The sequence below is a fragment of the Streptomyces sp. NWU339 genome (genome assembly GCF_003143855.1).
Classification (GTDB): domain Bacteria; phylum Actinomycetota; class Actinomycetes; order Streptomycetales; family Streptomycetaceae; genus Streptomyces.
On the sequence record NZ_QFRK01000014.1, the window covers coordinates 1 to 57,671 of the forward strand.

Consider the following 57,671-nt stretch of genomic DNA (forward strand, 5'->3'; position numbering starts at 1 on the left):
GCAGCCCCTCAGTGCGGGCGGTCTCCCGAGCGCGAAGCGCGTCGTTGTAGACCACCCGTGCGCACCCGAACGCCCTCGCCAGTGCCGTGCGCTGACCGGCGCTCGGATACAGGCGGAAGCTGTACCGAAACTGCACGCGGGTCATGCTACGCAATTGGTTTATGGGTATCGATGAGAACATTCGTACTGGTCGTCACTGCGTCTTCCGCATGCACGTCCACTTGGTTTTCGTGACGAAGTCCCGGCACTCCGTCTTCACCGGCCGGCACCTGATGCTGTGGGGAGATCGTGCGGGCCGTGTGCGAGGACTTCGAGGCCGAGCTGGTGGAGTTCAACGGCGAGGCCGACCATGTCCACCTGCTCGTGGACTTCCCGCCGAAGGTCGCCGTGTCCAGGCTGGTGAACTCCCTCAAGAGCGTGTCCTCGCACCGTCTGCGGCTGGGGGCACCTCCCGGCCGAAGGCCGGGGGAGAGTTCCCCGACCTCGTCCGGCACTACTGGCGGGCGCAACGCCTGTGGTCCGGCTCGTACTTCGCCGGGTCGGTCGGCGGCGCGCCGCTCAGCATCGTGAAGCAGTACATCGAGCAGCAGAACCGGCCGCTCTGACGCCGGTTGAGGCGAACAGTGCGGATCCATGCACACGGCTGAGGTCAGAGCGGGCCAAAGATTCGCTTCACCACCGGGCTGAAGCCCGGTGCACTGCGAATAGACCCGGTAGCCCCACGGGGTGGCGCGCTCCACGCCGCGCATCCGGACGTAGCGGCCGGTCGCCTCCTGGGGGTACGTGTGGGCCGTGACCGAGCCTCCCGTGCTGGCGGTCTCCGTGTAGAACGGGGTCCAGTCCGTGCCGTTCTTCGACACCTCCAGGACGTAGCGCTTGCCGTAGGCAGCTTCCCAGTCGAGGGTGACGCGGTCGATGCGGAGGGTCGTGCCGAGGTCGACGCGGATCCAGGCGTTGTCCGCGAAGTCGCTGGACCAGCGGGTCGAGCCGTTGCCGTCGGCGGCGCGGCCGGGGCCGACGTCCGCGTTCTCGCTGCCGGAGGCGGTGACGGTGGACGGGTCGGCCGCGTACGCGGTGGCCGCACGGTCGGTGTCCCACGCGGCGGCCGCCGCTACCGGTCGCTCGGCCTGCGCGGCGGCCGTCGGGGCGGCGAGCGCCGGGCCGGCGGAGAGGACGGCTGCTGTGGTGAGGGCGGTCAGGAGGGTGCGGGAAATGCGGGATGGCATACGGCTCTCCTTGGGGTGGGTGGGGGTGCCGGCTCCCTTGCTGACGTGCACTGGCATGGACGGTGGTACGTGAACGGCGTACACATGAATTGCATGTACATGTCATACAAGCGGGAGCGCGGGTGGCTCCGGTGGGCGCGCGGTTCCGCGTCCGCGCCCACCGGGGCCGCGGCGAGTGCCACTAGGGCCTGTTGCGAAAGTGGATCTTGGTCGTGGATGATCACGCTTTGTGGGACGTGGGGATCTGACGAACGGCCAGTGGGCCCGGCCGGAGCCGTTGCTGCCGAAGGGCATCAAGCCGGGCCGTCCGCCGGTGTGGACGCGGCGGCAGCCGATCGACGGCATACGGTGGCGGACCCGGACCGGTGCCCCCTGGCGCGATGTGCCGGAACGCTACGGTCCCTGGGACCGGGCCTATGACCTGTTCCGGCGCTGGCAGCGCGATGGCACCTGGGCCCGGATCGTCACCCGGCTGCAGGCCGAGGCCGACGCGAAGGGCCTGATCACCTGGGAGGTGAACGTCGATTCCACCGTCTGCCGGGCCCACCAGCACGCCGCCGGGGCGTCGAAAAAGGGGATCTGCAAAAGGAGCCGCCCGGGGGCATCACCGTCGAGCCGGCCGACCACGGTCTCGGACGCTCCCGGGGCGGGCTGAGCACCAAGACCCACCTCGCCGTCGAGCAGGGGCAGAAGCCGCTGTCCATCGTGGTCACAGCCGGTCAGCGGGGCGACTCGCCCCAGTTCGAACCGGTCCTGGAAGCGATCCGGGTACCCCGGCTCGGGCGAGGGCGGCCGCGCAGGCGCCCGGACCGGGTGCGGGCCGACAAGGCGTACGACTCCCGCGGCAACCGCTCCTACCTGCGCAGACGCGGCATCGAGGCGACCATCCCGACCCCCGCGGACCGAGTCCGCAACCGGCAGAAGCCGGGCTCCCGAGGCGGACGGCCGCCGACGTTCGACAAGACCGACTACCGCGAGCGGCATGCCGTCGAGTGCGGGATCAACCGGCTCAAGCGCCACCGGGCCGTGGCCACGAGATACGACAAGCTCGCCGTCCGCTACGAGGCGACCATGCTGGTCGCAGTCCTCAACGAGTGGCTGTGACCAGCACTTTCGCAACAGGCCCTAGGCCGCGTGCCGCGCCCGGCCCCCGTGGCCGCGGATGATGTCCGCGTACCGGTGGCCGGAGCCCTTGATGGTGCGGGTCTGGGTGGCGTAGTCGACGTGGACGAGGCCGAAGCGCTTGTCGTAGCCGTACGCCCACTCGAAGTTGTCCAGCAGCGACCAGGCGAAGTAGCCGGCGAGCGGGGCGCCCTTGCGGGCGGCGGACGCGCAGGCGGTCAGGTGCTGTTCCAGGTAGTCCTGGCGTTCCGGGTCGTCGATGGTGCCGTCGGGGCGGACCACGTCCGGGAAGGCGGAGCCGTTCTCGGTGACGTAGAGCCTGCGTGCGCCGTAGTCGTTCGTCAGGCGGAGCAGCAGTGTCTCGATGCCGCTCGCGTCGATCTCCCAGTCCATGCCGGTGCGCGGGACGTCGGCGCGGCGCACGAAGGCGGCGTGCGGTGCCGGGCCGTCGGGCTCGGCCGCCACCACCTGGGGGAAGTAGTAGTTGAGGCCGAGCCAGTCGAGCGGGGCCGCGATGGTCTCCGAGTCTCCTGGCTTCTCCGGGAGTGCCACTCCGTAGACCTCGCGCATGTCCTGGGGGAAGCCGCGGCCGTGGATCGGGTCCAGCCACCAGCGGTTGGTGTGGCCGTCCATGCGGACGGCGGCCGCCCGGTCCTCGGGACTGTCGGTGGCGGCGTGGATCGTGGAGAGGTTGTTGACGATGCCCACCTGGGCGTCCGGGGCGGCGGCGCGGATCGCCCGCGCGGCGAGGCCGTGGCCCAGCAGCAGGTGGTAGGAGGCGCGGACCGCCGCCGTCAGATCGGTCAGGCCCGGCGCCATCCTGCCTTCCAGGTGGCCGATCCAGGCCGAGCACAGGGGCTCGTTGAGGGTGGCCCAGTGGTGCACGCGGTCGCCGAGGCGTTCGGCGACCGCCGCCGCGTACGCGGCGAAGTGCTCGGCGGTGTCGCGCTCCGGCCAGCCGCCGCGGTCCTGGAGGATCTGCGGCAGGTCCCAGTGGTAGAGGGTGACGGACGGGGTGATGCCCGCCTCGAGCAGGCCGTCGGTCAACTGGTCGTAGAAGTCGAGGCCCTTGGCGTTGACCGGGCCGTCGCCGCCGGGGACGACCCGGGGCCAGGCGATGGACAGGCGGTAGGCGTTGGTGCCGAGGCGGCGCATCAGGTCGATGTCCTCGCGCCAGCGGTGGTAGTGGTCGCAGGCGGTGTCGCCGTGGTCTCCGTTGTCGATGGCGCCGGGGGTGTGCGCGAAGGTGTCCCAGATCGACGGCGAGCGGCCGTCCTCGGCCACGGCTCCTTCGACCTGGTATGCCGAGGTCGCCGTGCCCCACAGGAAGTCGTGCGGGAGGGCGGCGTAGTCGATGGTCACAGAAGTCCCTTCGATGTCAGGTGCGTTGATCCGTCAGATGCACTGATCAGCCAGATGTTCCGAGCCATCAGATATGTCTGGTCGCCAGGTCTGTCGGCCGGTACGTTACTTGACGGCTCCTGCCGTCAGGCCCGCGACGAGGTAGCGCTGCAGCAGGAGGAAACCCGCGACCACGGGGACGCTCACCACGAGCGAGGCCGCCATGATCTGGTTCCAGTACACGTCGTTGAGGGTGGAGTAGCCCTGGAGTCCCACGGCGAGGGTACGGGTGGTGTCGTTGGTCATCACCGACGCGAACAGCACTTCGCCCCAGGCCGTCATGAAGGCGTAGACGGCGACCGCGACGATGCCGGGGATCGCGGCCGGCACGACGACCCGGAAGAGCGCGCCGAGCGGACCGCAGCCGTCGACCATCGCAGCCTCGTCCAGGTCTCGCGGGACCGAGTCGAAGTAGCCGATCAGCATCCAGATGGAGAACGGGAGGGAGAACGTCAGGTACGTCAGGATCAGGCCGCCGCGCGAGCCGAACAGGGCGATGCCCGTGGCGTTGCCGATGTTGACGTAGATGAGGAACAGCGGGAGGAGGAAGAGGATGCCGGGGAACATCTGCGTCGACAGCACGGTCACCGTGAAGACGCGCTTGCCGCGGAAGCTGTGGCGGCTCACCGCGTAGGCGGAGAAGACCGCGATCACCACCGAGCAGACGGTCGCCGCGCCCGCCACGATCAGCGAGTTCACGAAGTACCGGGCGAGCGGGACGGTGGACCAGATGTCGATGTACGGGCGGATCGTCAACTCGCTCGGCAGCCAGCGGAACTTGCCCGTGACGTCCGCGAGCGGCTTCAGCGAGCTGGAGATCATGACGTACACCGGGATCAGCACGAAGCCGGTGAGCAGGGTGAGGAAGATCCGCCGGGACCAGAGAAAGGAGCGGGGCGGCGCCATCGGGGAGGCGACCGTCGTCCTTGGTGAACTAGGCATGTGACGGCCTCCGTCGGCGCGAGGTGAGGACGAGGTACACGCCCGTCACGACGAGCAGGAACAGCAGGAGCAGGACGGACATGGCGGAGCCGGTGCCGAAGTTCCAGGTGACGAAGGACGCCTGGTAGATGTGGACCGAGATGAGGTCCGCGGCCTCGGGGGCGGTCTTGCCGAACAGGACGAACGGGGTGTTGAAGTCGTTGAACGTCCACAGGAACAGGACCAGCACCAGGACCTGGTTGACCGGGCGCAGCGACGGCAGGGTGATGCGGCGGACCTGTTGGATCATCCCGGCGCCGTCCAGCGCGGCGGCCTCGTACAGCTCGTGGGGGATGTTCTGCAGGCCGGCCATGACGATCAGGAAGGCGAACGGCCAGCCCTTCCACACGGACACCGTCAGCAGCGCGAAGAAGCTGTTGTCGCCGATCAGCCAGAAGGACGGCTTGTCGGTGAGGCCGAGCTGGTCGTGCAGGACGTGGTTCACCAGGCCGTTGTCGTGCTGGAACATGAACACCCAGGTGATGACGGCGGCGTAGACCGGCAGGGCGTACGGCACCAGGAACAGGGCGCGCAGTAGGCCTCGGCCGCGGAAGGTGTCCTGCAGGTAGATCGCGGCGGCGGTGCCGATGAGCCAGCACAGGCCGACCGACAGCACGGTGAAGGCGACGGTGACGAAGAAGGAGTGGAGCAGGGCCGCGCCGACGGGGGCGTCGAAGTCCACCGACACCTTGTAGTTGTCGAGGGCGGCCCACGGGGCGGTGCCCCAGTCGCGGATGTGGAACTGGGTGAGCTCCTTGAAGCTCATGACGATGCCGATCACCATCGGCACCAGGTGGACCAGGAGTTCGAGGAGCAGCGCGGGCAGCAGGAGCAGGTACGGCAGTCCGATGCGGCGGATCCGCCCGGGGCGGCGGGGGCCGCGCGCCGCACCGGGGGACGTCTTCCGCACGGCGGCCTCCGCGGGGGCAGTGGCGGTCATGGCGGTGTCGGGGCTCACTTCTCGGGCATCTGCTGCTGGGCCTTGGTGAGTGCGGCCTTGACCGAGCCGGTGGTCACCTCACGGCCTCCGGCGGCGTCGGCGAACAGGTCCTTGATCGCCGTTCCGACGGCGGTCTCGAACTGGGACTCGTCGGGGACCTGCGGCAGCGCCACGGCACTGTTGGCGAGGGTGTCCTTCAGGACGGCGTTGGCCGGGGAGTTGAAGGCGGCGTCCTCCTGGGCGGCCTTGACCGGGGGGATGGAGCTGTACGCCGTGTTGAGGATCTTCTGCTCGGCGTCGCTCGTCATGAACTTCACGAACTCGGTGGCGCCGTCGAGGTTGTCGCTGTCCTTGAAGACGGCCAGGTTGATGCCGGCGACCATCGAGTTGACCTGCTTGCCCGCGCCCGGGGTGCCGGACTGCACGGGCACCGGCGCGATGCCGTAGTCGTCCTCGCTCATGCCCTGGGACGTGAGGTTGGCGGACGCGGACTGCCACAGCAACATCGCCGTCCTGCCCTTGGCGAAGTCGCTCACGGACTGGTTCTGGGCGTACTCGGCGTTGCCCGGGGCGATGATCTTGTCCTCGGCCATCAGGTCGACGTACTGCTTGACCGCGGTGACCGCACCGTCGTTGGTGAAGTCGGGCTTGCCGTCGGCGGTGAAGAAGTCGGCGCCGTGCTGCTTGGCGAAGACGAAGGCGTGGTGGATGTTCTCGGAGGGGTTCGAACCCTCCATGCCGATCCCCCACTTGCCGCCCTTGGACACCTTCTTACCGGCGGCGACCAGCTCGTCCCAGGTGGTGGGCGGGGCGTCGACGCCCGCGTCGGCGAGCATCTGCTTGTTGTAGTAGAGGGCGTACGCCATCGAGTACAGCGGGACGGCGGCCGGGTCCTGGCCCTCGGTGCCGGTGGAGCCGAGCGCGGAGTCGACGAAGCGGTCCTTGCCGCCGATCCTGTCGAAGTTCTTCGCGTCCCACGGCAGCAGCGCGCCCGTCGCCTGGAGCGAGGCGGACCAGGTGTTGCCGATGTTGAGCACGTCCGGGCCCTGGCCGGAGGTGGTCGCGGTGAGGATCCGGTTGAGCAGGTCGGACCAGGGCACGACCTCGAGCTTGACCTTGATGCCGGTCTGCTTCTCGAACTTGTCCAGCTCGGGCTGGAGCACCTTCTTGTCGATCTCGATGCTGGCGCCCTGGTTGGAGGCCCAGTAAGTGAGCTCCTTGGGCGAGTCGCCGGACCCGCCGCCCGTGCTCGAACCGCCTCCGCAGGCCGAGGCGGCGAGTGCGAGGGACAGGATGACGGCGCCGGTGGCCGCGGCTCGGATACTGCGCATGGCTCCTGATGTGCCTTTCCGGGTGTGCGGGCAGGGAGTGGAGAAGGATGGCGGGGTCGGCGACTCATGGCTTAATTTAGGACGTGAGTTAAACCCTCTGAAGGCGGCACGTCAAGGGTTTGGACGGAGTCACCCAACTCTCGCCGAGCCTCTTGACGCATCTGTTCCACGGATGAACCATCAGCGGCGAGAGAGCGCTCCCACCTCCCCCACACCGTTCACTTCCTGAACCAGGAGAGCCCCCATGATCTCCGACTCCCCCTTCACCCAGCCGTCCCCCGACGCCCCCCGTGCCGCCGTCCGACGCCGGTCCGTTCTCGGAGCCGCGGCCGCCGCGCCCGTGCTGGCGGCGCTGACCACCACTGCCTCCGCCGCACCGGCCGCCCCTTCCCCCGCGGTGCACCCCGGGAAGCCGCGCCGGCTGCGGGCCGGCGGCGACCTCGGTCCGAACGTGATCGTCTTCGACCCGTCCACGCCGGGCATCCAGGCGAAGCTGGACGAGGTGTTCGCCCGGCAGGAATCGGCCCAGTTCGGCCCGGGCCGCTACCAGTTCCTGTTCAAGCCGGGCACCTACCACGGGCTCAATGCCCAACTCGGTTTCTACACCTCGATCTCGGGCCTCGGCCTCTCCCCCGACGACACCACCATCAACGGCGACGTGACGGTCGACGCCGGCTGGTTCGACGGCAACGCCACGCAGAACTTCTGGCGTTCGGCGGAGAACCTGGCCCTCGTCCCGGTCAACGGCACCAACCGCTGGGCGGTCGCCCAGGCCGCCCCCTTCCGCCGGATGCACATACGCGGCGGTCTCAACCTCGCGCCCGCCGGCTACGGCTGGGCCAGCGGCGGCTACATCGCCGACAGCCGGATCGACGGCGTGGTCGGCCCGTACTCGCAGCAGCAGTGGTACACCCGGGACAGTTCGGTCGGCGGCTGGACCAACGCCGTGTGGAACATGGTGTTCTCGGGGGTCCAGGGTGCCCCCGCGCAGAGCTTCCCGGAGCCGCCCTACACCACGCTCGACCGGACGCCGATCTCCCGCGAGAAGCCGTTTCTGTACCTGGCCGGCACCGACTACCGCGTGTTCCTGCCCGCGCTGCGTCGTGACGCACGCGGAGTCACCTGGGGCAACGGCACCCCGCGCGGCACCTCCCTGGCCCTGGACCGTTTCTACGTGGCGAAGCCCGGCGACTCCGCCGCCACCCTCAACCAGGCACTCGACCAGGGCCTCAACCTGCTCCTGACGCCGGGCATTTACCACGTCGACCAGCCGATCCGGGTCAACCGCGCGGGCACGGTCGTCCTCGGCCTCGGCTACGCCACCCTGATCCCCGACAACGGCGTCACCGCCCTGAAGGTCGCCGACGTCGACGGGGTACGGCTGGCCGGCTTCCTCGTCGACGCCGGACCGGTCAACTCCCCCACCCTGGTGGAGATCGGCCCGAACGGCGCCTCCCGTGACCACTCGGCCGACCCGATCACCGTCCAGGACGTGTTCATCCGGATCGGCGGCGCGGGCCCCGGCAAGGCGACCACCAGCATGGTGGTCAACGCCCGGCACACCATCGTCGACCACACCTGGATCTGGCGCGCCGACCACGGCGAGGGCGTCGGCTGGGAGACCAACCGCTGCGACTACGGCGTCGTCGTCAACGGCCACGACGTCCTGGCGACCGGCCTGTTCGTCGAACACTTCAACAAGTACGACGTGCAGTGGAACGGCGAACGCGGGCGCACGATCTTCTTCCAGAACGAGAAGGCCTACGACCCGCCGAACCAGGCCGCCGTCCAGAACGGCTCGATCAAGGGCTACGCCGCGTACAAGGTCGGCGACCACGTCACCACCCACGAGGGCTGGGGCATGGGGAGTTACTGCTACTACAACGTGAACCCGTCGATCGTGCAGCACCACGGCTTCGCCGCCCCGAACCGCCCGGGGGTCCGCTTCCACCACCTCCTGGTCGTGTCGCTCAGCGGCCACGGGCAGTACGAGTGCGTCATCAACGACACGGGTGCGCCGACGTCGGGGACCAACACCGTGCCGTCGAAGGTGGTGTCCTACCCCTGACCCCGGTGCGCGGTGCGCGCTCCGAACGGAACCGCCGGTCGGAGCGCGCACCGCGACAGCACCGGTTGTGGACACAGCGACCAGCTCGCCACGGACACGAACGGGCGTACCGATGATTCCGGCGCGGGCCGTACGTCGTTATGGGTGGAAAGAAAGGAGATCCGCCATGCCCATGACGGACCCCGCACAGCACCCCACGACCGAGCTCGACACCCGCTACAGCTCCGCGCTCAACCCCCGCCCGGGTGCCGCGGACGTCACCGCCACCGAGTGGGCCGAGGCCCGGCGGCGACTGGAGGCAGCCGAGATCTTCTGGGTGTCCACGGTGCGGCCCGACGGCAAGCCGCACGTCACGCCCGTGATCGCGGCCTGGCACGACGGTGTGCTGTACTTCTCCACCGGCCGGAGTGAGCAGAAGGCGAGGAACCTCGCACACAATGCGCACTGCGCGCTGACCACCGGCGCGAACTCGCTCACCGAAGGGCTCGACCTGGTGGTCGCGGGCGAGGCGAAGCCGGTTGCCGATCCGGCACTGCTGGAGGAGGTGATCGCGGCGTACGAGGCCAAGTACGGACCGCACATCACCTCACCCGAGGGCACCTTCCACGGACTCGGGGAAGCGTTCCGGAAGGGGGACGCGGTGGTGTTCGCGGTGGCCCCGGCCACCGCGTACGGCTTCGGCCGGGACGACGGGGTGTACAGCCACACTCGGTGGGTGTTCTGAGCAAGCGGGCGGGCGGTGCGCCGGCCGAACGGCTCGGCGCGTCAGGGGAGTTCCAGCCGGCGACGTCCGCGGAGCAAGCTCGGCAGATGACCGAGCGCGCCGACGGGGCGGCGTACTCCGACGCGGTGTCGGAGTACGCCCCCCTCGGGCGGGGCGAGCTGCGGGAGGCGGCCCGCGCCGGCATGGCGGTTACCTCGGGTCGCGGTTGAACTTCGAGGCCGACCAGAAGTAGCCGAGCACGGTCAGGCCGAGGCACCAGGCGATGGCGAGCTACCCGTGGTGGCCGATCTCGCTGCCGAGGAGGAGTCCGCGCAGGGTCTCGATGGCGGGCGTGAAGGGCTGGTACTCGGCGATGGGCTGGAACCAGCCGGGCATGGCGTCGACCGGGACGAAGGTGCTGGAGATGAGCGGCAGCAGGATCAGCGGCATCGCGTTGTTACTGGCGGCCTCGGCGTTCGGGCTGACCAGGCCCATGCCGACCGCGATCCAGGTGAGCGCCACGGCGAAGAGCACCAGCAGCCCGAACGCCGCCAGCCATTCCAGGGCGGTGGCGTCGCTGGAGCGGAAGCCGATGGCCACGGCGACGGCCCCTACGAGGACCACACTCGCGATCGACTGCAGCACGCTGCCGACGACGTGTCCGACGAGCACCGACCCGCGGTGGATCGCCATCGTGCGGAAGCGGGCGATGATGCCCTCTGTCATGTCGTTGGCGACGGAGACCGCGGTCCCGACCACAGTGGAGCCGATGGTCATCAGCAGCAGGCCCGGGACGATGTACGCGATGTACTCGGAGCGGTCCGGACCGCCGCCGCCGATGCCGGCGCTCATCGCGTCGCCGAAGACGTAGACGAAGAGCAACAGCAGCATGACCGGTGTGAGCAGCAGGTTCAGGGTGAGGGACGGATAGCGCCGGGCGTGCAGGAGGTTGCGGCGCAGCATCGTGGACGAGTCGCGTACGGCGAGGGAGAGGGAGCTCATCGGACATCCTCCTTGGGCTGGTCGGGCTGGTTGGGCCGACTCGGCCCGGTGGAGCCGGTCAGGGCGAAGAACACGTCGTCGAGGTCGGGGGTGTGCACGGTCAGCTCGTCCGCCTCGATGCCGGCGGTGTCCAGCCGGTCGAGGACGGAACGCAGCGCGCGCTGGCTGCCGTCGCTGGGGATCCGCAGCGCGAGCGCCTCGTCGTCCCGGGTCACCTCGCTCAGCGCGAGGGCGGCGGACCGGTAGGCGGCCGGGTCGGTGAAGCGGAGCCGGACGTGTCCGCCGGGGACGAGCCGCTTGAGATCTTCGGCGGTGCCCTCGGCGGCGATCCTGCCGTCGTTCAGCACCGCGATGCGGTCGGCGAGTTCGTCGGCCTCCTCCAGGTACTGGGTGGTCAGGAAGACCGTCGTGCCGCCGGAGACGAGCTCGCGGATGATCTGCCACATGGTGTGGCGGCTGCGCGGGTCGAGGCCGGTGGTCGGCTCGTCGAGGAAGATGATCCGCGGGTCGCCGACCAGCGTCATGGCGATGTCCAGGCGGCGTTTCATGCCGCCGGAGTAGCTCTGGGCGGGCTTCTTCGCGGCGCCGACGAGGTCGAACCTCTCCAGTAACTCGGCGGTGACCCGCCGACCCTCGCGTCTGGGCAGGTGGTGCAGGTCCGCCATGAGGAGCATGTTCTCCTCGCCGGTGATCAGCCCGTCGACGGCGGAGAACTGCCCGGTGACGCCGATCGCGGCACGCACGGCCTGCGGGTTCGCGGCGAGGTCGTGGCCCGCGACCTGGGCCTGACCGCCGTCGGCGGCGATGAGCGTGGACAGGATCTTCACGGCGGTGGTCTTGCCGGCGCCGTTCGGCCCGAGCAGCGCGAACACGGACCCGGCAGGGATCCGCAGATCGATGCCGTCGAGGACGGTCTTGTCGCCGTACGACTTGCGCAGACCGACGGCGGAGACGGCGGCCGGCGACGGGTGACCTTCACCCTTTCTGGATGCGGGCATGACAAAAGAAGGCATGAGCCCTCCCATTCGAAAGCTGAAGTGGCTTGGCGGGGGTGCGAGTTGAGACCGGCTCTTCCGGATTCAAGCCTTGGCACGGCGGATGTCGATGTTGCCGTACCGGGTGCGGGCGCGGACCTTGACGGTGTCCTCGGTCTCCTGCGGGGTCTCGGAGGCGGTGAGCGTGTTGCGCACCTGGCCGGAGTCCGAGCTGACGTCGAGCCAGGCGGCCGTGCCCTCGCGGACGCCGACCTCGATGGCGCCGTAGGAGGTCTCCAACTGGACCGTGCCGCAGGCCACTTCGCCCACGCGCAGGGTTCCGTGGGCGGTGGTGGCGGTGACCGAGGCCTCGGCGCGCCGGATCTCGATGTCGCCGTTGGCGCCGCTCACCCGCAGTTCACCGGTCGCGGCGCCTACGGTCGTGGTGCCGTGCGAGTTCTTCAGGACGGCGGGGCCGTCGAGGAGACCGACGCGCAGGCTGCCGGAGCTGGTGGCGATCTCGGCCATGCCCTCGACCCGGTCCACGGTGATCGAGCCGTGCGACGCGGTCAGCTTCAGCGGGCCGGTCGCGTCGAGGCGGACGTCGCCGGACGAGGTCTTCACGCGAACCTCGCCGAGCCGGTCCTCACCGAGCACCTGAACCCAGGAACCGGTCACGTCGACGTGCGAGCCCGTGGGCAGTTCGACCGCCACGTCGACGGTGCCGGTGCGGCCGAACAGATTGGACTTGGGCGTCCTGAGGGCCAGGACACCGTTCGCGTACGTGACCTCGGTCTGGGCGGCTGTCCGCACGTCCAGCTCCTTCTTCGGGTCGCGGGGCCGCACCTCGACGTCGGTGTCGGGGCGGTCGCCCGCGGTGAACCGGATGGAACCGGCATCCACGTGTGCGGTGACCGAGATCGGTTCGGGAGTGTCGAAAGAAGGCATGGCTGTCCCGTCCTCTTGAGTCTTCAGAACGTCCCCGCTGGTGGGACGCGGTGTGGGTGAAGTGGTGCGGGCGAGGGTGCGGCTAGCGCACCCAGCCCGTGAAGCTCTGTCCGATGGTCCGGGTCTTCTCCGTCGGCCGCGGTCGCGTACCGCCGTCGACCGCGGCCGACACGGCCCGGACCAGCCACGCGTTGACCGACAGGCCCTCGCGACCCGCGGCCTCCTCGGCGCGCGCCTTGAGGTGGGCCGGCAGACGCAGATTGACGCGGGCGGTCCCGCCCTCGTCGCCCTCGGCGGGCGCCTGCGCCCTGAGCGGTTCGACGGGCACGGCCGGCTCCACGGGGCCGCCGACGGGCGGCGGCGTCACCACGAAGTCGGGGTCCAGCCCGCGCAGCCGTACGTCGACCGAGCCGGGGGCGAGCTCGCGGGTGATCTCGTCCATCGCGGCGGAGAGCACGTTGAGCAGGGTCAGACGGGTCGCCGACTCCAGCGGAGCGGTGAGCCGTTCGGCCAGCTCGCGGGCGTCTTCCCCGCCGGCTTCGGCGGCCACCGCGAGTTCACGGCGGAGAGTGTCGACATACGGGGTGAGATCCATGGCGCCATAATGGCACCACTTAGGCGCCATGTGCAAGCCGCCAGGCGACATCTCCGGCTCAACGCTCGGGCTGCCCATCTGACCTGCGAAAACACACTGACGCCTCTTGAGTGAGTGCGGCGCCATGCGCGCTCACGCGCCCCGGCGCAACGGAATGGCGCCATCTGGCACCCAGTGGCGCCAGGTAGCGCCAGGCTGCGCCCCGGCGTCATGCGGACCAGGGTTGTCGTCATGGGACGGCCTGCCCCCACCGCGCAGCCTGCCGCTGGGCCGGGTCCACCCGGAACGGCACGTGCCCGGAGCGCCGCCCCGCCCCGGGCCCCGTCGGTGGTCCGCCGTTCAGCCGCGCCGCGCGAGGATACTGAGGGTGTTGGCGGCCACGATGGCGCCGATGCTCGCCCATTCCGTCCAACTCAGGCTCTGCTCCAGGCCGATCCAGCCGACGAGGGCGGCGAGGAGCGGGTTGACGCTCATGAAGAGCCCGAACGCCTGGGCGGGTACGCGGCGCAGGGTGAACAGGTCGGCGAGGTAGGGCACCGCCGAGGAGAGCACACCGGCCGCAACGGCACAGCCGACGGCCGATGCGGTCGGCGGCCGGTGCAGGACGAGGAGGGCGCCGACCGGCAGGAACACCAGCGCGGAGATCCCGGCCGCCGCGGCGGAGCCCTGCACACCCGGGATGCGGCGGCCGACGGTGCGGTTGAGGAGGATGTACGAAGCCCAGCAGCAAGCGGCCAGCAGGCCCAGGCCCATCCCCACGTAGTCGGTCGAGGGCCGGGGGCGCATCAGGGTGACGACGCCGGCCGCGGCGATCACCGCGCAGCAGGCGTCGACGCGCCGACGTGCGGCGGCGAGGGCGATCGTGAGCGGGCCGAGGAACTCCAGCGTGACCGCCAGACCGAGGCCGACACGGTCGATGGCGGTGTAGAGGGACAGGTTCATGGTCCCGAACACCACGGCGAGCCCCAGCACCGGCCACCACTGCGCCCGGGTGAAGTCCCGCAGGCGAGGGCGGCCGAGGGCGAGCAGGACGATCGCGGCGACGTACTGGCGGACCGCGACGACGCCCGCCGGCCCGAGGACGGGGAAGGCGAGGGAACCGATGGCGGCGCCGACCTGGTTCGACAGGCCACTGCCGACCATCGTGACCACGCCGGCCGACCGGCTCCCGGACGGCGCCGGGACCGAGGGACCCGTGCACGGAGCAGAGGAAGGGGATGGAGCGGAAGATACGGAAACCGCGTCGGATGCGCTTCGCATGATGCGATGGTGTGACCCGGCGACGCTTGCGCAAAATGCGTCCGCGGCGGGATCCATACCCTTGGGTCATGGATGTGGAGCTGCGGCAGTTGCGCTGCCTTGTCGCCATCGTCGACGAGGGCACCTTCACCGACGCCGCCATCGCTCTGGGCGTCTCCCAGGCGGCGGTGTCCCGGACCCTGGCCTCGCTCGAACGCGCCCTCGGGGTGCGGCTGCTCAGACGCACCTCACGGGAGGTGACACCGACCGCGACCGGACTGCGGGTGGTCGCCCAGGCCAGGCGGGTGCTCGGTGAGGTGAACGACCTGGTCCGGGAAGCCACTTCGGGCCACCGCGTCCTGCGGATCGGCTATGCCTGGTCGGCGGTCGGCCGCCACACGCCCGCGTTCCAGCGCCGCTGGGCTCAGACGCACCCCGGCACGGATCTGCGCCTGGTCCGCGTCAACTCCGCGACCGCCGGCCTGGCGGAGGGTGCCTGCGACCTCTCCGTCGTCCGCAATCCCCTGGACGACCGCCGCTTCGACGGGGCCATCATCGGTCTGGAGCGGCGCCTGTGCGCCCTGTCCGCCGAGGACCCCCTGGCCGCACGCCGGTCGCTGCGCCTCGCCGACCTCGGCGAGCGCGTCCTGCTGATCGACCCGCGGACCGGCACCACCACACCCGAGCTGTGGCCCCCCGGCTCCCGCCCGGCGACGGAGGAGACCCATGACGTCGACGACTGGCTGACCGTGATCTCCAGTGGGCGCTGTGTCGGCATGACGGCGGAGTCCACCGCGCACCAGTACCCCCGGCCCGGCATCGCCTACCGGCCGGTCCGCGACGCCGAGCCCATCGCCGTACGCCTCACGTGGTGGCGCGACGACCCGCATCCCGCGACCCAGGCGGCGATCGAACTGCTCACCGCCCTCTACCGGGGCGACTGACGCACTCGTCCGGCACGGCCACGAGGCCATACCGGGGGCTCAGCCTTCGGACTTGATGACCTCCATGGTCTGATGCGAGATCACCCGGCTGACTCCGGGGATGGTGACGAGCCGGGTCTTCTGGAAGACGGAGTAGGCGTCCGCGTCGGCGACGGAGACCCGAAGGAAGCAGTCGGGCACGCCGAACACCCGACGCGCCTCGACGACTTCCTCGAACGAGGCGACCGTCGCCTCGAACCGCCCCAGGGTGGCGACGTCGGTGACGGCGACCTCGACGGAGACGATCACCTCCATCCCGCGCCCCACGGCCGCCGGATCGACGACCGCCCGGTATCCGGTGATCACTCCCCGCTCTTCCAGTCTCTTGACCCGCCGCAGACAGGGCGGGGGCGTCAGCCCCACTCGGGACGCGAGGTCGACGCCGAGGTCACCATCGAGGTCACCCGGTTCCGGCCGCCCGCCGGAACCCCGGCCGACCACCCGGCAGGAGCCGCGCTGGCGCGCTGCGTCGAAGAGGTCCGCGACGAGCCGGCCACCTTCGAGATGTGCGGCGGGATCCTGGAGAACCGCTGGTACGACCAGCTCGGCATCCCCGCGTTCGGGTACGGCGCCGGCCGCCTGGACGTCTCCCACGGCCCCCACGAACACGTCGACGAGCAGGAGCTGTTCCGGGCCGCCGCCGTCTACGCCCTCTACGCGGGCGAGGTCCTCGGATGACCCCTCCCGCCCTCGCCGGGGGGGTGGCGCAGGGAGGATCCCTACCAGCGCGACCCCCGGCGCCGGTCCGAAGCAGTCGGGATCTCGACCGAGCGGGAACGCGCGCCAACCGTCCGTGGAACCGGTGGGCGCTCTCGTCGCGGAGCCGTGCCGCTTCCGCCGCGTGCTCCTCCGGATGGTGACCGATCGTGCCGTTCACGCCTTGCGGGGACCGTCGGCCTCGAGCACCCGCCGCCGACGGCCGGGGCGGGCCGTCGTGTGCCGTCGACGGTGGCCCCTCCCACGTGTGGGTGCGGGAGGGGCCACCGTCCTGTCCGCGGGCGCGGGCCGGCGTTGCGGCTACCGTGCCGGGACGGGTGCCGGTGCGTAGCCGGTGGGCCGGGTGGTGAAGGTGCCGCGGCCCTGGGTACAGCTGCGCAACCGGGTCGCGTAGCCGAACAGTTCGGCCAGCGGCACCGTCGCGGTGACGACGGTGCCGCCCGGCCGGGTGGCCGAGCCGGTCACCCGGCCGCGGCGCGCGGCCAGATCGCCGAGCACCCCGCCCACCGTCTCCTCGGGCACGGTGACGGTGGCCTCCACCACCGGTTCCAGCAGCACCATCGCGCAGGCCCGCAGGGCCTCCCGCAGACCGAGCCGGCCGGCGGTGCGGAAGGCGGTGTCCGAGGAGTCCTTCACATGGGTCGCCCCGTCGGTGAGCGTGACGCGCAGACCGGTCACCGGATGACCGCCCGACGGCCCCTCGGCCAGGGCGTCCCGGCAGCCGGCCTCGACCGCACGGACGTACTCCTGCGGCACGCGCCCACCGACCACGACCGAGCGGAACTCGAACCCGGTGCCCAGGGTGCCCAACGGCTCGACGTCGAGCACGACGTGGGCGAACTGGCCCGCCCCGCCGTCCTGTTTGACGTGCCGGAAGACGAACCCGGACACCCCGCGGCCGACGGTTTCCCGGTAACTGACCCGGGGGCGGCCCACGTTGACGGCCGTCCCGTGATCGCGCCGGATCTTCTCCACCGCGACCTCCAGATGCAGCTCACCCATGCCGGACAGCACCGTCTGACCGGTCTCCGGGTCGGTCCGTGCCACCAGCGAGGGGTCCTCCTCGACGAGCCGCGCGAGTGCCGACGCCAGACGTCCGGTGTCGGTGGCCCGGAGCGCCTCGAGCGCCACGGACACCACGGGCTCGGCGACACCCGGGGGTTCCAGGACCAGCGGAGCGGAGGGCGCGCACAGGGTCGATCCGGCACGGGCGGACTTCAGCCCGACCACGGCGACGATGTCCCCGGCGACCGCCCGGTCCAGCGGGGCGTGCCGGTCGGCCCGGACCCGCAGGATGCGGCCGATGCGCTCGGTGCGGCGGGCGGTCGCGTCCCACACGGTGTCTCCCCTCTCGATCGTTCCCGAGTACAGGCGCAGGTAGGTCAGTCGTCCGGTGGACGTGGCGTTCACCTTGAACGCGAGGGCGGCGAACGGCGCCTCCGGGTCGGCGGGACGGTCCTGCACACCGGTGCCGTCCTCGCGCGTTCCGCGCACGGGCGGCACGTCGAGCGGGGACGGAAGGTAGGCGAGGACGGCGTCCAGCAGCGGTTCGACGCCCCGGTTGCGGTACGCCGAGCCGCACAGCACGACGACACCCTCGCCACTTCGGGTGAGGTCGCGCAGGGCGGAGGTGAGCGTACGGGCGCTGAGCGCGCCTGTGTCGCAGAACTCCTCCAGCGCGCCCGGATGCAGTTCGGCGACGGCCTCCTCCAGCGTCCGGCGCCGACGGCGGGCCTCCTCCCGCAGGTCGTCCGGCACGGGGCCGTCATGGGCCGTCGTACCGTCGTCGGTCCAGGTCAGCGCCCGCATGCGGATCAGGTCGACGGCACCGGTGAAGGCGCCCTCGGCACCGATCGGCAGCTGGACCACCAGGGGCGAGGGGTGCAGCCGCTCACGGATCGAGGCGACGGCGGCGTCCAGTTCAGCACCGGCCCGGTCCATCTTGTTGACGAACGCGATGCGCGGTACGCCGTGCCGGTCGGCCTGCCGCCACACCGACTCGCTCTGCGGTTCCACGCCGGCGACCGCGTCGAACACCGCGATCGCACCGTCGAGTACGCGCAGCGAGCGCTCGACCTCGTCGGCGAAGTCGACGTGCCCGGGGGTGTCGATCAGGTTGATGCGGTGACCGTCCCAGGTGCAGCTGACGGCGGCGGCGAAGATCGTGATGCCCCGGTCGCGTTCCTGCGGGTCGAAGTCGGTGACGGTGGTGCCGTCGTGCACCTCGCCCTGCTTGTGCGTGGTGCCGGTGGCGTACAGGATCCGCTCGGTGACGGTGGTCTTGCCGGCGTCGACATGGGCGAGGACGCCGAGGTTGCGGACGGTGGCGAGGGGGTCGGTGTGCAGGGGGTTGCGCATGGCCCGTGGCCTTTCGGTGCTCTGTGACAGGGCAGCGCGATTCCCGGACGAGACCCACAGCCGGGCGACGGGGGCACATGAGTACCCGAAAGCCGTCAAGGAAAGCGGAATTGACTGTCCGTCAATGGTCAGGTCTCGTCACGGCATCCGGTACCGGCCGCGCAGCGGGCACCGGACGGCCGAGGACACGAGGAGCACCTCGGAGCGGACGGACCGGGTCCGGAGAACGGCTGCAGCGGTGTGGTCACGCATGGCCGGACTCCCCTCACGGTCGCGAACGCGCGACCCCACATCGAGGCAGCGCCTGCTCGGTGCCGAGTGTAGGGAGGGGCGGGCGGACGGAGCCACGGCTTTTCCCCGAGGGAGGAGGCCGACGTCCGGACCGGCGAAGCCACCGCTGCGCGACGGGGAAACGTCAGTCGGGGGAACCGCTCGCTTTTCCCCATGTGGCGGGGATCACGTCGGAGGGAAAACCTGCGGCGCGGCTCGGGCGTCTAGCGGGTGTGAGATCAGTCAGGGCAGCGCTGCACGAGGTGGACGAGGAGCGTCTCGTCCGGCTGGTGGCAAAGGACGACCGTGCCGCGTTCGAGGAGTTGTACCGGCGTACGGCGCCGTGGCTGGCGGTGCGGCTGCGCCGCCGGTGTGCGGACGAGCAGATCGTCGCGGAGGTCATGCAGGAGACCTACTTGGCGGTGTGGCGCGCGGCGGGCGCGTTCGCCGGGGCCGCGGTCGGGGGGACGGCCACCGGTTGGCTGTGGACGATCGCGGCGCGCCGTCTGGTCGACGCGTTCCGGCGCAGGGCTCACCACGCGGAGCCGCCGCCGGCCGCCGCCGTGCCCGACGCGGCGCCCGCCGCCGAGGAGGAGGCGCTCGCGGCGACCGTCGGCGGTGAAGTCGGGGACGCGCTGCGGTGCCTCGCGCCGGAGCTGAGACAGGTACTGCAGGCCATGGTGCTCGACGGGCTGTCCGTCCGGGAGACCGCGGTCCTGCTCGGGCTGCCCGAGGGCACGGTCAAGACCCGTGCCCGCCGGGCCCGGATCGCGATGCGGAGGGCGCTGGCGTGAGTGTGGAACATCCGTCGACGCGGATCATCGGAGGTTACGCGCGCGGCGGCACGGACCTCGCCGCCGACGAGGTGTGGGCCGTGGAGGCTCATCTGGAGATGTGCCGGGTGTGCCGTGACCGGCTGTCCGCCGCTGTCGGGGCCGAGGTGCCCGCCGTGGCGTCGCTGGTCGACACCGTGTGGTCCGGCCTCGAACCCCGGCTGGCGGTCACCGCCACGATGCCGCGCGGACGGCGCCGGCCGGCGCGACTGTCGAGGTGGCTGACGCCCACGATGGTGCCGTGGCTGGCCATGGTCGTGGGCGTGACGCTGCTGGCCCTGCTGCTCGACCTGGCCGGCACCGGTTCCGGCGAGGTGTCGCTGGTGCTGCTGTTCGCGCCGATCCTGCCCGTGCTCGGCGTCGCGGCGTCCTGGTCGCGCGGTCTGGACCCGGCGTACGAACTGACGGCCTCGGTGCCCCGGGCCGGACTCCCCCTGGTGCTGCGGCGCACCGCGTCCGTGCTCGGCGCGGTCGTCCCCGCGCTGCTGGTGGGCGGATGGGTGACGGGGGTGATGGTGGCCCAGTGGCTGCTGCCCTGTCTGGCCTGGACGGTGGCGACGCTGGCGCTCGGCGGTGTCCTCGGTGTGACCCGCGCTGCCGTCGTGCTGGCCGTCGTGTGGGCCGCCGTGGTCGTGGCGCCGACCCTGGCCACCAGCCGTACGACCTTCGCCCTGCAGACGGGCGGTCTGCCCGTGTGGGGGCTGCTCCTCGCATTCGGCACCGGTGTCGTGATCGCCCGCAGAGGCGCGTACTCCGTGCCGGGAGCCCCTCGGTGACTATCGGACCATCGGAAAGGAACACCACATGACGTCCGCCGTGAGCGCGGCCGACATCGCACCGACGGCCTACGCCTGGGAGATCCGGGCCACCGGGCTGAAGGTCAGGGTCGGCAGGAACCGAATGGCCGTCGACGGCCTCGACCTGTCGCTGGGCACCGGCGTCCACGGGCTCCTCGGCCCCAACGGGGCGGGCAAGACCACCCTCATCCGGACCCTGGCCACCGTACTGCGCCCCACCGAGGGCACCCTGGAGCTGCTCGGCGAGCCCGCGGGCGGCCGGGGCGAGCACCGTGCGCTGCGCCGCCGAATCGGCTATCTGCCGCAGGAGTTCGGCTACTACAAGCGTTTCACGGTGCGCGAGTTCGTCGAGTACATGGCGTGGCTGAAGGAGGTGCCGAAGGCGGAGATCCCCGCGGCGGTGCAGCGCGCCGTGGAGCGGGTGGGTCTGGCGGACCGCGCCGACGAGAGGATGAAGGCCCTCTCGGGCGGCATGGTGCGCAGGGTCGGCATCGCCCAGGCCATCGTCAACGACCCGACGATCCTGCTGCTGGACGAGCCGACGGTCGGTCTGGACCCGGCGCAGCGGCTGCGCTTCCGCGAGCTGCTCCAGGAGTTGGGTACGGACACCTGTGTGCTCGTCTCGACCCATCTGGTGGAGGACGTCGCCGCCGCCTGCACCGACGTGGTGCTCTTCGCCGAGGGCCGGCTGGTCTTCCAGGGCCCTCCGGACGAGCTGGCCTCGGTGGGCGGCCCCGAGCACGCGGGGGACAGCCCGCTGGAGCGCGGCTACTCGGCGCTGCTGCTCAACCCCGAGCAGGGAAGGGGCACATGGTGAACGTCCGCGTCCTGCGCATCGAACTGAAGCGCTCCGTCGCCCCGTGGGCCGGCGCCGTGGTCCTGACGGCGGCGGCGGCGTTCCTGTACCTGGTGAACGGCGGGTGGTGACGGGGCACCACGGCGTGGACGGCCCAGTGGACGTCCATGGCCCTGTGGACCCGCTCCCTGCTGTTCTACCTGTGGCCGCTCGCCGTGGGGCTCGGGGCGCTGCAGGGCCTGCGCGACCACCGCTCGAAGATGACCGAGCTACTGACGAGCACCCCGCGGCCCGCCCGGCACCGCGCGGCCGCGCTGGCGGGCACGACGGCGATCACCCTGGCCTCGGCCTTCGCGCTCCTCGTCCTCGTGGGCGCGGTCCAGGTGGTCGCCCACACCGAGTACACACACCTCGGATGGCTGCCGATCTCACTGGTGGGGGCACTCTTCCTCGTCGCGGGCGCGGTACTGGGCATGGGAGCCGGGCGGGCCCTGCCGTCCGCGCTCACCCCGCCCGCGCTGGCCATGGGCGCCTTCGTGTTCACGGCCCTCATGCACATGTCGTTGGGCCGGACGGAGACGGTCACGCAGGAGGGGTACCCGAGCACGGAGCCGAACCGCATCTCGCTGCTGTCGCCGACAGTGGAGGAGGTGCGCGATGTGCTCGTCACGCTCTCCGCCTCCGTGCACGTCGGGCAGACGATCTGGCTGCTCGGCATGGCCGCGACCGGCTTCGCGCTGCTGGTCGCCACGACCCGGCGCGCCCGGCTGATCGCCCTGACGCCCGTCCTGGCGGGCGCGGTGCTCGCCCTGCTCGTCCTCCCCTCCGACCCGCGCCGGATGTACGTCGTCGACGAGGCCGCCGCGGAATTGGTGTGCGACGGCCCGGTGTGCGTGACGAAGACGCAGCAGGCACGACTCACCGACATCGCGGGTCCCGGTAAGGAGGCACTGCGCCTGCTGCACGATGCCCTGGGCGACCGGGCGCCGGTCTCGGTCCGGGAGAACACCGCCGTACTGCCGGACGGCGCCATGCCGCAGTGGTCCGGCAAGACCGTGCTCTTCGACTTCGACGACGGCGTCATCGCCGCCGCGAAGGGCGAGGAACTGACCCGGGCCCTGATCGCCGAGGCCATGGTGCCGGGGTGCACCCCTGTCGGCTGGAGCGGCTGGGGGAACGAGGACTTCGCGCAGGCCGTCGCGGTGGGTTGGGTCCTCGGGGACCTCAGGCCGCTTCCCGGCACGGAGTCGGCAGGTCTGCGCAGCGAGGTCGAGGCCGAGACCCGCCCGGTGTGGAAGGAACTCAAGGCGCTGCCGCGGGCCGAGCAGCTCTCGCGGATCAACGCGATGCGCGCCGCCGCGCTCTCCTGCGAGGGCGACGCCTTCGAGGCTCTGTCCGGCGGTGCGTCCCGGTGAGATGGCTGACGCTGTACGCGCGCTCGCGTCAGGTCCCCGCGTCGCTCGCCGCGGTGGTGATCGGCGCGGTGGCAGCGTGGGTACTCTCCCGGAACGGGGGCGGGGAGCCCGGTGATCTGCGACTCCCCGCGCTCGTCCTCGCCACGGGGGCGATGGCGGCCTCGATCGGGCTCAGCGGGCAAGACCTCGCGCTGGACCGGACGGCCGCGATCCGCTGGGTGCCCCGCAGAGCGACGCACGTGTTGCTCGCCGGCGCGGTCGTCGGCACGGCGCTGCTCACCGTGCAGGCCATGGGCGAGGACATGGCCACCACCGCGTTCGTCGTCCGGGACAGCGCGGGCCTGATGGGCCTGGCCGCCCTGGGCGCGGCGCTGTCGGGCGGGCAGTACGCGTGGACGCTGCCGTTCGCCTGGCTCTCGTTCTCGTTCTTCGCCCCGCCCCCGGCGGGTGTGCCGACGCAGGTGGCGTCCTGGATGCTGCTGCCACCCGGCACGGCGGCGGGCACCTGGACGGCCCTGGCCCTCACGGTCGCCGGCACCGCGGCGTACGCCCTCGCGGGCCCGCGACGGTGACCGGACCGGGCCACCGGATCGGGCCACCGGATCGGGCCACGGCCGTGATCGTGCGCCATGACCGTTCCCGGCACTTCCGACGCACAGCGGCCGTCCCGCCCCGTTGCGGATCGGGGCAGTGTCTCCTGGCCGCACCCATCGCCGCTCCGCTCGCAGGCTTCCGGGCCGACCGGTTCCACCCGGCCCCGGCCGACATGGAGACCCGTCTACCCTCGTTGCAGATCTCCGCAGTTCACCTGTGCGAGGAGCGGCGGTTCGGACTCCCCTTCGTAACCGAGGTGGAGTTCCCTCCGTGCCCGGGTGGCCATGACGTAGTAGGACATCCGCAGTGCGGCGGAGGTCGGGTCGGTCGCGGCGTCCTCGTGGGTGTCGGGGATGACGACCGTGTCGAACCCCAGCCCCTTGGCGCTCCGGCGGTGCACGATCACGATGCCGGGCCGGCCGAGGTCGAGGTTGCGGTACATACCGCCCTTCGACTCCGAGGTGTACAGCTGGGGCTTGAGCCGCGGCGCCCGGTTCTGGATGCTGCCGAGCAGGGAGAACTGGGTGTGCTTGGAAGCGGCGATCACCCCGATGCTCTTCTTGGGCTGCGTCTCGGCCAGCAGGGCGAGCAGGTCCGCGACGCCCCGCTCGTGGAAGCGGTGCAGGCGCGGCGGTGGACCTTGGCGGGTCGGCAGGGCAGGGGTGCCGGTTCCGGTGCCGGTGTGGAAGTGCGCGGCGAAGGACGCGATCTGCTCGGTGTTGCGGTGGTTGCCGGCCACATCGTGGCGGGTGCACTTGCCCAGGTTCCGGGCGATCTCGTCGAGGGTGGAGTTGGTGTCGGTGAGCCGCTGGCACTCGTCCGCGTAGACGGTCGTGCGCGCCTTGAGCATGCGGACGAGCACGTAGAACTCCGGGGGAAGGTCCTGGCCTTCGTCGACGACCAGGGCGGCGCCGACGGCTCCCGCCGGTTCGGCGGCCCGGTTGAGGAGGGCGTCCCAGTCGTACCAGCCGTCGCCGCCGGCCGGCGGGGTGGTTCCGTACCACTCGGCGAGCCAGCTGTGGACGGTCATGACGCGGACCGAGCGGTCCGCGGGCCCCAGTGCGTGCACCGTACCGGCGAGCGACTGCCGCAGCAGGTTGGAGTAGGTCAGCAGGACCACCGGTGTGCCGGTGAGGGCCAGCATGACGGCCCGCTGGGCCGCCAGGACGCTCTTGCCGCTGCCCGGCGGGCCGCTGATCAGATGGTTGCCGTCGAAGGGCAGCTCGTCGAGGCCGGCCCGCTGGTCGGGGTCGAGGTCGAGGTAGGTGACGGTCACGGCTGCTCCAAAGCGGTGGCCGCGGCGGTGCGGGCCGCGGCGACGATGGACTGCAGGTATCCGGGGACGCGTTCGCCTCCGACGACGAGGGCACGGTCCAGGAGGGAGTTGCCGGTCTCGCAGCTGGTCTCCGGGAGCAGGGCGCAGGCGTGGCAGGCGGCCCTGTTGAGGTTGCCGAAGCCCTGGCCGCTGTGTTCGGCGCACAGGGGGTCGGCCGAGCACCAGGCTGCCGACTCGGTCATCCGCAGCAGTGTTTCGGCCAGCCGCGGGGGTTCGCCCTGGCGGACGAGTCCGCCCAGGGTGCCCTCGGCGTCTCCGGCGGCGGTGTAGACGAGGATGCCGTACTGGTCCTGCTCGGGGCGGGCGTAGATCCGCTCGCGCAGGCTCGCGGTCGTGTACCCGGACTCGAAGGACAGCTGGCGGATGAGGAGGTGGGCGAGGGTGTGCAGAAGGACGAAGCGGGGGGCGAGTTCGGGCCCGGTCACACTCTCCAGACGGTCCTTCTGGAACGAGCGGTCGAGGTCGGCCCGCATACCTGCGACCCGTCGGCGAACCTCCGCGTCCTGCTCCCATTCCCGGAGCGCGTCGTGGTCCAGGGTGAGGAAGACGCCCTCGCCGAAGACCTCGACGGCGGGCAGCCACTTCAGACGGCGGGACGTGTCGGCGGGGACGACGGTGGCGTCCGGGGAGACCCGGGTGAAGCCGGACAGGGCCCGGACCTCGCGGAGGCGGTCGGCGAGCACGATGCGGCCGAAGCGGCGGGCGAGCCCGGCCCACGGTTCGTCCGTCTCCCCCGCCAGCCCGAGCGTGGTCTCGCGCAGGGCGAAGTCACGGGTGGCGGGCGGGGCGGGCGCCGTGAACGCGGCCCATTCCTCCCGGCTCAGGTCGGGGCGGGCGGGGCCGGTGGGCGTCTGTTCCGGGGAGGTGGCTATGGCTGGGGCCGCTTGTCCCGTCTCTTCCGCCAGGAGGGTGTCCAGCAGGCTGTCGTCGGCTCCGGTGTCCTCCTGGATCATCTCCCGGAAGGCGGCGGCGCGCGGCGAGGCGGGATCCCTGCACAGCAGGACCCACAGATGATGTCCACGAACCTGGGTCGCGAGCTCGTCGTCGGTGTGCACGGGGACGTCGGTCTCGGGGATGTCCAACGCCGAGTGCACGACGGGGTAGTAGAGGTTGCCCGCCGTGCGCTGCACGATCTGCACCGGACGCGGGCATGCGACGGCCTCGCTCGCACGCTGCCACGGGTTGCGTCCTGAGCAGCGCATACCGTGGGTGCCCAGGATGTCGAGCAGGTCCCGGGCGGCACCGCAGCCCTTGGCCGTGCAGGCGACGGAGAGCGCTTCGAGGCCGGAGGCCCGTTCCGAGACGAGGAACCGCAGCCTCTCGCGTTCCTCACAGCGCCGCCGCTCGCCGCCGTCGCGCCGCGAGTGCGCCCAGAACCACCAGTCGACGTCGCCGAGGTGCCCGGCCTGGCAGATCTGCACGAACCGCATCGGTGCCAGGGTCCGCGCGGGGGTGCAGGACGGGCAGCGCGGCGCCTGGCCGTGCTTCTCGTCGGCGATCCGCCAGCGCTTCATGCGCCGGCAGGCACCGCAGAACAGCCAGGAGGGGAAGCGGATGTACGGTGCTCCGGGCGCGTCGGCGACGTCGAAGCGGTCGTTGGCGGTGGCGGGCGCGGCGTGGAAACCGGTGACGCCGAGCCGGTCGGCGAGCCGGGGCGAGTCGATCCGCTGCTTGGCTCGGGCCGGCCAGTCGCCGATACCGGCGGCCACGAACGACTCGCCCTGGATGTCGAAGACGGCCCCGACCCCGAAAGGCACCACGGTCTGCGACTGGCGTACCCGGAGTGTGCGGCTCACAGGTCGGCTCCCTTCACTGTCACCTGGCATTCCCGGTCGACGTTGCGCATGGAGTTGGGTGTCTCCCACAGGCCGTAGAGCTGTTCGAAGCTCTTGATGAGGTTGGACTGGCCCTTGCCCTGGCTGCGGTAGTACAGCTCGCGGCCGTCCTTGCGGGCCTGGCGGGCGAGGTCCTCCCAGTCCGCGACCAGCCCGGCGAGTTCCTTGCGGACCGCGTCCCCGGCAGTCGGCTCGGCGGTCTCCGCCCGCTGCGCCAACTCTTCGATCAGCTTTTCCACTTCGGGCAGCCGGTCGAGGATCCGCCCGGCCTGGTTCTCGGCCGCAAGACCGAGCCGGTGCCGTACGAGGACGACGAGCACGGCGTGCAGGGCACGGCGGCGGGAGGGAACCGACCAGGGCGTGACACTGGTCGGCTCGACGTGCCGGTACAGGGCACGGTGGTACACGTCGAAGGTCTCGTAGTGCGAACGGTCCCTGGGGCGGGTGGCGTTGAAGAAGGTCACCACGAGTCCGGGAACGGCGTGCCGGCCCACGCGGCTGGTGGCCTGGATGTACTCGGCGGTCGTCTTGGGCTGGCCCTGCATCAGCATCAGGGCGAGCCGTTTGACGTCGACGCCCACGGACAGCATGTTCGTGCAGGGCAGGAAGGACACCGACTTCGGATCGTCCCAGCTCTTTTCCAGCCGGTCCAGCAGCACGGGCTGCTCGGCCCGGGGCAGGTTGCTGGTCAGCTCCTCCACCTGGGCGTCCGGCAACGGACGTACCCCCGCACCGGAGTCGAGTCCGGCGAGCTGGGCGGGGATGTCGTCGGCGGCGGCGGTGACGGTGCGGCCGAGTTCGCGCAGGCTGTGGTGGTAGGCGACCAGGGTCCAGTAGGCGTCCCGGTGTTCCTCCGGGAGCTGCCACGCCCCCTGGAGCAGGGCGGCCGCGGTGGCCACGGAGGCGCGGCCGGCGGTGTGTCCCTGTGCCATGACACCGAGGTAGCGGCGGCCCGGGCGGGAGGTGTCGGGCTCGGCGAAGTAGGAATGACGGGCGTCGAGTCCGGCGGGCGGGAAGAGTTGGACGTCTCCCCCGTACAGGGCGCGGACCTGTTCACCGGAGCGGCGGATGGTCGCCGTGGACGCCACGACCTTGGGGCCGGTTCCGTCCGGTGCGGTGCACAGTCCGAGGACGGCGGCCTCGTACAGGCCCACGGTGGTGCCGAGCGGCCCGGTGAGCAGGTGCAGCTCGTCCTGGATGACGAGGGACGGCGGCAGCTGGCCGGTGCCGGCACCGAAGAGCCGTCCCGCCCGCTGTTCCCAGGCGAGCCGGGCGAACTTGTCGACGGTGCCGAGGACGAAGGTGGGCGGCCTGTCGTACAGGTGCTCGTCCACGACGGCGACGGGCAGTTCGTCGTGGAAAAGGCACGCGTCCCTCGGGCAGAAGAAGGCGAAGGAGTCGGCGCCCGCGCGCACTCCGTAGTCGTCGATGTCGGGCGACTTGTGGGCGGGCAGGATGCGCGTGCCGCACCAGGGGCAGCGGTCCAGGATGAACACGTCGTCGGGGGTGGCGGCCTGGCGTGCGTCGTCGAAGGCGCGGCGCGCCTTCTCGTAGCTGTTCGCGGTGGTGGTCTCGCCGACCCACAGACCGATGGAGAAGGGCTCCTCGCCGTACGTGGCCGGGTCGGCCCGGCGCATGGACTCCAGTGCGCACACGGTCGTGGCGGCGCGCTGGAACTGCTGCGTGGTGAGCAGGCTGAGGGTGTACCGGCTGAGCACGGCCGTCCCGCCGCCGTCGCGCTCGCCCCGGCGCAGCACCATGACGAACGCGGCGAGCAGCAGGTACGCCTCGGTCTTGCCGCCACCGGTCGGGAACCAGATCAGGTCCGTCACGGCGCGGTCCGGGTGCCGGGGGTCAGCGGTCCCGTCCACGGCCAGCAGGAAGAACGCCAGCTGGAAGGGGCGCCAGGTGACGTCCGCGTACGGCTGCGGGTCCGGCGGTACGCCGTCGTCCCGGCGGGGGCGCCGGGTGCCGGCGAGGTCGGCGGCGGAGTGGCGCATCTGCAGCGCCATGGCGCGGTTGGCGGCCCGGAAGGCGTGCAGCAGTTCGGGGCGCCGCGGGTCGCAGAGGGTCCGTACACCGGACTCGATGCGGGTGACGGCGGCGCTGATGCGGTCGAGGACGCGCCGTGCGGCTTCCCTGCCCCACTCGGGCACCTCGGTGTCGAGCTGGTTGAGCTGCCCCACGTACCAGGCGCGGTAGGCGGCGGCGAACTCGGCCAGTTCCTCACTCAGTTGGTCTGTGGAAACGGCGGGGTCGGCAAGGTGGGTGAGCTTGAGCACCGGGGTGTCGGTCAGGCCGGCGGCCCGTACGCCGGTGACCTCCGCCTCGGGCATGACGGCGGCCCGGAGCCCCGTCACACGGCTGCCGGTCTCCTCGTCGTACACCTCCTCGACGGCGCACCCGTGGCCGACCGCGTGGGTGCGCACATGCCGGTACTGCAGGCGCAGCTCCTGCTCCTCCTCGTCCCTGCTGGCCAGGCTCACGCTCGGGTACTGGAGCACCTGCCCGTCGACGGGCCGGGCCCGCAGGTCCACTTGGAACAGCATCCCGTCCCAGTGGGCGCTCCTGCCGAGGGCGGGGTCGTACCGGGCCGCGTTGACGAGGGCGACGGTGACGAGTTTCCCGCTGCCGAAGTCCCTTCGTGTGACCCGGAGTTCCGCTCGGGCGTCCAGCACGGAGACCTGGTCCCGGTCCGGGCCGAGGAGGTGTGTCTCGGTCGGTATCGCGATCCGCTGCCATGTCCGGCCACGCTGGCCGCTGCGCGACTGAGTGCGGTAACGGGCGGCGGAGCACTCGACCTCGAGGGTCTCGGCGTCGGTGTAGAAGCTGAATCCGAGGGACGACGGCAGCCAGGAGTTCGACTCCGGCACGGGGTCGCTCGCCGGTGCGGTGTCCTCGGCCCCCCGCTCGGTGCCGGTCCCCTCGAACTCCTCCTTGGCGAGGTCCAACTGCCCCTGCAAGTCGGCTTCCTGCGGGTAGAGCGTGCCCATGAGGTACTGCCGGTCGGGTGGTGCGTCGAGCGTCTCGTCGTCGCCACCGACCGGGCCGACGAGTTGCCGGCGCAGGTAGGAGACGAGTTCCTGTCTGGGGTCCATGGCATTCCTGGTGTTCTTGAGAGGGAGAGGGGGCGAGTGGGCGACCGGCGGGCTCAGGTCCGGCGCCAGCGGTCCCGGAGGGAGCCGCGGTTCCGTTCCGCTTCCTGGGCCGGGGCCAGTTGTGCCTGTGCCTCGCTGAGTTGCGTCTGCAAGTCGGTGATGCGGAGCCAGGAGTTGTGCTCGCTCCGGGCGATGCGTTGTGCCGCCTGCTGCTCGGTCTCCTGGGCGCTCCGGCGTGCCGCCTCGACGAACAGGTCCCGCTGGGCCACAGCCGCCTCGGCCTCCCGCAGGCGTGCCTCCACCTCGGCGATCCGCAGTCGGGCGCCCTGGCGGTACTCCTCCCGCGCCGACGCGACGGCACGCATCCGTTCGTCGACGGTAGCCTCCGCCCTCTGTGCTCGGGCTTCCAGTTCGACGGTGGCCTCCTGAGCTTCGCTCAGGCGCGACTCGAGATCCTTGATGCGTGTCTCGGCATCCTCGCGGTACTGACGCAGACGCAGTTCCAGGATGCGGGTCCGGTCCCGCCCCTCCTGCACCGATCGGACGGATTCCTCGGCCTCCTCGGCCCTGCTCAGCGCCGCCCCGTACGCCGCGTGATGCTGCGCTTCCAGCTGTGCGATGCGCTCCTCGGCCTCGGCACGCACGCGCCGCTCACGTCGGAGCAGGAGGACGTCCATGCGCGCGAGCAATGCGTCTTCCCACGCATGGAGTTCACGCTCGGCCTCCGCCCGGACGGCCGCGACCCGTTCGTCGGCAGCACTCCGCTCCTGGCCCAGCCTGAGTTCGTGTTCCCTCGTCAGCGAGGCGATCTCCGCCTCGTACCGGGCTCGGGCCTCGGCGAGCCGCCGCTCGACATCGACCGGCGGCGGTACGACCGGAGCGGCGTCCGCGGGAGACGGTGCAGGGCTCCCGTCCCTGGGACCGGCCGCCGGGTCCTCGGGCGCGCTCACGTCGTCGTCGCCGCTGACGGCCGTGGGCTCGGTCCCTTCCGGGGGCGCCGCCACGAAGCCCTGGAGCGCGTCACGGATGGCGAGGCGCGACTCGGCGTGCACCAGGGGCTTGGCCGCCAGGTACGCGCGGGGCGTCGCCCCGGCCAGCGCCTCGGTCGGTGACTCGAAGAAGTGCTCGGGCCGGAGTCCCAGCCGCTTGACCGCGGCGAGGACACCCTCGAGCGCTTCCAGAGCCTGGACGACGGGGCGGTCGAGCATGCCCCGCTGCCGAGCGGCCCGCACCACGGCATCGGCGGCGGCCGGGCCGAGCAGCACGGACAACTGCAGGTGCCCCAGGGCCAGCAGCGCGTACTCCGCGAGCCAGGTCACGTTCCCGCCCAACGGCGGCTCCGTCAGCGCCAGGGCCTTGTCCCAGTCGGCGGTGGCCCGCGGTGGCGCGACAAGGGTGTCGGCCTCGACGAGAAGGGCGTCCTCTTCGGCCGTCCCCGATTCCGTACCTGCTTCCGCACCGGGCGGCAGCGTCTCGGGAACCTCTTCCGTCCGCACCTCTTGTGCCTGCTCCGAGTCGGCCGTGTCCTGGTGCCCGGTGGGCGCGTCGGCGAGGAATTCCCGCAGGGTGTCCCGTACGGCCAGCCGTGACTCGCGGTTCACCAGGGGCCTGCGCACGAGATAGTCACGGGGCGTTGTCCCGGCGAGTGCTTCGGCGGGACGGTCGAAGAAGTCACCGGGCCGCTGCCCGGCCTCCACCAGAACGTCGAGAACCCGGCGCAACACTTCCAACGCGGTCAGCACCGGACGCGAAAGGCGCTTGCCCTCACGAGCGGCCCGCACCACCTCGTCGGCAGCCGGCTGCCCCAACAGGGCCGCCAGACCGTCCTCCCCCAGTGCCGCCCTCGCGTAGCCGGCGAGCCACCAGACCTGGTCGACGGGCGCCGCGGACAGTCGGCGGGCACGCTCCCAGTCAGCGGCGAGTACCTCAGGCGCCCCGGCGTCGACGGCCTGATCGGCGTCCGTCACCGCGTCGGCGTGGGCGCTTTCCCGCGCGTTCGTCGTCACCTCGGGTTCCGCCTCGGCGATCGGCGTGTCGCCGTCCCCTCCCGGACTCTCCGCCGCCGGAGGAGCGACAACCGCCTCGGTCCGCCGTGCGAGGCGCTCCGCCCTGGCCTTGCGGAGGGCGGTCCGGGCCACGTGAGTGGCGCGGGCGAACCGCGCCGCCTCCTTGGCCTCGGCGGCGCGTTCCGCCGCCAGCTCGGCCTTCTCGCATACGGCGTCCAGGCCGACGAGGCCCGCCTCACGCACCCGCTGCCGCAGCACGGGTCGGGTCTTGACCTCGATCTGCCGGATGCGTTCCCGGGTGACGCCGAACTCACGTCCGAGGTCGTCCAGTGTCGAAGGTTCGTCCCCGTCCAGCCCGAGCCGCCGCACGAGGATCCGCGCCTCCCGTTCGGCGAACGTATCCACCACGGCCAGGACGTCCTCCGCGAACAGGGCTCCCACCACCTGCTGCTCCACCGACGGCAGGACGTGGGTCTCCGCCACGAAGTCCGCCAGGGTCGCGCCGTCGCCGATGACACGGTCCAGGGAATCCGTGCGCCGGGTGAGGCGTCGGATCTCCTGCACCTTCTGCAGGGTCATGTCGCACCGCACCGCGACGTCGGGGTCGCCCGCGCGCCGCCCCTCGGCCGCGAGGGCGCGTTCGGCCCTGGCCACCTTCCGCATCTGTTCGTGCATGTGCACGGGGACACGGATCAGCGCACCCTCGTCCGCAATGGCCCGGGTGAGGGACTGCCGGATCCACCAAGTCGCGTACGTGGAGAATTTGTTGCCCATCGTCGGGTCGAACTTCCGCGTCGCCCGCATCAGCCCGAGCGCGCCATGCTGGAACAGATCCTCGTATTCCAGGCCCTGTTCCAGCACAGTCCGGACGAGGGAGTGCACCAGTCCCTGGTTGTGGACGATCAAGCAGTCGCGGGCGCGGATCCGGAGGTCGTCCCTCGACAGCGCCTTCAGCTCCTCCTCGTCGGGTTCCCGGGCGACCCGGTCGGCTCCGCCCCGGACCAGAACGGTCAGGCCCACCTCGGCCTGGGCGGTCAGCAGCCTTTTGCCCGGCCGTCGCTCGAACCGGTCCGCCTCCAGTACGGCCAACGCGGCGGCCACGGCGTCGGAGAGGTCGCCGCCCGTCGCGGCCGTGGCCTCGTCCGCCGGGGCAGGACCATCCACCGCAGCCGCGGCGGACGCATCCTCCAGAGACTTCCCGGACGTTCCGGAGGGTCTGGGGTCTTCCTTTGCCACACTGCCCGCGTCCGGCCGGACACCGGTCCCCGCCAGCAGCTCGGCCGCCTCCCTGGCGTCCAGCCCCGACAGCCGTACGACACCCTCCACGACTTGGGACGTCACACAGCCCTCGGCGTCCGCGTATCTCGCCAGCAGCCCTCGCGCCAGCACGACACGCGGGTTCACGCTTTTTTCACTTCCCCGTACAACCTTTTCACCGAAGCGTGAGTCAATGTCGGCGTGTACGTGCAAGTCCCCCACACGCAGGCCCAGCCGGGCCAGTTCGTCGCGCAACCGGTCCCGCGCGGCGTCGTCCACGGCGAGCACACGCACGCCCTGAACGAACTCGTGCTCCGGCACCACTCCGTCGACCGCGGCGCGGCGCAGCCGCTTCAGCAGCTCCCCCAGCGCGACCGTCGACACGGATGCACCGGATCCCCCGAACGCTCGACGCTCCACGGCCTTCACTCCCAACCCGACGACACACGGAAAGCTACCGTCAGCACGTTAGCGCCGTCAACAGAACTAGGCTCTAGTTAAAACGACCACTCTCGTGTACGGTGCTGGAGATCGCGCGTCTGAAACGGCGTCAATAAGCGCGAGTACCCGTCGAAGGGCGCGGACGAGTCCTCGCACAGGGTGACGAAGTAGTGAGGGAAAAGGGGCGGTTGTGGGGCAGGGGCTGATCGACGACAGGTTCCGCGTCGGACAGGTCATCGGCAAGGGCAACATGGGGGAAGTCCACCGGGCCGAGGACCTCCGGGCCCCGGAGGGCAGCGCCGAACGCCCGGTCGCCGTGAAGACGATCCTGCGCCGCCGCTCGGGCGCGCTGATCGACACCGGCGCGGACACCAAGGCGGTGGAGCGCTTCGCCCGTGAGGTCCGCATCATGCGTCGCCTCGAACACCCCAACCTGACCCGGCTCATCGCCGGTGGGGTCAGCGAGGACGGCGGACTGCCGTACCTGGCGATGGAGTTCCTGGACGGCGAGACGCTGCGCGACCTCATCGAGGAGGAACACCAGCTTCCCGTCTCCTGGGTGGCCGCGATCGGCGCCCAGATAGCCGACGGCCTCTCCGCCGCCCACGCGGCCGACGTGGTGCACCGCGACCTGAAGCCCGCGAACGTCATGCTGACCCGCGGCGGCACGGTCAAGGTCCTCGACTTCGGCATGGGCCGCATCGTCGACGACCTGGACGAGGCCCGGTTGACCAGCACCGGCGTCAGCGTCGGCACCGCCCGCTACATGGCGCCCGAGCAGTTCGAGGCCCGTCAGGTCACCCAGGCCGCCGACCTGTACGCGCTCGGCTGCGTACTGTACGAGATGCTCGTCGCCGTACCGCCGTTCACCAGCGAGTCGCCCTTCGAGCTCGCCCGCAAGCACCTGGAGGCGGAGCCGACGCCCCTCGGCGTCATCCGCAGCGAGATCCCCGCCGAGCTGATCCGCCTCGTCGGCCGGCTGCTCGAGAAGGACCCGGCCGACCGTCCGGCGAGCGCGGCCGAGGTCCGCGACGCCCTGCACCCGCTGGCCGTGCGGGACGGTGACACCTCCCGGCTCCCCCACTGGAGCGCCCTCGACCCGACGCGCCCCCTGGTCGCCACCGGCGCCCTCTCCGTCGCCTCCCCGTCCGAGCCCGCCGCCCCGCGGCCGACGCCGGTCACCGCCTCCGGCACGGCGATGGACGTCTTCGGCGTGCACCGCGCGCTCATCAAGGACTACCGCGACTTCACCGAGGGCGGCACCGTCATCCGCGACGACCGTGTCGCCGCGTTCGTGGAGAAGGACCTCGACGACAAGGCTCAGTGGCCGGACCCGTGGCTGTCCCTCAACCCGTTCTTCCAGAGCGGCGGCACGGTCGCCGAACTGGTCGGGGAGAAGGTGCTGCACCCGGAGTGCGCCCGCATCTTCCAGGCCGGGAAGACGGAGGGCGGCACGGTCCCGGACGGCCGACCGCTCACCCTCCACCGCCACCAGCGCGAGGCCATCGACGCCGCCGCGCGCGGCGCCTCGTACGTGCTGACGACCGGCACCGGTTCCGGCAAGTCGCTCTCCTACATCGTCCCGATCGTCGACCGCGTCCTGCACGAGCGGGACGCCGAGGGCCCCAAGGCCAAGAAGCGGGTGCGCGCCGTCATCGTGTACCCGATGAACGCGCTGGCCAACAGCCAGCTCAAGGAGCTGGAGAAGTACCTGCGCGACGGCTACGGCCAGGGCCGTGAGCCGGTCACCTTCGCCCGCTACACGGGTCAGGAGGACGACCAGCGGCGCAGGGAGATCCGCGACAACCCGCCGGACATCCTGCTCACCAACTACGTGATGCTGGAGCTGATGCTGACCCGGCCCGCCGACCGGGCCAGCCTCATCGAGATGGCCAAGGGCCTGGAGTTCCTGGTCTTCGACGAGCTGCACACCTACCGCGGCCGGCAGGGCGCCGACGTGGCCCTGCTGATCCGCCGGGTCCGCGAGGCCTGCCAGGCGCCCGACGTGCAGTGCATCGGCACCTCGGCGACCATGTCGACCGAGGGCACCGTCGAGGACCAGAAGAAGGTCGTCGCCGGTGTCGCGAGCACGCTGTTCGGTACGCAGGTCAGCCCCGAGCACGTCATCGGCGAGACCCTGGTGCGCGCCACTGACGAGGCGCCCGAAGCCGTCCCCGCCGAGCGGCTGACCTCGCCGGCCGCGCCGCGCGCGTACGCCGACCTGGTGCGCGACCCGCTGGCCCGCTGGATCGAGACGCGCTTCGGCCTGGCCACGGACGGGGCGACGGGTCGGCTGGTGCGCCGGCGGCCGACGACGATCGACGCGGCGGCGCGCGAACTGGCGGAGCGGTCGGGGGTCGCGAAGGAGGACTGCGTCAGGGCCATCGAGGCGACCCTGGAGGCCGGCTCGCAGGCCCGGCACCCGGTCACCGACCGCCCGCTGTTCGCGTTCCGGCTGCACCAGTTCCTCTCCAAGGGCGACACCGTGTACGTCACCCTGGAGGACAAGCTCTCCCGCCACCTGACCCGCTCCTACCAACTGGAGCAGCCGGGCAGCGGCGGAAAGCTGCTGATGCCGCTGGCGTTCTGCCGCGAGTGCGGCCAGGAGTACCTGACTGTCTGGCGCACCGAGAAGGACGGCGAGGTCCGCTACGAGGCCCGCCGGGACACCTCCGCCACCGGCGGACGCCAGGGCGACGGCTACCTCTACGTCGACCACGAGCGGCCCTGGCCGTCGAGCAACCAGTACGCCGTCGACGACCGCAGGCTGCCGGAGTCCTGGCTGGAGCTGGACGACCGGGGCCAGGAGGTCGTCAGGAAGACGTTCCGCGACCGGGTGCCGCGCGCCGTCACGGTGGACCCGCTCGGTCACGAGGGCCGGGGCGAGCTGCAGGCCGCGTTCGTCCCGTCACCGTTCCTGTTCTGCCTGCACTGCGGTGTGGCCTACGAGCAGACCCGCGGCCGGGACTTCGCGAAGCTGGCGACGCTGGACCAGGAGGGCCGCTCGTCGGCGACCTCGCTCATCTCCGCCTCCGTGGTGCGGTCCCTGAAGTCCGTGCCGGAGGAGGCTCTGGACAAGGAGGCCCGCAAGCTCCTGACGTTCGTCGACAACCGTCAGGACGCCTCCCTCCAGGCCGGTCACTTCAACGACTTCGTGCAGATCACGCAGTTGCGCGGGGCCTTGTACCGGGCCGCCCTGGACGCGGGCGCGGACGGCCTCACCCACGAGGAGCTGGCCTCCGCGGTGACGAACGCGCTCGCGTTCGACCCCGTCGACTACACCGGCGAGCGCGACCAGCCCCCGACGCTCGCCAAGGCCGCGGCCAAGACGCTGCGCGACGTGGTCGCCTTCCGGCTCTACCTCGATTTGGAGCGCGGCTGGCGCATCACCATGCCGAACCTGGAGCAGACGGGCCTGCTGGAGATCGACTACGCGGACCTCCAGTGGGTCGCCGACAAGCAGGACCGCTGGGCGGACACCCACGCGGCGCTGCGGGACGCCGACCCCGCCCTGCGCGCCGAGGTCATGAAGGCGCTGCTCAACGAGATGCGCCGGTCGCTCGCCATCGACGTGTCGTACTTCCGCGACGACTTCGACGCGTTGCAGCGGGCGAGCGAGGAGCGGCTGGTGAACCCGTGGGTGCTGTCGGCCTCCGACCGGCCGAGCATCGGCACCGCCTACCCGCACCCGTCGTCGGGCCGGGGCATGGACCGCTCCGGGCTCTTCCTGTCGGCGCGCGGCAAGTTCGGCAAGTACCTCAAGCGCGCCGCCCCCTCCTTCAAGGAGCTCTCCCCCGACGATCTCCAGCTGGTCATCGCGGAGCTGCTGAAGGTCCTGGCCGCCAACGGCCTGGTGAAGGAGGTCTCCGAGGCCCCGCAGCGCACGGGCCGCTACCGCAGGACGAGCACCCCGGCCACGACCGGCTACCGGGTGGCCGCCCAGTCGCTCGTCTGGCGCGCGGGCAAGGGCGACACGGGGACGCACGACCCGCTGACGCGCACCTACCCGAGCGGCGACGGCCCGCGGGTGAACACGTTCTTCCGGGACCTGTACAAGGAGGCGGCGAGCGCGCTGTCCGGGCTGTTCGCCCGCGAACACACCGCCCAGGTCGCCCCGGAGGAGCGGGAGAAGCGCGAGGAGGCGTTCCGCAAGGCCGAGCTGAAGCTGCTGTACTGCTCCCCCACGATGGAGCTGGGCGTCGACATCTCCTCCCTCAACGCGGTGATGATGCGCAACGTGCCGCCCACCCCCGCCAACTACGCCCAGCGTTCCGGCCGCGCGGGCCGCAGCGGGCAGCCGGCGCTGGTGACGACGTACTGCGCGACGGGCAACAGCCACGACCAGTACTACTTCCGCCGCTCGGAGCGGATGGTGGCGGGCGCGGTGGCCCCGCCCCGCCTGGACCTCGCCAACGAGGACCTGGTCCTCTCGCACCTCCAGGGCATCTGGACAGCCGAGGCCGGCCTGAAGCTGGGCCGCGCGATACCCGAGGTCCTGGACGTGTCGTACCCGGACACCGGCGACCGCCCGAACCCCGCCCTGGAACTGCTGCCCGACATCCTCGACGCCTCCCTGGACGAGGGCGCGCGGCACCGCACGGTGGACGCGGCGCTGCGGGTGCTGGGCCCGCTGCTGCCGGACTTCGCCGACACGACGTGGTGGCACGACGACTGGATCCAGGACCGGGTGCGCACGGTGCCGGAGCGGTTCGACCGGGCCTTCGACCGGTGGCGTCAGCTGTTCCGCGCCGCGCTCGACGACCAGTACATCCAGAACAAGCGACGCCTGGACTACAGCCTCACCGAGACCGACCGCAACCGCGCCAACGCCCGCCGCCGCGAGGCGGAAACACAGCTGAACCTGCTGATGAACGAGAGCGTCGACAGCAAGTCGGTGCTGTCGGACTTCAACCCGTACCGCTACCTCGCCTCCGAGGGCTTCCTGCCCGGCTACAGCTTCCCGCGCCTGCCGCTGGCCGCGTACATCCCGACGGTGGGCCGACGCCGCGGCGAGGGCGACTACCTCCAGCGGCCCCGCTTCCTCGCCATCCGGGAGTTCGGGCCCGGCGCGCTCATCTACCACGAGGGCGCCCGCTACCAGGTGACCCGCATCCAGTTGCCGCCGGACTCCTCCGGCGACCTGGCGACCAGCCGGGCGTCCCGCTGCGCCCGGTGCGGCTACCACCACGACCCGGAGGAACGCCAGGACCGCTGCCAAATGTGCGACGAGCCGCTGGGCGCGGCGACCCACGGCCTGCTCCAGCTCCACACCGTGTACACCACGCGCCGGGAGCGGATCTCCTCCGACGAGGAGGAGCGGCGCCGGGCCGGCTACCGCCTGGAGACGTCGTACCGCTTCCAGGACCACGGCGCCCGCAAGGGCCGCCTCGACGCGTCCGTCGCGGACGCGGCGGGCGCGCCGCTGGCCGAGCTGGCGTACGGCGACTCGGCGACCGTCCGCATCACCAACCTCGGCCGGGTCCGGGCCAAGAAGGACGAACCGGCGGGCTACTGGCTCGACCTCGCCGACGGCCGCTGGATGAACGACAAGGACGCCGCCGAGGCGTCCGGCGACTCCAGCGAGCTGCCGGTGGTCGACGAGGACGGCAAGGAGCGCCGCCGCAAGGCAAGGGTCATCCCCTACGTGGAGGACCGGCGCAACATCCTCGTCGTCACCCTCGACGAGGCCCTGCCGGAGCCGGAGGCGCTGTCCCTGATGTACGCGCTGGAGCGGGGCATCGAGGCCGCGTTCGAGCTGGAGGACGCCGAGCTGTCCAGCGAACTGCTGCCGCCGGACGGCGGCCCCCGCGACCGGCTGCTGTTCACGGAGGCGGCCGAGGGCGGGGCCGGCGTGCTGCGCCGCCTCCAGGCGGAGGAGGACGCGCTGGCGAAGGCCGCCCGGTACGCCCTGGCGATCTGCCACTTCGAGGAGGACGGCACCGACCTGGGCGGCCCGCACCCCGACCGGCCCTGCGCGCTGGGCTGCTACGAGTGCCTGCTGACCTACGGCAACCAGCTCGACCACGCGCTGATCAACCGCCATGCGGCGCGGCACCTGCTGGTGCGGTTCGCCTCGGCGACGGCGCGCCGCGAGGGGCGGGGCGAGTCACGGTCGGAGCAGTACCGGCGGCTGCTCGACCGGGCTCCGTCGGCACCGACCGCGACCGAGACACCGACCGCGGCCGAGACGCCGACCGCGGTCGAGGCGTCGACCGCCGCCGAACTGGCCGCGCGGGGCGACTTCCTGGGCTGGGTGAAGGCGCGGGGCCTCAACCTGCCGGACGAGGCGGACCCGTTCCTCACCGAGGCGAACGCCATGCCGGACTTCGTGTACCGGCTGCCGGGCGCGAAGGTGGCCGTGTTCGTGGACACGCCCGACAAGGAGCAGGACACCTTCCGGGACGAGGACGCCGAGGACCGCCTCTTCGGCGCGAGCTGGGACGTCGTCCGCTTCCCGCAGGGCGAGGACTGGGACGCCATCGCCGCCGCCAACCTCCGCTACTTCGGCTCCCCCGCCGCCAACTGACCACTCGTTCCTGAGGACTAGACGACACACATGGCACTGACGTACTCCGCCGGCTCCTTGGTGAAGGCCCGCAACCGCGAATGGGTGGTGCTCCCCGAGAGCAAGCCCGACCTGCTCGTCCTGAGGCCGCTCGGCGGTTCGGACGACGACATCGCCGCCGTCTTCCCGGCGTTCGAGACGGTCGAGGAGGCCCGGTTCGCCGCGCCGGAGCCGAGCGACCTGGGCGACCAGCGCGCGGCCGGTCTGCTGCGCACGGCCCTGCGGATCGGCTTCCGCTCGGGCGCGGGCCCGTTCCGCTCGCTCGCCGGCATCGCGGTGGAACCGCGCGCCTACCAGCTCGTCCCGCTGCTGATGGCGCTGCGTCAGAAGACGGTCCGCATGCTGATCTCCGACGACGTCGGCATCGGCAAGACCGTCGAGTCGGGTCTGATCGCGAGCGAACTGCTCGCGCAGGGCGAGGCGTCGGGCCTGGCGGTGCTGTGCTCCCCCGCGCTGGCGGAGCAGTGGCAGCAGGAGCTGCGCAGCAAGTTCGGCATCGACGCGGAGCTGGTGCTGTCCTCGACGGTCACCCGTCTGGAGCGCGGACTGGACCTGGGCCAGTCCCTCTTCGACCGCCACCCGCACGTCATCGTCTCCACGGACTTCATCAAGTCCCCTCGGCACCGCGACGACTTCGTGCGCCACTGCCCCGACCTGGTGATCGTCGACGAGGCGCACACCTGCGTGGCCGCCGACGACACGACGACCGGTTCGCAGAACCAGCTCCGCTACGAGCTGCTGCGCCGCGTCGCCGAGGACGCCGACCGGCACCTGCTGCTGGTCACGGCGACCCCGCACAGCGGCAAGGAGTCCGCGTTCCGCAACCTGCTGGGTCTGGTCAAGCCCGAACTGGCCCACGTGGACCTGGAGTCGGAGGCGGGCAGGAAGCTGCTGGCCCGGCACTTCGTGGCCCGCAAGCGCGCGGACGTGCGCCGGTACCTCACCAAGGAGGACGGCCTGACCGACGACTCGCTCGCCGAGCGCACCGCGTTCCCCTCGGACCGCTACTTCAAGGACGAGACGTACAAGCTGTCCCCGGAGTACCGGGCCCTGCTGGACGACGCGATCGCGTACGCGAGCGAGCGCGTCGAGGAGGCGGACAGCCGGGGCCGTCGCGAGGCCCGAATAGCGTGGTGGTCGGCGATCGCACTGCTGCGCTCGCTGGTGTCCTCGCCCCGGGCGGCGGCGCAGACCCTGCGGACGCGGTCGGCCGCGGCGGTCGCGTCGTCGGCGGAGGAGGCCGACAAGCTGGGCGCCCCGCTCAACAGCGACGCGGCCGACAGCGACTCGATGGAGGGCATGGACGTCGCACCGGGCGCGGAGATCGCGGAGGACGACCCGCGCTCGCGGCTGGCCGAACTCGCCGACCGGGCCCAGGAGCTGGAGGGCCCGGCGCAGGACCTGAAGCTGAAGGCCCTGATCAAGCACCTCAAGGCGCTGCTCGCCGACGGCTACCACCCGATCGTCTTCTGCCGCTACATCCCCACCGCCAAGTACCTGGCCGAGCAGTTGGCGAACGACCCCGAGACGAAGAAGCGCGGCCCGCTGGGCGCGAAGACGGTCGTCAAGGCGGTCACTGGTGAACTCTCGCCGCAGCAGCGCATCGACAACATCGAGGCGCTGGCCGCCGAGGCCGGCGAGGACGCCGCCGCGCGCCGCGTGCTGATCGCCACCGACTGCCTGTCGGAGGGCGTGAACCTCCAGCACCACTTCGACGCCGTGGTCCACTACGACCTGGCGTGGAACCCCACCCGCCACGACCAGCGCGAGGGCCGCGTCGACCGCTACGGGCAGAAGCGGGACGAGGTCCGCGTCATCACCCTGTACGGCGACGACAACGGCATCGACGGCAAGGTCCTCGAGGTCCTCATCAAGAAGCACCGCCAGATCAAGAAGGACCTGGGCATCTCGGTGTCCGTCCCGGACGAGCTGTCGACCGGCGTGACGGACGCGATCGTCGAGTGGCTGCTGATGCGCGGCCGGGAGGACCAGGACGCCCTGTTCGGTGCGGACGCGTTCAAGGTGAGCACGGCGAAGCTGGACAGCGACTGGAACTCGGCGGCCGAGCGCGAGAAGCGGTCCCAGTCCCGGTTCGCGCAGCGCGCGATCCACCCGGAGGAGGTGGCCCGCGAGGTCGCCGCGGTCCGGGAGGCGCTGGGCGGCACGGGCGAGGTGACGTCGTTCGTGCGGGAGTCCCTGGGCGCGCTGGGCGCGGTGCTGCGCGGCGCGGGTGAGGCGGAGGACTTCACCGCCCAGGTGGGCGGCACGCCCGCGGGCCTGCGGGACGCCCTCGCCACGGTCGTGGGCGCGGAGGTGATCGAGCGGGACCGCCCGATCCCGTTCCGGAACGACCCGGCGGTGGCGCGCGGCGAGGCGGCGCTGGTCCGCACGGACCCGGTGGTCGGCGCGCTGGCGTCACACGTGCTGGACGCCGCCCTGGACACGCAGGCGGCCGGCGCCCGCCCGGCACGCCGCTGCGGGGTGATCACGACGGACACGGTGACGACGGGCACGACGCTGCTGCTGGTCCGCTACCGGTTCCACCTGACCCTGCCGTCGCGGAGCGGCGAGAAGCAACTGGTCGCGGAGGACGCGCGGCTGCTGGCCTTCGAGGGCTCCCCGAAGAACGCGGTGTGGCTGCCGCCGGAGCGTGCGGCGGCGCTGCTGGAGGCGACGGCGTCCCAGAACACCGACCCGCACTTCGGCGAGCGCATGATCAAGCGCATCCTCGGCCAACTCCCCGAGACCAACGCCCACCTGGAGTCGTACGGCGACGACCTGGCCGCCGAGCTGGACGCCTCGCACCGCAGGGTGCGTCAGGCCTCCGGCGAGATCGTCCGCGGCCTGTCGGTGACGGCCCAGAAGCCGGCCGACGTCCTCGGCGCGTACCTCTACCTGCCCGCCGACCCCGCTGCTTCCGCCCCTGCCCCTGCTGCTGTCTCTGGAGCGTCCGCCTGATGTCCGCCACGACCCGCCACCAGGTGTTCACCGCCGTCCACACGGTCGGAGGTCTGCTGCCGGCCGACATGCTGTTGCGCATCTCCGAGGGCAAGGACGTCCCCGGCTCGAAGCCCGCGGACTACGGCCTGCCCTCGTCCCGCTCGGTCCGCGACGAGGCGGAGCGCAGCTGGGAATACCTGAAGCCGCTCTGGCGCGACTTGCGCAAGCACCTCCCCGAGGACCGGGAGACGGGCCTGCCCGCGACGGACCCCACGGGCCGCGCCGGCGCCGACTGGCTCGCGCCGCTGTGGCGGGAGCTGGGCTTCGGTCGATTGACACCGGTCGGCACGGAGGGCGTTAGGGCCGACTCGGACACGGAGAAGCGGTTCGAGGTCTCGCACCGCTGGCAGCACGCGCTCGTCCACCAGACGCCGTGGAACGCCAATCTGGACAAGCGTCCGGGCGGCGCGGGCACGGTGCCGCCCCAGTCGATGCTCCAGGAGTGCCTGAACCGGACCGAGGCCCACCTGTGGGGCGTCCTGACCAACGGCCGCCAGATACGCCTGCTGCGCGACTCCAGCGCGCTGGCCACGGCGTCGTACGTCGAGTTCGACCTCGAGGCCATCTTCGACGGCGAGCTGTTCAGCGAATTCGTGCTGCTGTACCGGCTGCTGCACGTGTCCCGCTTCGAGGTCGCGGAGGACGCGGCGCCGTCCACGTGCTGGCTGGAGAAGTGGCGCACGGAGGCCATCGCACAGGGCACGCGTGCCCTGGACCAGCTCCGCAAGGGCGTCCAGCGGGCGATCACCACCCTGGGCACCGGCTTCCTGAAGCACCCGGACAACCGGGAGCTGCGCGAGAGCCTGGAGGTCAAGACCTTCCACTACGCCCTCCTGCGCCTGGTCTACCGCCTGCTGTTCCTCTTCGTCGCCGAGGACCGGGAGGTGCTGCTGTCCCCGTCGGCGGACGAGACAGCGAAGGAGCGGTATGCCACGTACTTCTCCTCGGCCCGTCTGCGCCGGCACGCTCAGCGGCGCCGCGGCACGGCCCACGGCGACCTGTACCAGGCCTTGCGCTTCGTGCTCTCGGGCCTCGGCAACGACGACGGCCTCCCGGAGCTGGGCCTGCCCGGCCTGGGCGGCATCTTCGACGACACGGAGGCGGACAAGCTCCTGCACGACCTGTCCCTGTCGAACGAGCCCTTGCTGGAGGCAGTTCGCGCGCTGTCGGTCGTCAGGGACGCCGCCAGCAAGCGCAACCGGGTGGTGGACTACCGGCACCTGGACGCGGAGGAGCTGGGCTCCATCTACGAGTCCCTGCTGGAGCTGGTACCTCAGCACGACGCGACCGAGCGCACCTTCGAGCTCGTCGAGCTGGCGGGCAACGCGAGGAAGACGACGGGCTCGTACTACACCCCGTCCTCGCTGATCGAGTGCCTGCTGGACTCGGCGCTGGACCCGGTGATCGACGACGCGGTGAAGCGCGGCGAGATCCGCGCGACGCGCTCCGGGCAGCCCGACCCGGGCCCGGCCATCGTCGAGGAGCTGCTGAACCTGACGGTGTGCGACCCGGCGTGCGGCTCCGGCCACTTCCTGGTGGCTGCGGCACGGCGCATCGCGAAGCAGGTGGCCGCGGTGCGCGAGCAGAACCCCGAGCCGACGATCGACGCGGTGCGGCACGCGCTGCACGAGGTGGTCGCGCGGTGCATCTACGGCGTGGACCTCAACCCGATGGCGGTCGAGCTGGCCAAGGTGTCACTGTGGCTGGAGGCCCTGGAGCCGGGCAAGCCGCTGGGCTTCCTGGACGCCCACATCAAGCACGGCAACGCGCTGATCGGGACCACGCCAGCGCTGCTGGCCAAGGGCATCCCCGACGACGCCTTCAAGCCGATCGAGGGCGACGACAAGAAGGTCGCTTCAGCCATCAAGAAGCGGAACGCGGCGGAACGCGGCGGCCAGTTGAGCTTCCACACGGAGGAGCGCATCTGGGTCTCCAACGCGGCCTTCGCGGCCAGTCTGCGCGAGATCACCGCCACCTCGGCCGACACTCTGCGCGATGTCCGACTCCAGTCCAGCCGCTTCCGTGATCTGGAGCAGTCGGCGGACTACCTCCGCGCCCTGCACATCAGCGACGCCTGGTGCGCCGCCTTCGTCTGGCCCAAGGTCCAGGGAGCACCCACCCCGGTTACCGAGGGGGTCTTTCGCGACCTCCAGAGCGCCGGAGCAGGCATTCCGGTCAGCACGAACGAGGAGATCATCCGCCTCGCCCAGCGGTACAGGTTCTTCCACTGGCACCTGGAGTTCCCGGAGGTCTTCGCGGTCTCCAAGACCGCGGACGACGACGCGGATCCGTCCATGGGGTGGGCCGGCGGATTCTCCTGCGTGCTGGGGAATCCGCCGTGGGAGCGCGTCAAGCTCCAGGAACAGGAGTTCTTCGCCCAGCGCGACACGGAGATCGCCAACGCCCCGAACGCTGCCGCTCGCAAGCGGCTCATCGCAGCCCTGCCGCAGACGAACCCCGACCTCTTCGCCGAGTTCACGGCAGCCAAGCGCCAAGCGGAGGGTGAGAGCCAGTTCCTGCGGTTGTCGCTGCGCTACCCGCTCACCGGCCGAGGTGACATCAACACGTACGCCGTCTTCGCCGAAGCCGACCGCACGATGACGGGACCGCACGGCCGCACGGGCGTCATCGTGCCGACAGGCATCGCGACGGATGCCACGACGCAGTACTTCTTCAAGGATCTGGTGCAGAACGGGTCGATCGCGGCGCTGTACGACTTCGAGAACCGCAGCGGACTGTTTCCCGCTGTTGACTCACGGATGAAGTTCAGCATCCTGTCCCTCACCGGCCACGCCATGCACGAACCTGTTGCCCGATTCGCCTTCTTCCTCCACGACCCGTCAGAACTGGACGACGCAGAAAAGGCGTTCACTCTCACGCCCGAAGAGATCACTCTCCTCAACCCCAACACGGGCACCTGCCCCGTCTTCCGCTCCCGTCGCGACGCCGAAATCACCCTCGGCATCTACCGCCGCGTCCCGGTCCTCATCAAGGAGGGCGACGCGAACGGCAACCCGTGGGATTTGTCGTTCATGCGCATGTTCGACATGTCCAACGACTCGCACCTTTTCCACACCCAGGAGGAGTTGGAGGGCGACGGCTGGACGCTGAAGGGCAACCAATTCCACAAGGACGGGGTCACCATGCTGCCCCTGTACCAGGGGATGATGGCCACGTTCTTCAACCACCGCGCGGCGTCTGTGGCCCGCAGCAACACAGCAACGAAGCGGTTGAACCAGCCTCTCGCCTCCGCCCTGACCGACTACGCGAACCCTCACTTCTGCCCGGTGCCCAGTGCCTGGGTCGCCGAGCGCGAGGTTCCCCCGGCACCGAGCGGCTGGCTCATGGCGTTCTCGTCCATCACGGCCCCGACCAACGAACGCAGCTTCACTCCCTACGCCCTCCCCCGGGTCGCTGTCGGCAACAGCGCCCCCGTCCTGCGTTTCCCACACCGCGATGAGCTGTTGCCGTGTTTGCTGGCCAACCTCTCATCGTTCGTCCTGGATTACGTGGCACGCCTCAAGATCGGTGGCACGAACTTCAACTTCTTTTACGTACAGCAGTTCCCGGTGCTGACCCCGGCCCAGCTCGCACTGCACCGGGACTTTCTGCTGCACCGGGTGCGGGAACTCGTCTACACGGCACACGACATGGCACCCTTCGCCAGAGACACCGGCGAGACGGGCGCACCGTTCCAATGGGACGCGCCGCGCCGCAGCACGATCGGCGCCGAACTGGACGCCTTCTTCTTCCACCTCTACGGAATTTCCCGTGAGGACACCAGCTACATTCTCGACACTTTCCCCATCATTCGCCGGAAGGACGAGGCCCAGTACGGCACCTACCGCACCAAGGAGCTGATCCTCGCCGAGTACGACCGCATGGCCACAGCTGGCGTCAGTCTGGAAAACCCCTTGGTGGACGGCGAGAACTACACCTCCACCCTCACTCCGCCCCCGGGCCACGGCCCCCGACACCCCGCCCGCTAGAGAGCCCCCGTTGACCGACAGCACAACCACCCGGCAGAGCGGACCCACCCCCGTCCCGCTGGCCGCCACCCCATCGCCTACAGAGGTACGCGCAGAGCGCCGCCGACTCATCGAGTCCATCCGTGCTCTCCGCCGTCTCCTCGACAAGCGACGCTCCTTCGAACTCGCAGACCAGCGACGCCTGAACCGTGAGGCGCGGGACCTCAACCGCGCCGAGGCGGCGTACGGCAAGAAACTGCAGCGCATCCACGAACGCCAGGTCCGCCGGGGGACCTCGCTCACGCGTGAGCTGAACGGACTGGACGGCAAGCGCGAGAGTCAGGAGAAGCGAGCCCTCGCCGTCCTCCGCCGCGAGTCCATCGAGCGCACGCTCAACAGCACGTATCTCACCTCAAGCCAGGTGAACGGCATCGGCAACGGGCTCATCCGCGACCTCGCGGCCCAGGGCATCAGGACCGCAGCCGACTTCAGGCATGTCAGCTGGGGCAAGGCGCCCAATGGCAAGGGCGGTGAAGTCCTCTACATCCACCGCACCAAGGGCGGCAAGGTCCACATCAACGGCATCGGCGAGCACCGCGGTCGGCCACTCATGGCATGGCGCGACTCCTCAGTCGCCCGCGCTGAGGCCCGTGCCCCGCGCGAGCTGCCGCCGGACGAGCGGCACCGCATCGCCGAGATCATCGAAGCCGAACGCAAGCGCCTCCAGCAGGAGCTTGCGGAGGCACCGCGTACCGCCGAGGCCGCACGCGCCGAAGCCGTACAGGTGCACACTGAGGCCCTTGACCGACTTGCCGCCGCCCACCGCGAGGCATCTGACCGCGCTGCCGAACGCCGTGTTGAGTTCGACGCGATGGCCGAGCAATTGCTCGGCCTTCAGGCACAGCTGTCGACGCACATCCACCAATATGGAGATATAGGTCGCCGCGTGCGCCGTGCGCAGACCCGTGCGCTTCGTCCGGTCCCGGAGGCGCCGCCTCTGCCCGGCATCCCTTCCCCCCGCACTCCAACTGACGCGGCGGCACCGGTCAGCCTTACGAAGCCCCTTAACCGGACCGCTCCCCTCCCGGTTCCCGGCGTGCGGGCCAGTCTTGGTTGGCTGGTGCCGATCATCTTCCTCGGGCTGACGGCGATCCTGGGCGTGGGCGAATCGGACGCCACAGCACCGGTGTGGTTCAGGGTCGGGACGCGACTCATGGCCTTCGTGATCACCGCGGAACTGCTCCGCCTCTGGGTCCCACGAAGGCGCTGGCATACGGCGGGCCCCATGCCCTCGGGAATCGGTCCTTTGACCACTGGAGCATTCTTCGCCCTGGTCGCCGCGAGCATGCTCGCGGACAGCGATCCGAACGACGGCGCCGGATGGGCCGCCTCGGTCGTGTCCCTGGTCCTTCTGGTACTGGGCATGACCCTCCGTATGCGCAAGAGAACCGAAGGCTGAGAGATATGGCACGTTCCGACAGTTCGAACGACACGGCGCGCGGGTGTGCCGCTCTACTAGGCATAGCCGTCGTCGCCGTGGCCTGCTGGTTGGTGTGGTCGGCCGTCATGTGGTTGGCGGCCGAGTGGCGATGGGCCTGGATCGGCGGATACGCGGTGCTGGTTCCAGGCCTCGCATACGCCGTCGTGCGTGCCTGGGGTGAGCGACGCCCCTTCGTGCCGACTGATCAACTCGAGGCGTGGATCACCGCTGTACTCACAGCAGTCGTCGCAGCGGCGCCGGTCGTTGTACTGGTCAAAGGGTGGGGAACCGGAATCGCAGCCTTGTTGCTCGCAACCTGCGCTGGATGGGCGGTCGCATACCTCCCGGAGCATTGGCTCTCTGCATCACCCAGGCCGGGACACATGCTCCGCCCAAGTCCAGGTGCCGTACTGCCCGTTGCAGAGAAGTCACCGACCGACTAACTGAAGATCCCCTTTCGAATCAACCCGGCGCACCGTCCATGTGCTCAGGGCTGCCATGGGAACTGCGAGGCCCGGCAAGCCTGGCACTCCGGTCTCGATGACCGTTCTGGAGTTTCTTTCGTGTACCTCTCTTCTCACCGCCTCAAGCCCCGCCTGCTTCGTCTCGGCACCCTGCTCGCTGTCACCTGCGTGAGCGGGACAGTGATCGCTCTTGGAAATGCCTCCGGTAGTGCCCCTGAGGCAATAGCAAACGATGCAATAGCCCAACCCCGTCCTTCTGCCACACCAACCGTTACGACCGAGGCGAGCGCGAAGCCTTCGCCCACGCCTTCCAAAGCGGCTGCTTCGCCCACCAAGGAAGTTGCATCCCGGACGGTTTCGGCCAGGTGCACCGGAACCGCCGCAAACATGCGCTTCACAGCGGCCGGAGGAACCATCACCAAGAGCTCCTCGCCGCCTCCCAGCTACTTGCGCATCAAGAGTGCGGAACTGACACGGAACAGCAACAGCGTGACCGTCAGCTACACCATGGCGGGCGATGTGCCGCGCGTGGGTTCGGGCATCTACGACGCCAACTACTACACATGGGTCGGAGATCAATCAGCCGACGAGGGCGCCATCGAGTTGCTGTACCTGGACGGCAAGTGGTTCGTGACCGTCTACGGGAAGGGCTTCACTGGCGGTGACGTAGCGGCTCAACCTGTGGTGCGGGGGAACACCGTCTCCGTGCGCCTGCCTCTCCGGGTGTCCGCCGACGGTGAAGAAATCGACCTGTCGACATTCACTCATGTCGGCTGGTCCGCTTCCGGTAAGGACCCGTCCGGTTTCGGTCTCTGGATGGACGGCTGCCCCGTAGACGGCGATCGGGCGATGGACCCCGGTAGCTGGGAAGTTCGGCTGCGCTGAAGCGTGAGCACGACAGCCGTTGGACCAACGCATGCGCCGGCCCCGCTGAGCGAGGCTGGCGCACTTCTCAGCTTTCCGCCGCGTACCGGATGAAGCGAGACCAGCCATCCCGGCACACACCGAAGTTGGGACGCGTGACATCCTTCGAGTCCCGTACCTGGACAGTCTGCTCGGTGACCGCGACCTCGATGCAGCTGTCACCTTGCGCACTGCTGTAGCTGGACTTGAACCAGTCGAGTTCAGGCGTGCTCATAGCGCTCCTCGCATCCGCTCCAGCAGGCCCCTGGAGTCCTTCGGGGTAAGGGCCTGCGAGCGCAGTCTCGCATAGCGCATATGAAGCCTGCTGACCTGTTTCGGGTCGGCGATCAGGCGGCCGTTCTCCTGTCCCTCCGCGTAGCCGCGCCAACTGCCGTCCGGGGTCTCCAACAGTTGGATCGGTCCAGCCATGCAAGCGTGATGCTCACTGTCCGCCGGCATGACCTGGAGCGTGACGTTCCTTGGCGCAACGGCATCAAGTACGTAGTCGATCAACTCACGTGTCACCTGCGTCCCACCGAGGCGTCGCATGAACACGGACTCTTCCACGATGAAGTCGAAGGCCGTGTTGGGTCGCTCCTTGAGCAGGCACTGACGTTCCAGTCGCGCCTGCACCGTAGCTTCCAGGTCCTCATCAGCCATGGGAGGGATGTCGTTCTCGCAAAGAGCGCGCATGTACCCCTCCGACTGCAACAGCCCTGGCACCAACCGGCACTCATACGTGCACAGGCTCACCGCAACTCGCTCCAGCCGAACCCACCGCCGGAACCAGGCCGCCAGCCCCGCCTCACCCCGTGTCAGGAACCGCGCCGAGTGCCGCAGCGCCCCCGTGTTGCCCAGCGCCTCCTCCGCCCGCTCGATGAAGGAGGCATCCGGCATCCGTCGCCCCAACTCCACCGACTCCACCGTGTGCTTGGAGAACCGGACCAGCTCCCCGAACTGCACCCGACTCAGCCCCGCGTGCTCACGGAGCGCCTGGACGACGGCCCCGAACGTCCGCAGGCTGTCCGACGGGTCCGGCTCCCGTTCCGCCTCGCAGGCCGTCCTCTCGCCGTCCACACCCGCGCCACCTGCCATACGCGCCCACCTCCGCTTGCCTCTGTACGTCGCCCGCAGGCCCTCACGATCGACAGCATCCAGCGTGACGGATCCGACGACGCACCGCCCACGGAACGCGCACGTACGCTCACACAGCGTACGTGCGGGGTGTTCGCGTAACGGCCGCAAGGCTGTGGCGGTTGAACGTCTTGCCCCTGACACGAGTCCGGGCCCGACCCGATCCACACCGGAGAACAAGAGCACCCGTGGACCCGTACAACACCAACCCGCCCCCGTCCCGGCCCTGGTGGAAGACCACCCCCGTCCTGCTCGGCCTCCTGGCCCTCGTGGCCCTGCTCAGCGCGGTGAGCCTCGGGCTCGGCTTCTTCGTGATGATCGCCGCCATGGTGGCAGTGTGGGTCCTGCCCTCATGGCGCTGGTACGCCAGGCTCGGCGCCACGTTCGGTGCCTTCTTCCTGCTGCTGATCAGCGCCAGCATGAGCGGGCAACTCGACGACAGCGGGGCAGACAAGTCCGAGGCCAAGGCGAAGAATGCGGACGACGCGGGCGCCGAAACCACGCCGTCCCCCACCCCCGCCAAAATCCCCGAACTCACCGACTACACGGGCAAGGCGTTGGACAAGGCGGAGAAGGGCGCGCGTGCGGCCGGGTTCACGCCCGGTCGTCACGACGCGTCCGCGGAGGGCCGCCCGATCGTCGTACGGTCCGCGTGGACGGTGTGCTCCCAGAAGGCCGACACCACCGCGAAGTCCGTCGCCTTCGCCGCCGTGCGGACCGGCGAGCCCTGCCCCACGAAGGACGGCGGCCCGATCCCGTGGCCGACAATGCCGGATCTCGTGGGCGACACCTACAACACGGCGGTCAAGGAACTGGACCGGGCCGGCATCGACCTCGACAGCGTCACCCTCGACGACGTCTACATCGACATCGACACGCCCACGGCGGAGGAGGCCGCCGAGGAAGGCGACGAGTGGCGGGTGTGCTTCCAACGTCCGGACGAGGATAGCGAGGTCACTTCCACCACCACGGTCCACCTCGACCTGGGCCGGTGGACCGACGCCGATCTCGTCCAGGAGTGCCCGTCGAAAAAGGACACGACCTACAAGATCCCTGCCAACGACCCCGACTACCACGACAGTGGCGACAACAGCACCACCGGGAACGGGGCTTCTACCGGCGGCGACTCCTCGTCGTCGTCCGACGGCGGCAGCAACGTCGGCACCGTGCACCCCGGTTCCTTCTGCTCCCAGCCCGGGGCTACCGGCGTGACCAAGGCAGGCACCCCGATGGTCTGCGGCCCCGGCTCCGACGGCCGCAACCGCTGGCGCTCCTCCTGACCTGTTCCGCCCCACCCGCTGTCCATCTCGCGAAAAATGAGCCTGGTGGAGTGACGGCAGGGACGACCACCGCCCACTCCACCACGCCTCAGAGCCCGCTGCCACTGCCGCCACCCGGAGACCCGATACCCCCATACGACGACACACGCAAGGCATGAACAGCGGTCACAGACCGGCCGGGATCGGACCGACCGGTGTCCCTGCCGTTCGACCACGACTTCTCCTGCGACATCCTGCGGGGCCGCTGCGGCAGGAAGCTGACCTCGGAGCAAGTGAGGATGTCTGCATCCCGGTCTGGCCCGATGAGTCCAGCACGTACGGAAATTCGAGTACTCGACATTCGGCAACGTGTTGACAGCAGTAACAGCTCGTCGTCATGCTCGAAGCGCCAACAAGGCGCATCAACGGCATGCATGGCCCCTTCCGTCGTACCCAACATGGGGAACGGACGGGTGGACCCGTCGGTTGACGCAGGGTCATGGGGATCAAGGGGGGATTGTGCCATTCTTCATACCGGTCATACTCATCGGTGTCGGTGTGGCGACCGGTGGTAGCGGGGTCGCCCTCGGCGGCAAAGGTATCCACGACCTCAAGCGTTCGAAGGCCCGATTGGAAGAGGCGGGCCAGGACTACGAGCGACGCCGAGCCCAGACCGAGGACGCGTTGGCGGCGACGAACAGTGCCCTCAAGGCACTGGGGGAGCAGCAGAAGCAGGCGCTCGTTGATGTCGTCGTACGCATGGGCGACTTCCTGCGTCGCCACGAGCGACAGGTGCGCGAGAGCGAGCGGCTGCTGGTGGATGGCGTCGACGCCACCATGGCCAAGATCCCTGGGCTGCGCGGCCTCGATGTCGACGCGGTGGCATGGATCGGCGGGGCCCTCGGATCCGCGGCGGCGGGTGCGGGCGCGGGTGCTGGAATCGCGGCGGCGGCCAGCAGCTTCGGAGTCGCGAGCACCGGAGCGGCAATCTCCGGCTTGACGGGCGTTGCGGCCGAGAGCGCGACCCTCGCCTTCCTAGGTGGTGGGGCGCTTGCGTCGGGTGGTGGCGGGATGGCCCTGGGAGCCACGGCGCTGAACTTCGTCACCGTCGGTCCCGCGCTGCTCGTCGGGGGACTCGTCGTCAAGGGCCGAGGCACGAAGGCGATCACCCAGGCAAGGGAGTTCGAGGCGAAGGTCGCCGTGGCGATCGCTGAACTCGATGAGACGGACACCCGCCTGAAGGGCGTCGACGCCCGCGTTACGGAGCTGCGCGAGCTCCTCTCGGACCTCACTTCCCGAGGGCTTGAGGCACTGGACCTTCTGGAGTCCGAGCCGTTCGATCCACGGAGTCACGCCGAACGCTTCCAGCGGGCCATGACCCTGGTCATGGCGGTCCGTGACGTGGCGACGACTCCGATTGTCGACGCGGAAGGCGAGTTGGACGAGCGCAGCTCAAACCTCACCATCAGGTACAGACCCTTGACCAAGGAGAATTAAGGTGCCCGACCAGACCAAGGTGCACGTCGGCAAGGTCTTCAAGGCGGCCAAGGGCTCCGTCCAGGCGGTGGACGGCTTCGCTGCGCTGAACCAGATCGTCGAAGCCGCCCGTGAGTGCATCCACATCCATGAGGTCGAGAGCACCAAGAGGGCCCGGCTGGAGGCCTACGAGGCCACAGAGGTCGCTCGGATCCGGGCCGCTGAAGCCGTCCTCAAGGACTACTTCACACAGGCATTCGCGGAACGGCGCAATCTCTTCGAGGAGATGTTCGCCAGGCTGGACAGAGCTCTCGACGAGGGCAATGGCGAAGTGCTGCACAGTGTCGTGCGTGGCATTGTCGACATCGCCAAGAGCTCGCCGCTCGCGGACATCGGAGACCTCTCCCAGGTCCGGGCGGCACTGGACGACCCGGACCAAGTATGGGATCTCTGACCGCAAGGCGTTGAAAGATGACGCCGCCGCCGACGAGTCGTGCCGGTGGCGTCATCACTACGTGACCGCCGGGACGAAAATTGCTCGGGTCCCCACGCCCGCACCCCGCACAGCATGTGTCCGTACGGTGACTCGGCGTACGGCGATCTCCTCTGGAACGTGCCCCGCGCACCCGCCACCGTGGTCCCATGAGCACAACCACCCCCCAGCTCTCCGCCGCCGCGCGGTCGTTCACGCAGCAGTTGTCGTCCACCCGGCGCGGTGCCCGCCTCGCCCGGCTGCTCACCTACGAGCAGCTGCGCACCTGGCAGACGTCACCCGGCGTCACCGACCGCGCGGAGCAGATCGTCGCGGAGCTGGCCGCCAACGCGGCGCTGCACGGCCGGGTCCAGGGCTGCGACTTCCGCCTCACCCTCACCCACGATCCGGCCGCCGGCGTCCTGCGCATCGCGGTCACCGACGCCCGCGGGGATCGGCTCCCCTCCCCCGTGACGGACGTCGTCACGCCGCCGGACGACGAGTCGGGCCGGGGCCTGCTCATCGTCACCGCCCTGGCCGACCACTGGGGCACGGAACCGTATCCGCCCGGCGGCAAGACCGTGTGGGCCGAGTGCGCGTGCTGAGCGCCGTCATGTTCATCGATGTACTCGATGGGGTGAGGCCGCCGTCGTTCGGGTCTCCCCTCAGGAACGCGAGCGGTATGGTCGATGGTATGGCAACCAAGAAGTACACCGTCACACTCCCCGAGGAGCTTGCCGAGGCCATCCGGGCCGAGGTGGGCCCCGGCGGGTTCAGCCGCTATGTCACGCAGGCCATAGAGCGTCGGCGGGAGCAGGACCGGCTCGGGGAAGCGGTCGCTTGGTGGGAGGAGGAGTACGGCGAGGCCACCGAGGCCGAGCTGGCGGAGGCGGAGGCGGAGCGCAGGGAGATCGAGCGCCGGCATGCCGAGCTGGCTCGCGCACAGCGGGTGGCCGCCGGTGAGCCGATCGAGGCCACGCCGGAAGAACAGCGGCGGGCGGCAGCATGACGGGGGACCCGGCATACCTTCTGGACTGCGAAGGTCTGTCCCGCTGGGTACGGGGCGAGCGTCGGACAGGCGTCCGCATCAAGGACGCCCACCGGCTCGGCATCCGTGTCATGACCACCTCGATGACGTTGATCGAGGCGTACGACGTACGGACCTATATCCCGGCCTGGCACTGGGCTCTCTCCCGTGTCCACGTCGAACCGGTGACCGAGGACATCGCCGAGGACGCGATCGGGCTGCTCAAGGAAGCCAGCCTGCACGGCCACAAGTACGCCATCGACGCGGCCCTGGCCGCCGTCGCTCTGCGACAGCCGGGGCCGGTCACGGTCTTCACCTCCGACGAGGACGACCTGCGCAAGCTGTGCGGGGACCGTGTGGTCGTCATGGGCCTGTGACCGGCCTGTCCGCCGCTTCCACCCCCGAGGGGGCGAAAGCGGCGAGCAGGGCACGGGCCGCTGAACTCCGTATCCGGCGCGACATCACACGTCGAGCGCCACGCCTGCCGTGGCAGCGGTTCCAGGCACAGCTGCGTGTCCTCACAGTCGGGTCGCCGGTGCGCTGCCCCGCCGCTCGGCCAGGTACGGGCACACCCGCGAGCCACAGGAAGGTGAGCGTTGAGGCGATGACATTCTGGTCGAAGGGCCGATTCCAGCGGCGGAGAGGGAGTACGCTGCCGATCATCTGCCGACCGTGTTCGCCGGTCGGCGCGGTGGGGACCTCGTGACCGGGTCCGGTGCGGCCCGGCGTTGACGCCGCCGTACGCCGGGGTGCCCCGTGAGCCCCCGAGCCGACGGCCTACAGGCCTTCGTTTCCTGGGTCGGGGCCGTCGTCCGGCACGGTCTGCGAGGCGTCCGGCGTGCCGGCGCCCTGCTCCGATCCGGTGGTGACCCCCAAGAGGCTCATGAGACGGTGGCGCATGCGTGTCCGGCGTGCCTCGTAGAACTCGAGAAACCCCGTCACGTCCTCGGGAAGGTCGGTGGCGTCGCACTCCCTCAACCAGCTCTCCCGCTCCGCGGTCGACTGGAAGTGTTTGTGAAGCCAGGCGGCCGGTAGATTTGCCTGCTTCGAGAGGAACGGTATGCCTACGACACTGCCGGAAGGCTCGTGTCGGCCCGTCTTCCGGGGGACGGGGCGGACGACGGTCCCGTCCGTTCGTTCGCCTACGACGGGACGCGGCTCGTCCGGGCCGGTCGCCACGCCTACGCCCACGACACCCAGGGACGGGTGGTCCGCAGGGTGCTGACGACCCTTTCCGGCAAGCGACGGGTCTGGGCGTACGACTGGGACGCGGAGGACAGGCTGATCCGGGTGGTCACCCCGGAAGGTGCGCAGTGGCGCTACACGTACGACCCTCTCGGCCGCAGGGTGGCCAAGGAGCGGATCGACGACGCGGGGAGCGTCGCGGAGGCGGTCTTCTTCGTGTGGGACGGCAACCGCCTGGCCGAGGAGACACACGTGTACGGCGGTGATCGCCGTACGAGTATCACCTACGAGTACACACCCGACAGCCACCGACCCGTGGTGCAGGATCGCCGTGAGTGGCTCCGGGACGCCCCCCAGCACGAGGTGGACCGGCGCTTCCGCCTCATCGTCGGCAACCTCGCCGGAACCCCCACCGAGTTGCTCTCGCCCGAGGGCGAGGTGACATGGAGGAACCGGTCCGCCCTGTGGGGCGGAGAGATCCCGGAATCCGGCGAACCCGAGTGCCTGCTCCGCTTCCCCGGCCAGTATTTCGACGCGGAAAGCGGACTCCACTACAACTACTTCCGCTATTACGACCCCGTTCCCGGACGGTACATTTCTCCAGATCCGCTGGGATTGGCGGCAGGGCCGGACGACTACGCGTACGTGGTCAATCCGCTGACTTGGTGCGATCCGCTCGGCCTTCAGTCCTGTCCGACTTTCAAGGGGTTGGCCTGGCTGACGGACAAAATGCTGAAGCGGCCCTCGTTCCGCTATCAGCGCGTGGTGTCCGGCACGGATTATGAACAGATATGGAAACTTGCCGACGGGCGTGCAGTGCATGTAGACGGCGGACCCGCCCATGGCTGGATCATGGAGGCCAAGTTCACCGGCGGCCGGGAGAGCGAATGGGCCAAGTCCGCGTACAACCCCGAAAGTTCGCTGTACAACGAGAAGAAGATCACCGATCAGGCCGCAAAGCTGATGGAGCTGAACGACGGACTGGGCGGCAAGGGCGTGCGCTATGCGATTTCCAATGCAGCCGGCGCCGCACACTTCCGCCAGCTGCTCGGTACGCATTTCCCGGAGGCTATCGCGAGTGGTAAGCCGGCCGTCTTCCACGTGCCAGGAAATGGAATGAGCGGGATGAGTAAATGGTTGACGTGAGTGCGGAAATCTCCCGACTGGTCGAGATCGAGGAACTCAACGGCCCCGCGGTGGAATCGGTTCTCGCGGCGGCGGGTTGGTCGGGCGAGCGCAGGAACCCGTCGAAGAGCTGGGCCACCACGTGGCAGTGTGATGACGCCCGCGCGTGGATTCAGGGCGAGAATCCGGTCGAGGTGGAGTTCACCCTGTGGTTCCAGGAGGTCGAGGACGACAGGCCGGACCCGGACGCCTACCTGGACGACCTCCATGCCGTCGCCGTCGCGAAGATCCCGGAGGTCGCGGCACAGCTCCGGTCCGGAGTCCTCGGGGAGCGACTGGAGGAACCG

Annotated in this window: 40 protein-coding genes and 5 pseudogenes (1 of these 45 running past the window's edge); 24 read left to right on the forward strand and 21 right to left on the reverse strand. The window is 70.5% G+C overall.

Translation table 11 applies throughout. The features are described 5' to 3' along the window. A partial coding sequence (locus tag DIZ27_RS18665) for a helix-turn-helix domain-containing protein (RefSeq protein WP_181383584.1) occupies window positions 1–136 on the reverse strand: 136 nt, incomplete at its 3' end. Window positions 137–143: 7 nt separating this feature from the next. Between DIZ27_RS18665 and tnpA the strand changes: the two are divergent. Next, window positions 144–605, forward strand: a pseudogene (gene tnpA / locus DIZ27_RS18670) (IS200/IS605 family transposase). A 96-nt stretch (window positions 606–701) separates the two neighbouring features. Here the strand turns inward: tnpA and DIZ27_RS18675 are convergent. Further along, window positions 702–1,226, reverse strand: a pseudogene (locus DIZ27_RS18675) (discoidin domain-containing protein); the annotation flags it as partial. A gap of 229 nt (window positions 1,227–1,455) precedes the next feature. Between DIZ27_RS18675 and DIZ27_RS18680 the strand changes: the two are divergent. Continuing rightward, a protein-coding gene (locus DIZ27_RS18680) for an IS5 family transposase (protein ID WP_375231981.1) occupies window positions 1,456–2,330 on the forward strand; the annotation gives its coding sequence in 2 pieces (ribosomal slippage) (window positions 1,456–1,807 and window positions 1,807–2,330; 876 coding nt in all). 21 nt (window positions 2,331–2,351) lie between these two features. Here DIZ27_RS18680 and DIZ27_RS18685 read toward each other — a convergent pair. The 4 genes from DIZ27_RS18685 to DIZ27_RS18700 form a co-directional block, all read right to left on the reverse strand. Then, entirely contained in the window at window positions 2,352–3,710 is a 1,359-nt protein-coding gene (locus DIZ27_RS18685) for a GH1 family beta-glucosidase (protein WP_109379573.1), read from the reverse strand. A 105-nt stretch (window positions 3,711–3,815) separates the two neighbouring features. Next, window positions 3,816–4,655 carry a carbohydrate ABC transporter permease gene (locus tag DIZ27_RS18690; protein ID WP_109379574.1) on the reverse strand — a complete coding sequence of 280 codons (840 nt, stop codon included), beginning with the start codon at window positions 4,653–4,655 and terminating at the stop codon, window positions 3,816–3,818. Between the two features lie 28 nt (window positions 4,656–4,683). Continuing rightward, window positions 4,684–5,670, reverse strand: coding sequence for a carbohydrate ABC transporter permease (locus DIZ27_RS18695; protein WP_109379575.1), 987 nt, complete (start codon window positions 5,668–5,670; stop codon window positions 4,684–4,686). Between the two features lie 14 nt (window positions 5,671–5,684). Next, on the reverse strand, window positions 5,685–7,001 hold the full coding sequence (locus tag DIZ27_RS18700) for a sugar ABC transporter substrate-binding protein (RefSeq protein WP_109379576.1): 1,317 nt from the start codon (window positions 6,999–7,001) through the stop codon (window positions 5,685–5,687). A 244-nt stretch (window positions 7,002–7,245) separates the two neighbouring features. Here DIZ27_RS18700 and DIZ27_RS18705 point away from each other — a divergent pair, with 244 nt between their 5' ends. The 3 genes from DIZ27_RS18705 to DIZ27_RS47145 all read left to right on the forward strand — a co-directional run bounded on the left by DIZ27_RS18705 (window position 7,246) and on the right by DIZ27_RS47145 (window position 10,002). Beyond that, window positions 7,246–9,069, forward strand: a complete 1,824-nt coding sequence (locus DIZ27_RS18705; protein WP_109379577.1) for a coagulation factor 5/8 type domain-containing protein — start codon at window positions 7,246–7,248, stop codon at window positions 9,067–9,069. 166 nt (window positions 9,070–9,235) lie between these two features. After that, window positions 9,236–9,793 (forward strand): pyridoxamine 5'-phosphate oxidase family protein, encoded by a 558-nt coding sequence (locus DIZ27_RS18710; RefSeq protein ID WP_109379578.1) that lies wholly within the window; start codon window positions 9,236–9,238, stop codon window positions 9,791–9,793. An 86-nt stretch (window positions 9,794–9,879) separates the two neighbouring features. Then, complete coding sequence (locus DIZ27_RS47145) at window positions 9,880–10,002, forward strand: hypothetical protein (RefSeq protein WP_309074874.1); 123 nt, start codon at window positions 9,880–9,882, stop codon at window positions 10,000–10,002. Here the strand turns inward: DIZ27_RS47145 and DIZ27_RS18720 are convergent. The 5 genes and pseudogenes from DIZ27_RS18720 to DIZ27_RS18740 all read right to left on the reverse strand — a co-directional run bounded on the left by DIZ27_RS18720 (window position 9,983) and on the right by DIZ27_RS18740 (window position 14,434). Next, window positions 9,983–10,774, reverse strand: a pseudogene (locus DIZ27_RS18720) (ABC transporter permease). The gene DIZ27_RS47145 and the pseudogene DIZ27_RS18720 overlap by 20 nt on opposite strands. After that, window positions 10,771–11,787 carry an ATP-binding cassette domain-containing protein gene (locus tag DIZ27_RS18725; protein ID WP_109379580.1) on the reverse strand — a complete coding sequence of 339 codons (1,017 nt, stop codon included), beginning with the start codon at window positions 11,785–11,787 and terminating at the stop codon, window positions 10,771–10,773. The pseudogene DIZ27_RS18720 and the gene DIZ27_RS18725 overlap by 4 nt, the downstream one beginning before the upstream one ends. 66 nt (window positions 11,788–11,853) lie before the next feature. Next, window positions 11,854–12,696 carry a DUF4097 family beta strand repeat-containing protein gene (locus DIZ27_RS18730; RefSeq protein WP_109379581.1) on the reverse strand — a complete coding sequence of 281 codons (843 nt, stop codon included), beginning with the start codon at window positions 12,694–12,696 and terminating at the stop codon, window positions 11,854–11,856. An 82-nt stretch (window positions 12,697–12,778) separates the two neighbouring features. Next, window positions 12,779–13,291, reverse strand: coding sequence for a hypothetical protein (locus tag DIZ27_RS18735; RefSeq protein ID WP_109379582.1), 513 nt, complete (start codon window positions 13,289–13,291; stop codon window positions 12,779–12,781). 339 nt (window positions 13,292–13,630) lie between these two features. Then, window positions 13,631–14,434 (reverse strand): DMT family transporter, encoded by an 804-nt coding sequence (locus DIZ27_RS18740; protein WP_375231982.1) that lies wholly within the window; start codon window positions 14,432–14,434, stop codon window positions 13,631–13,633. Window positions 14,435–14,619: 185 nt separating this feature from the next. On the opposite strand from DIZ27_RS18740, the gene DIZ27_RS18745 reads away from it, so the two are divergent. Continuing rightward, on the forward strand, window positions 14,620–15,474 hold the full coding sequence (locus DIZ27_RS18745) for a LysR family transcriptional regulator (protein ID WP_109379584.1): 855 nt from the start codon (window positions 14,620–14,622) through the stop codon (window positions 15,472–15,474). A gap of 39 nt (window positions 15,475–15,513) precedes the next feature. Here the strand turns inward: DIZ27_RS18745 and DIZ27_RS18750 are convergent, their stop codons facing one another. The 3 genes and pseudogenes from DIZ27_RS18750 to fusA form a co-directional block, all read right to left on the reverse strand. Next, a complete protein-coding gene (locus DIZ27_RS18750) occupies window positions 15,514–15,819 on the reverse strand; it encodes an Lrp/AsnC family transcriptional regulator (RefSeq protein WP_309074877.1) in 306 nt (101 codons plus the stop codon). Between the two features lie 3 nt (window positions 15,820–15,822). Continuing rightward, window positions 15,823–16,122, reverse strand: a pseudogene (locus tag DIZ27_RS48445) (winged helix-turn-helix transcriptional regulator); the annotation flags it as partial. Window positions 16,123–16,530: 408 nt separating this feature from the next. Continuing rightward, on the reverse strand, window positions 16,531–18,588 hold the full coding sequence (gene fusA / locus DIZ27_RS18755; protein WP_181383586.1) for an elongation factor G: 2,058 nt from the start codon (window positions 18,586–18,588) through the stop codon (window positions 16,531–16,533). A gap of 503 nt (window positions 18,589–19,091) precedes the next feature. Here fusA and DIZ27_RS18760 point away from each other — a divergent pair. From DIZ27_RS18760 to DIZ27_RS18780, 5 genes and pseudogenes are all read left to right on the forward strand, one after another. Continuing rightward, window positions 19,092–19,652: an RNA polymerase sigma factor gene (locus DIZ27_RS18760; protein WP_109379586.1), complete on the forward strand. Its 561-nt coding sequence runs from the start codon at window positions 19,092–19,094 to the stop codon at window positions 19,650–19,652. Continuing rightward, window positions 19,649–20,467: a hypothetical protein gene (locus DIZ27_RS18765; RefSeq protein ID WP_109379587.1), complete on the forward strand. Its 819-nt coding sequence runs from the start codon at window positions 19,649–19,651 to the stop codon at window positions 20,465–20,467. Before DIZ27_RS18760 ends, DIZ27_RS18765 begins: the two co-directional genes overlap by 4 nt. Window positions 20,468–20,495: 28 nt before the next feature. After that, a complete protein-coding gene (locus DIZ27_RS18770) occupies window positions 20,496–21,305 on the forward strand; it encodes an ABC transporter ATP-binding protein (RefSeq protein ID WP_109379588.1) in 810 nt (269 codons plus the stop codon). Further along, window positions 21,302–22,699 (forward strand): annotated as a pseudogene (locus DIZ27_RS18775) (hypothetical protein). The gene DIZ27_RS18770 and the pseudogene DIZ27_RS18775 overlap by 4 nt, the downstream one beginning before the upstream one ends. Next, the gene (locus DIZ27_RS18780) at window positions 22,696–23,271 is read left to right on the forward strand and encodes a hypothetical protein (RefSeq protein ID WP_109379589.1); all 576 of its coding nucleotides are present in this window, start codon (window positions 22,696–22,698) and stop codon (window positions 23,269–23,271) included. The pseudogene DIZ27_RS18775 and the gene DIZ27_RS18780 overlap by 4 nt, the downstream one beginning before the upstream one ends. Window positions 23,272–23,477: 206 nt before the next feature. Here DIZ27_RS18780 and DIZ27_RS18785 read toward each other — a convergent pair whose 3' ends face one another. From DIZ27_RS18785 to DIZ27_RS18800, 4 genes are read right to left on the reverse strand one after another with little or no spacing between them, the layout of a single operon-like run. Continuing rightward, entirely contained in the window at window positions 23,478–24,569 is a 1,092-nt protein-coding gene (locus tag DIZ27_RS18785; protein ID WP_109379590.1) for a DNA helicase, read from the reverse strand. Next, window positions 24,566–26,425, reverse strand: a complete 1,860-nt coding sequence (gene drmB / locus DIZ27_RS18790; protein ID WP_109379591.1) for a DUF1998 domain-containing protein — start codon at window positions 26,423–26,425, stop codon at window positions 24,566–24,568. The genes DIZ27_RS18785 and drmB overlap by 4 nt, the downstream gene beginning before the upstream one ends. Next, entirely contained in the window at window positions 26,422–29,562 is a 3,141-nt protein-coding gene (locus tag DIZ27_RS18795) for a helicase-related protein (protein WP_109379592.1), read from the reverse strand. The genes drmB and DIZ27_RS18795 overlap by 4 nt, the downstream gene beginning before the upstream one ends. Window positions 29,563–29,615: 53 nt before the next feature. Beyond that, on the reverse strand, window positions 29,616–33,209 hold the full coding sequence (locus tag DIZ27_RS18800; protein WP_181383587.1) for a sigma-70 family RNA polymerase sigma factor: 3,594 nt from the start codon (window positions 33,207–33,209) through the stop codon (window positions 29,616–29,618). A gap of 307 nt (window positions 33,210–33,516) precedes the next feature. Between DIZ27_RS18800 and DIZ27_RS18805 the strand changes: the two genes are divergently transcribed. The 5 genes from DIZ27_RS18805 to DIZ27_RS18825 all read left to right on the forward strand — a co-directional run bounded on the left by DIZ27_RS18805 (window position 33,517) and on the right by DIZ27_RS18825 (window position 49,628). Further along, on the forward strand, window positions 33,517–39,792 hold the full coding sequence (locus DIZ27_RS18805) for a protein kinase (protein WP_375231983.1): 6,276 nt from the start codon (window positions 33,517–33,519) through the stop codon (window positions 39,790–39,792). Between the two features lie 30 nt (window positions 39,793–39,822). Continuing rightward, window positions 39,823–42,789, forward strand: coding sequence for a helicase-related protein (locus tag DIZ27_RS18810; protein WP_109379595.1), 2,967 nt, complete (start codon window positions 39,823–39,825; stop codon window positions 42,787–42,789). Further along, window positions 42,789–46,820, forward strand: coding sequence for an Eco57I restriction-modification methylase domain-containing protein (locus tag DIZ27_RS18815; RefSeq protein WP_109379596.1), 4,032 nt, complete (start codon window positions 42,789–42,791; stop codon window positions 46,818–46,820). The genes DIZ27_RS18810 and DIZ27_RS18815 overlap by 1 nt, the downstream gene beginning before the upstream one ends. 10 nt (window positions 46,821–46,830) lie before the next feature. Next, the gene (locus tag DIZ27_RS18820) at window positions 46,831–48,258 is read left to right on the forward strand and encodes a hypothetical protein (protein ID WP_109379597.1); all 1,428 of its coding nucleotides are present in this window, start codon (window positions 46,831–46,833) and stop codon (window positions 48,256–48,258) included. Between the two features lie 872 nt (window positions 48,259–49,130). Next, window positions 49,131–49,628, forward strand: a complete 498-nt coding sequence (locus tag DIZ27_RS18825) for a hypothetical protein (protein WP_109379598.1) — start codon at window positions 49,131–49,133, stop codon at window positions 49,626–49,628. A gap of 67 nt (window positions 49,629–49,695) precedes the next feature. Here the strand turns inward: DIZ27_RS18825 and DIZ27_RS18830 are convergent, their stop codons facing one another. Together DIZ27_RS18830 and DIZ27_RS18835 are read right to left on the reverse strand one after the other, a co-directional pair. Then, window positions 49,696–49,881 carry a DUF397 domain-containing protein gene (locus DIZ27_RS18830; RefSeq protein WP_109379599.1) on the reverse strand — a complete coding sequence of 62 codons (186 nt, stop codon included), beginning with the start codon at window positions 49,879–49,881 and terminating at the stop codon, window positions 49,696–49,698. Beyond that, entirely contained in the window at window positions 49,878–50,741 is an 864-nt protein-coding gene (locus tag DIZ27_RS18835; RefSeq protein WP_109379600.1) for a helix-turn-helix transcriptional regulator, read from the reverse strand. Before DIZ27_RS18835 ends, DIZ27_RS18830 begins: the two co-directional genes overlap by 4 nt. Before the next feature lie 227 nt (window positions 50,742–50,968). On the opposite strand from DIZ27_RS18835, the gene DIZ27_RS18840 reads away from it, so the two are divergent. The 6 genes from DIZ27_RS18840 to DIZ27_RS18865 all read left to right on the forward strand — a co-directional run bounded on the left by DIZ27_RS18840 (window position 50,969) and on the right by DIZ27_RS18865 (window position 55,391). Further along, window positions 50,969–52,060 carry a PASTA domain-containing protein gene (locus DIZ27_RS18840; RefSeq protein WP_258308440.1) on the forward strand — a complete coding sequence of 364 codons (1,092 nt, stop codon included), beginning with the start codon at window positions 50,969–50,971 and terminating at the stop codon, window positions 52,058–52,060. A gap of 537 nt (window positions 52,061–52,597) precedes the next feature. Beyond that, window positions 52,598–53,536, forward strand: coding sequence for a hypothetical protein (locus DIZ27_RS18845; RefSeq protein ID WP_258308441.1), 939 nt, complete (start codon window positions 52,598–52,600; stop codon window positions 53,534–53,536). Window position 53,537: 1 nt separating this feature from the next. Next, complete coding sequence (locus tag DIZ27_RS18850; protein ID WP_258308442.1) at window positions 53,538–53,969, forward strand: hypothetical protein; 432 nt, start codon at window positions 53,538–53,540, stop codon at window positions 53,967–53,969. Window positions 53,970–54,157: 188 nt separating this feature from the next. Then, window positions 54,158–54,592: an ATP-binding protein gene (locus tag DIZ27_RS18855; RefSeq protein WP_109379601.1), complete on the forward strand. Its 435-nt coding sequence runs from the start codon at window positions 54,158–54,160 to the stop codon at window positions 54,590–54,592. 89 nt (window positions 54,593–54,681) lie between these two features. Then, complete coding sequence (locus DIZ27_RS18860) at window positions 54,682–54,996, forward strand: hypothetical protein (protein ID WP_055690973.1); 315 nt, start codon at window positions 54,682–54,684, stop codon at window positions 54,994–54,996. Continuing rightward, on the forward strand, window positions 54,993–55,391 hold the full coding sequence (locus tag DIZ27_RS18865; protein ID WP_109379602.1) for a hypothetical protein: 399 nt from the start codon (window positions 54,993–54,995) through the stop codon (window positions 55,389–55,391). The genes DIZ27_RS18860 and DIZ27_RS18865 overlap by 4 nt, the downstream gene beginning before the upstream one ends. Window positions 55,392–55,791: 400 nt before the next feature. Here DIZ27_RS18865 and DIZ27_RS18870 read toward each other — a convergent pair whose 3' ends face one another. Beyond that, window positions 55,792–55,992 carry a hypothetical protein gene (locus DIZ27_RS18870; RefSeq protein WP_109379603.1) on the reverse strand — a complete coding sequence of 67 codons (201 nt, stop codon included), beginning with the start codon at window positions 55,990–55,992 and terminating at the stop codon, window positions 55,792–55,794. Window positions 55,993–56,100: 108 nt separating this feature from the next. Between DIZ27_RS18870 and DIZ27_RS18875 the strand changes: the two genes are divergently transcribed. Further along, window positions 56,101–57,345 (forward strand): RHS repeat domain-containing protein, encoded by a 1,245-nt coding sequence (locus tag DIZ27_RS18875; RefSeq protein ID WP_109379604.1) that lies wholly within the window; start codon window positions 56,101–56,103, stop codon window positions 57,343–57,345. Then, a protein-coding gene (locus DIZ27_RS18880; protein WP_146228958.1) for a hypothetical protein crosses the window boundary here: on the forward strand, window positions 57,333–57,671 show its 5' portion. It continues 171 nt past the right edge of the window; only the first 339 of its 510 coding nucleotides appear in the window; the start codon lies at window positions 57,333–57,335; the stop codon falls past the right edge of the window. The genes DIZ27_RS18875 and DIZ27_RS18880 overlap by 13 nt, the downstream gene beginning before the upstream one ends.

Coding starts and splice junctions, on each gene's coding strand:
- DIZ27_RS18735 (WP_109379582.1), bottom strand. CDS start 13,291: ATGGATCTCACCCCGTATGTCGACACTCTCCGCCGTGAACTCGCGGTG.
- DIZ27_RS18865 (WP_109379602.1), top strand. CDS start 54,993: ATGACGGGGGACCCGGCATACCTTCTGGACTGCGAAGGTCTGTCCCGC.
- DIZ27_RS18690 (WP_109379574.1), bottom strand. CDS start 4,655: ATGGCGCCGCCCCGCTCCTTTCTCTGGTCCCGGCGGATCTTCCTCACC.
- DIZ27_RS18745 (WP_109379584.1), top strand. CDS start 14,620: ATGGATGTGGAGCTGCGGCAGTTGCGCTGCCTTGTCGCCATCGTCGAC.
- DIZ27_RS18705 (WP_109379577.1), top strand. CDS start 7,246: ATGATCTCCGACTCCCCCTTCACCCAGCCGTCCCCCGACGCCCCCCGT.
- DIZ27_RS18810 (WP_109379595.1), top strand. CDS start 39,823: ATGGCACTGACGTACTCCGCCGGCTCCTTGGTGAAGGCCCGCAACCGC.
- DIZ27_RS18835 (WP_109379600.1), bottom strand. CDS start 50,741: ATGGCAGGTGGCGCGGGTGTGGACGGCGAGAGGACGGCCTGCGAGGCG.
- DIZ27_RS18725 (WP_109379580.1), bottom strand. CDS start 11,787: ATGCCTTCTTTTGTCATGCCCGCATCCAGAAAGGGTGAAGGTCACCCG.
- fusA (WP_181383586.1), bottom strand. CDS start 18,588: ATGCGCAACCCCCTGCACACCGACCCCCTCGCCACCGTCCGCAACCTC.
- DIZ27_RS18740 (WP_375231982.1), bottom strand. CDS start 14,434: ATGGTCGGCAGTGGCCTGTCGAACCAGGTCGGCGCCGCCATCGGTTCC.
- DIZ27_RS18805 (WP_375231983.1), top strand. CDS start 33,517: ATGGGGGAAGTCCACCGGGCCGAGGACCTCCGGGCCCCGGAGGGCAGC.
- DIZ27_RS18795 (WP_109379592.1), bottom strand. CDS start 29,562: ATGGACCCCAGACAGGAACTCGTCTCCTACCTGCGCCGGCAACTCGTC.
- DIZ27_RS18830 (WP_109379599.1), bottom strand. CDS start 49,881: ATGAGCACGCCTGAACTCGACTGGTTCAAGTCCAGCTACAGCAGTGCG.
- DIZ27_RS47145 (WP_309074874.1), top strand. CDS start 9,880: ATGACCGAGCGCGCCGACGGGGCGGCGTACTCCGACGCGGTGTCGGAG.
- DIZ27_RS18770 (WP_109379588.1), top strand. CDS start 20,496: ATGACGTCCGCCGTGAGCGCGGCCGACATCGCACCGACGGCCTACGCC.
- DIZ27_RS18825 (WP_109379598.1), top strand. CDS start 49,131: ATGCGCTTCACAGCGGCCGGAGGAACCATCACCAAGAGCTCCTCGCCG.
- DIZ27_RS18730 (WP_109379581.1), bottom strand. CDS start 12,696: ATGCCTTCTTTCGACACTCCCGAACCGATCTCGGTCACCGCACACGTG.
- DIZ27_RS18695 (WP_109379575.1), bottom strand. CDS start 5,670: ATGACCGCCACTGCCCCCGCGGAGGCCGCCGTGCGGAAGACGTCCCCC.
- DIZ27_RS18700 (WP_109379576.1), bottom strand. CDS start 7,001: ATGCGCAGTATCCGAGCCGCGGCCACCGGCGCCGTCATCCTGTCCCTC.
- DIZ27_RS18860 (WP_055690973.1), top strand. CDS start 54,682: ATGGCAACCAAGAAGTACACCGTCACACTCCCCGAGGAGCTTGCCGAG.
- DIZ27_RS18855 (WP_109379601.1), top strand. CDS start 54,158: ATGAGCACAACCACCCCCCAGCTCTCCGCCGCCGCGCGGTCGTTCACG.
- DIZ27_RS18815 (WP_109379596.1), top strand. CDS start 42,789: ATGTCCGCCACGACCCGCCACCAGGTGTTCACCGCCGTCCACACGGTC.
- DIZ27_RS18710 (WP_109379578.1), top strand. CDS start 9,236: ATGCCCATGACGGACCCCGCACAGCACCCCACGACCGAGCTCGACACC.